General features: G+C 51.3%; 52 protein-coding genes, 1 tRNA gene and 1 pseudogene (1 of these 54 running past the window's edge). 30 read left to right on the forward strand and 24 right to left on the reverse strand.

Translation table 11 applies throughout. The features are described from left to right. A pseudogene (locus tag ACKWCC_RS06650) lies at positions 1–119 on the forward strand (IS5 family transposase); the annotation flags it as partial. 455 nt (positions 120–574) lie between these two features. Here ACKWCC_RS06650 and ACKWCC_RS06655 read toward each other — a convergent pair. From ACKWCC_RS06655 to ACKWCC_RS06665, 3 genes are all read right to left on the reverse strand, one after another. Beyond that, positions 575–871: a thioredoxin family protein gene (locus ACKWCC_RS06655; protein ID WP_413995132.1), complete on the reverse strand. Its 297-nt coding sequence runs from the start codon at positions 869–871 to the stop codon at positions 575–577. A gap of 93 nt (positions 872–964) precedes the next feature. Further along, on the reverse strand, positions 965–2,194 hold the full coding sequence (locus ACKWCC_RS06660; RefSeq protein ID WP_413995133.1) for a metallophosphoesterase: 1,230 nt from the start codon (positions 2,192–2,194) through the stop codon (positions 965–967). Between the two features lie 57 nt (positions 2,195–2,251). After that, positions 2,252–2,974 (reverse strand): copper homeostasis protein CutC, encoded by a 723-nt coding sequence (locus ACKWCC_RS06665; protein WP_413995134.1) that lies wholly within the window; start codon positions 2,972–2,974, stop codon positions 2,252–2,254. Positions 2,975–3,015: 41 nt separating this feature from the next. Between ACKWCC_RS06665 and ACKWCC_RS06670 the strand changes: the two genes are divergently transcribed. From ACKWCC_RS06670 to ACKWCC_RS06690, 5 genes are all read left to right on the forward strand, one after another. Then, a complete protein-coding gene (locus tag ACKWCC_RS06670; protein WP_413995135.1) occupies positions 3,016–4,014 on the forward strand; it encodes an isoaspartyl peptidase/L-asparaginase family protein in 999 nt (332 codons plus the stop codon). 207 nt (positions 4,015–4,221) lie between these two features. Next, the gene (gene polA / locus ACKWCC_RS06675; protein WP_413995136.1) at positions 4,222–7,056 is read left to right on the forward strand and encodes a DNA polymerase I; all 2,835 of its coding nucleotides are present in this window, start codon (positions 4,222–4,224) and stop codon (positions 7,054–7,056) included. Positions 7,057–7,477: 421 nt separating this feature from the next. After that, positions 7,478–8,110, forward strand: a complete 633-nt coding sequence (locus tag ACKWCC_RS06680) for a chromophore lyase CpcT/CpeT (RefSeq protein ID WP_413995137.1) — start codon at positions 7,478–7,480, stop codon at positions 8,108–8,110. Between the two features lie 651 nt (positions 8,111–8,761). Further along, entirely contained in the window at positions 8,762–11,893 is a 3,132-nt protein-coding gene (locus tag ACKWCC_RS06685; RefSeq protein ID WP_413995138.1) for a SusC/RagA family TonB-linked outer membrane protein, read from the forward strand. 21 nt (positions 11,894–11,914) lie between these two features. After that, on the forward strand, positions 11,915–13,555 hold the full coding sequence (locus tag ACKWCC_RS06690) for a RagB/SusD family nutrient uptake outer membrane protein (protein ID WP_413995139.1): 1,641 nt from the start codon (positions 11,915–11,917) through the stop codon (positions 13,553–13,555). A 303-nt stretch (positions 13,556–13,858) separates the two neighbouring features. On the opposite strand, the gene ACKWCC_RS06695 is transcribed toward ACKWCC_RS06690, so the two are convergent. Next, positions 13,859–14,302 (reverse strand): MarR family winged helix-turn-helix transcriptional regulator, encoded by a 444-nt coding sequence (locus ACKWCC_RS06695; RefSeq protein ID WP_413995140.1) that lies wholly within the window; start codon positions 14,300–14,302, stop codon positions 13,859–13,861. A 186-nt stretch (positions 14,303–14,488) separates the two neighbouring features. On the opposite strand from ACKWCC_RS06695, the gene hppD reads away from it, so the two are divergent. The 5 genes from hppD to ACKWCC_RS06720 all read left to right on the forward strand — a co-directional run bounded on the left by hppD (position 14,489) and on the right by ACKWCC_RS06720 (position 20,273). After that, entirely contained in the window at positions 14,489–15,622 is a 1,134-nt protein-coding gene (hppD, locus tag ACKWCC_RS06700) for a 4-hydroxyphenylpyruvate dioxygenase (RefSeq protein WP_413995141.1), read from the forward strand. 80 nt (positions 15,623–15,702) lie between these two features. Then, on the forward strand, positions 15,703–16,875 hold the full coding sequence (locus ACKWCC_RS06705) for a homogentisate 1,2-dioxygenase (protein WP_413995142.1): 1,173 nt from the start codon (positions 15,703–15,705) through the stop codon (positions 16,873–16,875). 104 nt (positions 16,876–16,979) lie between these two features. Beyond that, complete coding sequence (gene fahA, locus ACKWCC_RS06710; protein WP_413995143.1) at positions 16,980–18,203, forward strand: fumarylacetoacetase; 1,224 nt, start codon at positions 16,980–16,982, stop codon at positions 18,201–18,203. A gap of 58 nt (positions 18,204–18,261) precedes the next feature. After that, on the forward strand, positions 18,262–19,167 hold the full coding sequence (locus ACKWCC_RS06715) for a flavin reductase family protein (RefSeq protein WP_413995144.1): 906 nt from the start codon (positions 18,262–18,264) through the stop codon (positions 19,165–19,167). Further along, positions 19,164–20,273 carry a pyridoxal phosphate-dependent aminotransferase gene (locus ACKWCC_RS06720; RefSeq protein ID WP_413995145.1) on the forward strand — a complete coding sequence of 370 codons (1,110 nt, stop codon included), beginning with the start codon at positions 19,164–19,166 and terminating at the stop codon, positions 20,271–20,273. Before ACKWCC_RS06715 ends, ACKWCC_RS06720 begins: the two co-directional genes overlap by 4 nt. A gap of 421 nt (positions 20,274–20,694) precedes the next feature. On the opposite strand, the gene ACKWCC_RS06725 is transcribed toward ACKWCC_RS06720, so the two are convergent. Then, the gene (locus ACKWCC_RS06725; protein ID WP_413995146.1) at positions 20,695–21,186 is read right to left on the reverse strand and encodes a hypothetical protein; all 492 of its coding nucleotides are present in this window, start codon (positions 21,184–21,186) and stop codon (positions 20,695–20,697) included. A 332-nt stretch (positions 21,187–21,518) separates the two neighbouring features. Between ACKWCC_RS06725 and rplM the strand changes: the two genes are divergently transcribed. The 10 genes from rplM (at position 21,519) to ACKWCC_RS06775 (ending at position 32,669) form a co-directional block, all read left to right on the forward strand. Then, a complete protein-coding gene (gene rplM / locus ACKWCC_RS06730) occupies positions 21,519–21,974 on the forward strand; it encodes a 50S ribosomal protein L13 (protein WP_413995147.1) in 456 nt (151 codons plus the stop codon). Position 21,975: 1 nt separating this feature from the next. Further along, positions 21,976–22,362, forward strand: a complete 387-nt coding sequence (rpsI, locus tag ACKWCC_RS06735) for a 30S ribosomal protein S9 (protein ID WP_413995148.1) — start codon at positions 21,976–21,978, stop codon at positions 22,360–22,362. Positions 22,363–22,603: 241 nt separating this feature from the next. Continuing rightward, the gene (gene rpsB / locus ACKWCC_RS06740; protein ID WP_413995149.1) at positions 22,604–23,779 is read left to right on the forward strand and encodes a 30S ribosomal protein S2; all 1,176 of its coding nucleotides are present in this window, start codon (positions 22,604–22,606) and stop codon (positions 23,777–23,779) included. 67 nt (positions 23,780–23,846) lie between these two features. Further along, positions 23,847–24,671, forward strand: coding sequence for a translation elongation factor Ts (tsf, locus tag ACKWCC_RS06745; RefSeq protein ID WP_413995150.1), 825 nt, complete (start codon positions 23,847–23,849; stop codon positions 24,669–24,671). A gap of 545 nt (positions 24,672–25,216) precedes the next feature. After that, positions 25,217–25,924, forward strand: a complete 708-nt coding sequence (pyrH, locus tag ACKWCC_RS06750; RefSeq protein ID WP_413995151.1) for a UMP kinase — start codon at positions 25,217–25,219, stop codon at positions 25,922–25,924. A gap of 47 nt (positions 25,925–25,971) precedes the next feature. After that, complete coding sequence (gene frr, locus ACKWCC_RS06755) at positions 25,972–26,526, forward strand: ribosome recycling factor (protein WP_413995152.1); 555 nt, start codon at positions 25,972–25,974, stop codon at positions 26,524–26,526. Positions 26,527–26,656: 130 nt separating this feature from the next. Then, entirely contained in the window at positions 26,657–29,047 is a 2,391-nt protein-coding gene (locus ACKWCC_RS06760) for an efflux RND transporter permease subunit (protein ID WP_413995153.1), read from the forward strand. A gap of 89 nt (positions 29,048–29,136) precedes the next feature. Next, a complete protein-coding gene (asnS, locus tag ACKWCC_RS06765) occupies positions 29,137–30,570 on the forward strand; it encodes an asparagine--tRNA ligase (protein ID WP_413995290.1) in 1,434 nt (477 codons plus the stop codon). Between the two features lie 39 nt (positions 30,571–30,609). Continuing rightward, positions 30,610–32,064, forward strand: a complete 1,455-nt coding sequence (gene rpoN, locus ACKWCC_RS06770) for an RNA polymerase factor sigma-54 (protein WP_413995154.1) — start codon at positions 30,610–30,612, stop codon at positions 32,062–32,064. Continuing rightward, the gene (locus ACKWCC_RS06775) at positions 32,064–32,669 is read left to right on the forward strand and encodes a hypothetical protein (RefSeq protein WP_413995155.1); all 606 of its coding nucleotides are present in this window, start codon (positions 32,064–32,066) and stop codon (positions 32,667–32,669) included. The genes rpoN and ACKWCC_RS06775 overlap by 1 nt, the downstream gene beginning before the upstream one ends. A 195-nt stretch (positions 32,670–32,864) precedes the next feature. Here the strand turns inward: ACKWCC_RS06775 and ACKWCC_RS06780 are convergent, their stop codons facing one another. From ACKWCC_RS06780 to ACKWCC_RS06815, 8 genes are all read right to left on the reverse strand, one after another. Continuing rightward, positions 32,865–33,545, reverse strand: coding sequence for a porin family protein (locus ACKWCC_RS06780; RefSeq protein ID WP_413995156.1), 681 nt, complete (start codon positions 33,543–33,545; stop codon positions 32,865–32,867). Positions 33,546–33,619: 74 nt separating this feature from the next. After that, positions 33,620–34,102, reverse strand: a complete 483-nt coding sequence (locus ACKWCC_RS06785; RefSeq protein ID WP_413995157.1) for an ExbD/TolR family protein — start codon at positions 34,100–34,102, stop codon at positions 33,620–33,622. 21 nt (positions 34,103–34,123) lie between these two features. Next, positions 34,124–34,744: an ExbD/TolR family protein gene (locus ACKWCC_RS06790; protein WP_413995158.1), complete on the reverse strand. Its 621-nt coding sequence runs from the start codon at positions 34,742–34,744 to the stop codon at positions 34,124–34,126. A gap of 10 nt (positions 34,745–34,754) precedes the next feature. Then, positions 34,755–35,186 carry a hypothetical protein gene (locus tag ACKWCC_RS06795; protein ID WP_413995159.1) on the reverse strand — a complete coding sequence of 144 codons (432 nt, stop codon included), beginning with the start codon at positions 35,184–35,186 and terminating at the stop codon, positions 34,755–34,757. Between the two features lie 28 nt (positions 35,187–35,214). Continuing rightward, complete coding sequence (locus ACKWCC_RS06800) at positions 35,215–35,964, reverse strand: MotA/TolQ/ExbB proton channel family protein (RefSeq protein WP_413995160.1); 750 nt, start codon at positions 35,962–35,964, stop codon at positions 35,215–35,217. Positions 35,965–36,042: 78 nt separating this feature from the next. Further along, positions 36,043–36,130: transfer RNA gene (locus tag ACKWCC_RS06805), tRNA-Ser, on the reverse strand. A gap of 65 nt (positions 36,131–36,195) precedes the next feature. Continuing rightward, complete coding sequence (locus ACKWCC_RS06810; protein WP_413995161.1) at positions 36,196–37,233, reverse strand: asparaginase; 1,038 nt, start codon at positions 37,231–37,233, stop codon at positions 36,196–36,198. Positions 37,234–37,438: 205 nt separating this feature from the next. Further along, entirely contained in the window at positions 37,439–38,206 is a 768-nt protein-coding gene (locus tag ACKWCC_RS06815; protein WP_413995162.1) for a TatD family hydrolase, read from the reverse strand. Between the two features lie 37 nt (positions 38,207–38,243). On the opposite strand from ACKWCC_RS06815, the gene ACKWCC_RS06820 reads away from it, so the two are divergent. After that, positions 38,244–38,687 carry a retropepsin-like aspartic protease family protein gene (locus ACKWCC_RS06820; RefSeq protein WP_413995163.1) on the forward strand — a complete coding sequence of 148 codons (444 nt, stop codon included), beginning with the start codon at positions 38,244–38,246 and terminating at the stop codon, positions 38,685–38,687. Positions 38,688–38,805: 118 nt separating this feature from the next. Here ACKWCC_RS06820 and odhB read toward each other — a convergent pair whose 3' ends face one another. Together odhB and ACKWCC_RS06830 are read right to left on the reverse strand one after the other, a co-directional pair. Then, positions 38,806–40,038 (reverse strand): 2-oxoglutarate dehydrogenase complex dihydrolipoyllysine-residue succinyltransferase, encoded by a 1,233-nt coding sequence (odhB, locus tag ACKWCC_RS06825; protein ID WP_413995164.1) that lies wholly within the window; start codon positions 40,036–40,038, stop codon positions 38,806–38,808. 22 nt (positions 40,039–40,060) lie between these two features. Continuing rightward, the gene (locus ACKWCC_RS06830; protein WP_413995165.1) at positions 40,061–42,874 is read right to left on the reverse strand and encodes a 2-oxoglutarate dehydrogenase E1 component; all 2,814 of its coding nucleotides are present in this window, start codon (positions 42,872–42,874) and stop codon (positions 40,061–40,063) included. Between the two features lie 118 nt (positions 42,875–42,992). Here ACKWCC_RS06830 and ACKWCC_RS06835 point away from each other — a divergent pair, with 118 nt between their 5' ends. Then, positions 42,993–43,508 carry an alpha-ketoglutarate decarboxylase gene (locus ACKWCC_RS06835; protein WP_413995166.1) on the forward strand — a complete coding sequence of 172 codons (516 nt, stop codon included), beginning with the start codon at positions 42,993–42,995 and terminating at the stop codon, positions 43,506–43,508. 96 nt (positions 43,509–43,604) lie between these two features. Here the strand turns inward: ACKWCC_RS06835 and ACKWCC_RS06840 are convergent, their stop codons facing one another. From ACKWCC_RS06840 to ACKWCC_RS06855, 4 genes are all read right to left on the reverse strand, one after another. Next, the gene (locus tag ACKWCC_RS06840; protein WP_413995167.1) at positions 43,605–43,958 is read right to left on the reverse strand and encodes a hypothetical protein; all 354 of its coding nucleotides are present in this window, start codon (positions 43,956–43,958) and stop codon (positions 43,605–43,607) included. 84 nt (positions 43,959–44,042) lie between these two features. Further along, a complete protein-coding gene (locus tag ACKWCC_RS06845; RefSeq protein ID WP_413995168.1) occupies positions 44,043–45,320 on the reverse strand; it encodes a metal-dependent hydrolase family protein in 1,278 nt (425 codons plus the stop codon). Between the two features lie 65 nt (positions 45,321–45,385). Further along, positions 45,386–46,402 carry a UDP-glucose 4-epimerase GalE gene (gene galE / locus ACKWCC_RS06850; protein WP_413995169.1) on the reverse strand — a complete coding sequence of 339 codons (1,017 nt, stop codon included), beginning with the start codon at positions 46,400–46,402 and terminating at the stop codon, positions 45,386–45,388. 46 nt (positions 46,403–46,448) lie between these two features. Continuing rightward, positions 46,449–47,603 carry a DegT/DnrJ/EryC1/StrS family aminotransferase gene (locus ACKWCC_RS06855; protein ID WP_413995170.1) on the reverse strand — a complete coding sequence of 385 codons (1,155 nt, stop codon included), beginning with the start codon at positions 47,601–47,603 and terminating at the stop codon, positions 46,449–46,451. Positions 47,604–47,877: 274 nt separating this feature from the next. Here ACKWCC_RS06855 and ACKWCC_RS06860 point away from each other — a divergent pair, with 274 nt between their 5' ends. Together ACKWCC_RS06860 and ACKWCC_RS06865 are read left to right on the forward strand one after the other, a co-directional pair. After that, positions 47,878–49,125 (forward strand): 3-deoxy-D-manno-octulosonic acid transferase, encoded by a 1,248-nt coding sequence (locus ACKWCC_RS06860; protein ID WP_413995171.1) that lies wholly within the window; start codon positions 47,878–47,880, stop codon positions 49,123–49,125. Positions 49,126–49,343: 218 nt separating this feature from the next. Beyond that, positions 49,344–49,472: a hypothetical protein gene (locus ACKWCC_RS06865; protein WP_413995172.1), complete on the forward strand. Its 129-nt coding sequence runs from the start codon at positions 49,344–49,346 to the stop codon at positions 49,470–49,472. Between the two features lie 86 nt (positions 49,473–49,558). Here ACKWCC_RS06865 and ACKWCC_RS06870 read toward each other — a convergent pair whose 3' ends face one another. From ACKWCC_RS06870 to ACKWCC_RS06890, 5 genes are all read right to left on the reverse strand, one after another. Next, positions 49,559–49,915 (reverse strand): hypothetical protein, encoded by a 357-nt coding sequence (locus tag ACKWCC_RS06870; RefSeq protein WP_413995173.1) that lies wholly within the window; start codon positions 49,913–49,915, stop codon positions 49,559–49,561. A 68-nt stretch (positions 49,916–49,983) separates the two neighbouring features. Continuing rightward, entirely contained in the window at positions 49,984–50,295 is a 312-nt protein-coding gene (locus ACKWCC_RS06875) for a hypothetical protein (RefSeq protein WP_413995174.1), read from the reverse strand. 378 nt (positions 50,296–50,673) lie between these two features. Beyond that, positions 50,674–52,047, reverse strand: coding sequence for an arylsulfatase (locus tag ACKWCC_RS06880; RefSeq protein WP_413995175.1), 1,374 nt, complete (start codon positions 52,045–52,047; stop codon positions 50,674–50,676). Positions 52,048–52,459: 412 nt separating this feature from the next. Continuing rightward, positions 52,460–53,437, reverse strand: coding sequence for a hypothetical protein (locus ACKWCC_RS06885; protein WP_413995176.1), 978 nt, complete (start codon positions 53,435–53,437; stop codon positions 52,460–52,462). A gap of 385 nt (positions 53,438–53,822) precedes the next feature. Continuing rightward, on the reverse strand, positions 53,823–54,431 hold the full coding sequence (locus tag ACKWCC_RS06890; protein ID WP_413995177.1) for a DUF6088 family protein: 609 nt from the start codon (positions 54,429–54,431) through the stop codon (positions 53,823–53,825). 151 nt (positions 54,432–54,582) lie between these two features. On the opposite strand from ACKWCC_RS06890, the gene ACKWCC_RS06895 reads away from it, so the two are divergent. From ACKWCC_RS06895 to ACKWCC_RS06915, 5 genes are all read left to right on the forward strand, one after another. Continuing rightward, positions 54,583–55,689 carry a helix-turn-helix domain-containing protein gene (locus tag ACKWCC_RS06895; RefSeq protein WP_413995178.1) on the forward strand — a complete coding sequence of 369 codons (1,107 nt, stop codon included), beginning with the start codon at positions 54,583–54,585 and terminating at the stop codon, positions 55,687–55,689. Then, positions 55,690–56,103 (forward strand): hypothetical protein, encoded by a 414-nt coding sequence (locus ACKWCC_RS06900; RefSeq protein WP_413995179.1) that lies wholly within the window; start codon positions 55,690–55,692, stop codon positions 56,101–56,103. A gap of 220 nt (positions 56,104–56,323) precedes the next feature. After that, a complete protein-coding gene (locus ACKWCC_RS06905; protein WP_413995180.1) occupies positions 56,324–56,500 on the forward strand; it encodes a hypothetical protein in 177 nt (58 codons plus the stop codon). Positions 56,501–56,758: 258 nt separating this feature from the next. Further along, positions 56,759–57,253, forward strand: coding sequence for a Pycsar system effector family protein (locus ACKWCC_RS06910; protein WP_413995181.1), 495 nt, complete (start codon positions 56,759–56,761; stop codon positions 57,251–57,253). Between the two features lies 1 nt (position 57,254). Next, a protein-coding gene (locus ACKWCC_RS06915) for a hypothetical protein (protein WP_413995182.1) crosses the window boundary here: on the forward strand, positions 57,255–57,671 show its 5' portion. 570 nt of this gene lie beyond the right edge of the window; only the first 417 of its 987 coding nucleotides appear in the window; the start codon lies at positions 57,255–57,257; the stop codon falls past the right edge of the window.

Below are 57,671 nucleotides of genomic sequence, written 5' to 3' on the forward strand. Positions count from 1 at the left end.
ACAGCTTCAGGTCACCGCTCAACAGGTTCGACACCACAATTGCAAGCTGGAAAGGGTTCAACTACCTATCTTTCATCGTATTGGCACTGAAAAAAATAAAATTGAAAAAGTTTAAATGAGTTCTATTTAAACCTTTTTCCAAATAAAAGTGATTTTTAATTTAAAGACTTAATGAGATAGTACCAGTTTCATCTATTATTTAGCTTGTAATCAATATTCTCAACTAATGTCCAGACCCTCCATTTTAAACAGTCCCGAACGTAAGTTCATCCTTTTGATGGGAGACCTGGAAATGGAATTATTTTTTTGGCCTGCGAAAAAGAAAAATCAGGCATAGCCGCGCCACGGCTTATTTTTATGTTGAAGTAGGGCATAAAAAGAAACCATTTATCGGCTTATTTTCAATTGGAAAATGGTATTAAATCTAATGACGAAATTGATTAAGGAATTGTTCCCGGAGCAACGGAAGGTTTTTCCCTAGCGGCCAAAGGTGCTCCAGGTAAAAGAAAATCCAAAGGTCATGGGGTAGGTGAACCGCGGTGGTTGCCAACGAAGCAGTGAACGCCCCTTGAACTTATACGTACTCTTTGAGAATGCCCACCAAAGTATCGGCATCCTGCTCGCCGCTCTGCCTCCAGACCATTTCCCCTTTTTTGTAGATCATCAACGTGGGCAGGCCCTTTATCCTAAGGGCTTGTGAAAGCTCCTTGTTCTTGTCCACATCTATCTTAATGACCTTGCCCTTGTCTCCCAAGGAAGAGGCCACATCACCGAGCACGGCGTGCATCGCGGTGGACTGATCGTTCCATTCGGCATAGAAACCGAGCAGTACCGGCACATTTAAATCAATGAGTTCACCAAATTTAGACATAGTTATCTGCTTTGAGCCAGGCACCAAATGTAATGAAAAATGTTAAAATAGGTTGATGCCCCTGTGTTTTACAGGATTAGGGTGGGGTTAAAATCATGTTAATTGTGGTTTTTTCAAGGTTATGACGGTAATTTCCGGCCAGATACCCACCCTGCCCGGATATCCCAAAAATCCAAAACCGCGGTTTACGTTGAGGTACTCCCCCTTTTGCTCGTAGATACCGGCCCATTGTTTATAGCGCCATTTTACGGGGCTCCACTTGATCCACCCAGGAATCTCAATGCCAAACTGCATGCCATGGGTGTGCCCACTGAGCGTAAGGTGATAGTGCTGGGCATCTGGCAGCACCTTTTCCTCCCAATGCGAGGGATCATGGCTCATCAATATCTTGAAATCCCCGGGGTCTATCTGGGAGGTGGCCGCCCCAAGATCCCCCACCTTGATAAAACCGCCCTTGCCCCAGTTCTCCACCCCAATGAGCGCGATCCTGTCCCCACCGCGTTCCAGGTACCGGTGTTCATTGAGCAGGAGGTCAAAACCCATATCGGCCTGGATCTGCTTCAACTGTTCCAGATTGGCTTTTTTGGCCTCTAAGGTGTCCCAGGGGATATAATCGCCGTAATCATGGTTGCCCAAAACGGAAAACTTCCCGTCCTTGGCTTCCAAAGTGGCAAAAAGGGCCTTCCAGGGCAGCATTTCCTCGGCCTTGTTGTTCACCATATCGCCCGTAAAAAGAAGCACATCGGCCTTTTGTTCGTTGATCAGGTTCACGGCGTAGGCAATCTTCTCCCTATTGTCAAAACTACCACTGTGCACATCGGAAATCTGCACCAACCGGTACCCGTTAAAAGCGTCTGGCAGGTCCGGAAAAGTAAGCTCATAGGACAGCACCTTGAAGTTGTACTTTCCCCGGTACATGCCGTAGAGCAGGGCCCCAAAGGGAAGGGCCGCCAGACCAAGGCCCAAAAGGCTCAAAAAACGCCTGCGCTCCGGGAGGCTAAATTCCTTGGCATTGCCAAAGAGCTGGGCGTAAAAACCGGACAATAGCCTAAACATGTCCTCGGAAAACAGGAAGACAATGGTAATGACCTTAAAGGTGAGCATGGCCAACAACAGACCAAAGGCATAGCTCTTGGGGCGGCTCAGCACCCGGCCGCCTTCCTCGCCCCAGGTAAATTGGTACATGAAGTTGAGCATCACCGCGGCGGCCACCAGAAGATAGGCGTAATACCACCAGGGTTGGCGCATTACGGTTTTCAGGGCCTGCAGCACGTAGAAGGTCAACCCGGCATATACCATGACAAATACGATCCAACGAAGCATTTCCCTGTTTTTTTTACAAAGGTATTGGATCGCAGGGATCGGGCACCGATTTGCGTTTTATTTAACGTGCTTCACCACCTGGCGTATGGTTTCCGTTTGGGTCACGGCCACCTGATGTTCGGCCAGGTGCTTTTGGGAGTTCATGGAGAGTTTGCCGTCCATGGGCAGCGCATGCCCAAAGGCGGTACCGGACAAATGAATGGCGCTCAACCCCGCCTCCAGGAACATCGTGGCGTTGTCCGGATTTACGCCACCGCCGGCCATGAGCACGCAGCTTTTGGCCCTACGTTGCAACTCCCCTAAAAGCGGGGCCCCTTGGGCCGCGCTCGGTTTTTGGCCAGAGCTCAGAATGGTCTGGACCCCGATCCCCTCCAGCGCCTCAAGTGCCACAACGGGATCGGGCACCCAGTCAAAAGCACGGTGAAACGTAAAATGTAAGGGGCCCGAGGCGTTCACCAAGGCCTGGGTACGGGACACGTTTACCGTGGCATCTGGGTGCAGCACTCCGGACACGATGCCGGCCGCCCCGTTTGCCCTACAGGCCTCGATGTCCTTGAGCATGACCTGAAACTCCCATTCGGTATAGGTAAAATGGGCGCTCCGCGGGCGTACGAGCACATGCACCGGTATGTGCAACTTTTCGGTGACCAAACGGATCAGGCCCAAGGAGGGCGTTACCCCACCAACCCCAAGCTCCGAGCAAAGCTCAATACGGTCTGCGCCCGCCTCTTGGGCATTCAAGGCAGATTCCAACGAATTGGCACAAACTTCCACGATCATATTGTTATCTTTAGTGCCCCAAAAATAAAACAACCCCACAGATGAAAAGAAGAAAGTTCCTTAAAAATTCGGGCACGGCCACGGCCGCCCTGGTGGCCACACCACTGCTATCCTCCTGCGGGGAGGAGACCACTAGGCCACAGCAAGACAAGCCGGCCACTACCGACCAAAAACGCCCCATTGCCATCTGTACCTGGAACTTCATGAACGCCACCGCCAAGGCTTGGGAAGTGCTACAATCCGGTGGCCGGGCCCTGGATGCCGTGGAACACGGCGTCATGGTGGAAGAGAACGATGTAAACAACCAGACCGTGGGCAAGGGCGGCCGGCCGGACCGGGACGGGAACGTGACCCTGGATGCCTGCATCATGGACAAGGACGGCAATTGTGGTGCGGTGCTGGCCTTGCAGAACATTGCCAATCCCATCTCCGTGGCGCGCAAGGTCATGGAAGATACCCCGCACGTGATGCTGGCCGGGGAAGGGGCCGAGAAATTTGCCTATGAAAAAGGCTTTGAAAAGACCGATCTCCTTACCGAGCAGTCCAGAAAAGAATGGTTGGAATGGAAGAAAACATCGGAATACAAGCCCATTATCAACATTGAAAACCACGACACCATTGGCATGCTCGCCATTGACAAGGACGGGGACATTGCCGGGGCCTGCACCACCAGCGGCATGGCCTACAAAATGGCGGGTCGCGTGGGCGATTCGCCCATTATCGGGGCCGGGCTGTTCGTGGACAATGAAGTGGGCGGGGCCACGGCAACCGGCGTTGGCGAGGAAGTGGTGCGCACCGTGGGCAGTTTTTTGATCGTGGAGCTGATGCGGCAGGGCAAAAGTCCGCAAGAGGCCTGTGAAGAGGGCGTAAAGCGCATCATGGCCAAAAATGAGGGCCGGGACGATTTCCAGATCGGCTTCATCGCCATCAACAAAAATGGGGATACGGGCGGTTACTGCATTCAACCAGGTTTTACCTACCGCACCTACTCCGAAGAGGGACACGTGAACCACCCTGCGGAGAGTTATGTTCCCGCATAGCCCTGGGCGCTTGCCGTGTAAGGGTTTTAGCTATATTGGCCTTGAAAAAAGGCGATCATGGCCCAAGGTGCTCCAAAAAACCCGCCCTAAAAAATGGAAAAATATGGGACTTTACCTCTCTTTTTTGGGCACAATGACGGCCCTTCCAGAAAAAAACTTGGCAACTTCCATTCTGTACCGCTACATTCGTACTTCTAACTTTAGACAATGGCAACACAAAAAAGACTCTTCCTCCTAGACGCCTACGCGTTGATCTTTAGAGGGTATTACGCGCTGATAAAAAATCCCAGGATAAACTCCAAGGGGATGGACACCAGTGCCATCATGGGGTTCATGAATTCCCTTTTTGACGTGATCAAACGGGAGCGGCCCGATCACCTTGCCGTTTGTTTTGACAAGGGCGGAAGCTCCGAACGCACGGAACTCTTCCCCGAGTACAAGGCCAACCGGGACGAAACGCCCGATGCCATCCGCATCGCGGTGCCCTACATCCAAGACATTCTAAAGGCCATGCACATCCCCAGCGTGGTACTGGAAGGCTGGGAAGCGGACGACATCATTGGCACCCTGGCCAAACAGGCGGAGAAAGAGGACTACCAGGTATTTATGGTAACGCCCGACAAGGATTTTGGCCAACTGGTGTCCGAAAACATTTTCATGTACCGTCCCGCGCGCATGGGCAACGGCATAGAGATATGGGGCATCCCTGAAGTACAGAAGCGCTTTGGGGTGGAGCGCCCCGAACAGGTCATTGATTACCTGGGGATGATGGGCGATGCCAGCGACAACATTCCCGGCCTGCCGGGCGTTGGGGATAAAACGGCCAAAAAGTTCATTGCCCAGTTTGGGTCCATGGAGGGCCTGCTGGAAAACACGGACCAGCTGAAAGGGAAGATGCGCGAGAAGGTGGAGGCCAACAAGGAACTGGGCCTGCTCTCTAAAAAGTTGGCCACCATCTGTGTGGACTGTGAGGTACAGTTTGATGCCCGGGACTACGAAATATCCGTACCGGACAGCGAGAAGGTGCAGGAAATCTTTGAAGAACTGGAGTTCAGGAGGCTCAAGGACCAGTTCCTTAAAATCTTCTCGGAAGAACAAGGCAACGGCACGGGCCAGGTAAGCGGCACGGAAACCGCCAAAAAAGTGTCGGCCCCAGCGGGAAGCGGCCAATTCTCCCTGTTCGGGGGCAATGGCGAAGCCCCGGCCACCATCAAGGACAGTTCCAGCCGAAAGACCATAAAGGACGTGCCCCATACCTACCAGAGTGTGGCCCCCGGAATGGCCATGCAACTGTTTTTACAAAACCTGATGCAGCAACCAACGGTCTGTTTTGACACCGAAACCACGGGTCTGGACCCCCTCACCGCCGCCCTGGTGGGCATTGCCTTTAGCTGGGAAGCGGGCAAGGGCTACTATGTGCCCTTTCCGGAAGACCGCGACGCGGCCCAAGCGCTAATGGAGCAATTGCGCCCCTTCTTTGAAGCGGAAAGCATAGAGAAAGTGGGGCAAAACCTGAAGTACGATATCAAGGTGCTGCACAAATACGGCATCAAGGTGAAAGGACCCCTGTTTGACACCATGCTGGCCCACTACCTGATCAATCCGGACATGCGCCACAACATGGACGTACTGGCGGAAACCTATTTGAACTACACACCGGTCTCCATTACCGAGCTCATAGGCAAAAAAGGAAAGCACCAATTGTCCATGCGGGACGTGCCCTTGGAAAAAGTAACGGAATACGCCGTGGAAGACGCGGACATTACCTTTCAGCTCGCGCAGCATTTTGCCCCAGAACTGGAGGCCGCCAAAACGGACACCCTGTTCAGGGACATTGAAATTCCGCTGCTGCGGGTGCTGGCAGCCATGGAACTGGAGGGCATCAACCTGGACAAATCCTTCTTGGATTCGCTGTCGGACGACCTTAACAAGGACATTGCCCAATTGGAAAAACAGATCTATGAGGCAGCCGGCGAGGAGTTCAACATTGGATCGCCCAAGCAACTGGGAGAAATCCTCTTCAACAAATTGAAATTGGTGGACAAGCCCAAGAAGACCAAAACCGGGCAGTACAGCACCGCCGAGGACGTGCTCTCCTATCTGGCCAAGGACCACGCCATAGTGCAGCAGGTACTGGACTACCGCGGCCTGTCCAAGCTTAAGAGCACCTATGTGGATGCCCTGCCCCTGCAAGTGGCGGAGCACAGCGGAAGGGTACATACCGATTACATGCAAACGGTGGCCGCCACCGGCCGCCTGAGCAGCAACAACCCCAATTTACAGAACATTCCCATACGTACGGAGCGCGGACGCCAAGTGCGCAAGGCCTTTGTGCCCAGAAGCGAGGATTACGTGCTCATGGCGGCAGACTACTCCCAAATAGAACTGCGCATCATTGCCGCCCTGAGCGAGGAGACCACCATGATCGAGGCCTTTAAGAACGGGGAGGACATTCACGCCTCCACGGCCTCCAAAGTGTTCCAGGTGCCGTTGGAAGAAGTGACGCGGGAACAGCGAAGCAACGCCAAAACGGTGAATTTTGGCATCATTTACGGGGTCAGTGCCTTTGGGCTCAGCAACCAGACCGATCTCTCCCGCACCGAGGCCAAGGAGCTCATAGAGACCTATTATAAAACCTACCCCAAACTGCGCAATTATATGAGCGAGCAAGTGGATTTTGCCCGGGAAAACGGATATGTGCAGACCGTGCTGGGCCGGCGCAGGTACCTCAAGGACATAAACGGCAGCAACCAAGTGGTGCGCGGGGCCGCGGAGCGAAACGCCGTGAACGCGCCCATACAGGGCAGTGCGGCGGACATCATTAAGATAGCCATGATCAACATCCACAAAAAATTGGTGGAGGGCGGCCATCGGTCCAAAATGCTCCTACAAGTGCATGACGAACTGGTTTTTGACATTTACAGACCGGAACTGGAAGCGATGAAGGTGATGATCAAGACCGAAATGGAAAACGCCTATCCCCTGAGCGTACCCCTGGATGTGGAAGTGGGCATAGGGCAAAACTGGCTGGAGGCACATTGAGTTTTTATGGAACAAGATGTGGGCGCTACGCCAATTTGTGCGGATAAGTGAAAAGCTGGAGGCTTATGATGTATTGGTTTGAACAATTGAAAAGTTTTTTAGCATTTAGAAAAGGCTGTGGAATGGTACCGATGGAGAAGCAGGGATAGCTTGCGAAGGGCCGAAGGTGCGGTACGAAGTACAACACATAGAGGCACGGGAGCCCGCGGTGCGCAGCCATTTCCCCGTCCCACCTTTTTTTTTCGTTTTTTGATGAAGGGAAAACGAAACGGGGCCCAGTAAGACCGGGATGGTTGCATCTGTTGCCATTTTTGGCTCCAACATCGCCCACTAGAAACAGTATGGGGCCAAACGTTAAAACGAAAAATGAAAACGGGCGAAAGCTTTTGAAACGAGGAGCGCCCCACAAAAATTGATGCTTATGAAACCACTGCACACGTTAGTGTTGATCTGTTTGATTCTAATGGCCGCCTGCAAGCACGCCACCCAGAGTCCGGTGAACAAAAAGGATACGGAGCTGATGGAACTTTTTGGGTTGATGCAGGGCTCCTTCAATTCGGAGCGGCAGTCCGTGGCAGACAGCACCTACTTTAACATTTCGCTGCACATGTACCCCATCTGGCAGGAGCGCGGAAATTGGCTGTACGTGGAACAGGCCATGCACAATGCCCAGCATCGTCCCTACCGACAGCGCATCTATGAGGTAAAAAGAAATGCGGCGGGCCAGTTGGCCAGTTACATCTACACCCTGCCGGAAGATTCGCTTTGGGTGGGCCAATGGAAGCACCCAAAAGCGTTTGACCGCTTGCTGCCGCAAGACCTTGGCCTGCGCAAGGGGTGCGAGGTCATACTTACCAAAGTGGCCAATGGCACCTTCGCCGGGCAGACCGGCACGGGCAGCTGTGCCAGCAACCTCCGGGGCGCCAGCTACGCCACCTCCGTGGTAAGGATAGACACCAACGGCCTCACTTCCTGGGACCGGGGCTTCAATGCCGCGGGCGAACAGGTCTGGGGAGCGGTAAAGGGGGGCTATGTCTTTGATGCCCTGGAATGAAGGCCCGTTGTTCTTAAAAAAAAAATGAAGCCCAACCGCCCTCCGGGTGTTCCGATGTCTTAAACCCAGATTAAGCAATAGAAATTCCCCGCCTGAAAGGAACGGGCAGGTATTACGGCTGTAAATCCCTGCAAAATCAATCGTTGCACTCACTTTGGCTCACTCACCGTAGCGATGGCTACCCGCCCGTACCGAACGGCACGTTCGGGCGGGCCTGCCCGACTGAGTCATTCAGGCGGGCGCCTCAATCGCAAAAGTCTTGATTTTATTGGGCTTTACACCCTCACTACAAAAGTCTACTGCATAATCTGGGTTAAAAGAGATTTATGAAAGCGGTCTCCGAAGAAAGGGCCCAGACCCATGAAAGGCAAATGCGGTTCTGGACACCCAACCGTGGGGTACCGGGGCCAGGCCACAAAAAGGCCAACAAAACCATAAGTACCCCTGTCCCCAAGGATATGGGGAACATGGTTTCTAAAACGCTTACATTCCGGATTGGCGAAGCCGCGATCCACACCATTCTGAAATCAATATTTCAAATTTTGATGGACTATGGATTGGTTTTGTGAAACAATTATGTTAAGGTTAACCAAATTTTAGGAAATTTATTTTTTATTCCCTTTATTGCACGGGAATTAAACAATCCACTCAATGAAACTAAGAAGATTCTTGACCTTAGCGTTCTTTTTTACGCTGATCTCGCACTTGGGGTTCGCCCAAGAGAAAACCATTACGGGTAATGTAACGGATCAAAACGGCCAGCCCCTGCCGGGTGTTTCCATCGTCATTATGGGCACCACCACGGGAACGCAGACCGATTTTGACGGGAATTATGCCATTACCGCGTCTCCGGGCCAACGCCTGCAATTTAACTACCTAGGCCAGAAGACCACGGAAGTAAGGGTGGGCAGTTCCAACACCATCAATGTAACGATGGAAGAGGATGCCGAAACCCTGGATGAAGTGGTGGTCACCGCCTTTGGTACCAGCACCAAGGAAGCCTTTACCGGGTCGGCCAGTGTGGTGGGCGCCGAAGAACTGGCCCTTAGGAATGTAACCTCCCCCATTGCCGCCCTCGAGGGTAAGGCCACTGGGGTACAGTTTACCACGCAACAGGGCCCAGGATCTTCCCCGGGCATCGTAATTCGCGGGGTGGGAACACTCAATGGATCTACCGATCCCCTGTTCATTGTCGATGGCCAGCAATTTGAGGGCTCCCTGAACACCATTAACCAAGAGGACATTGAATCCCTCACCGTACTGAAGGACGCGGCCTCCACTTCCCTTTACGGGTCAAGGGCGGCCAACGGGGTGGTCATCATCACCACCAAGAGCGGCAGCAAGAGCGGAGGGGTCAGTGTCAATGCCTCCATGCAGTCCGGTCTGGTGTCCGTGGGCATACCCTTCTACCCAGAACTCTCCCCAGGCCAATATTACGAGACCATGTGGGAGGCCCTTAAAAACTCCAGTGCGGGCAACGGCGATCCGGCCTTTGCCTCCGCCAACATCTTCCAGCAACTGGGAGGCTACAACCCCTTTAATGTGCCCAATGACCAGATTGTGGGCACCAACGGCCAGTTGAACCCAGACGCGCAGGTGGTTTGGCAAGCACTGGATTGGTATGACACCCTTTCCCAAACCGGGGTAAGGCAAAACTACAACGTGAACGTTTCCGGAGGGGGTGAGAACTCCAAGGTGTTCTTTTCGGCCTCTTACTTGGATGAAGAAAGCTACACGATCCGATCGGATTATAATCGTCTCACATCACGACTTAACGGCGAATTTGACGTAAATGACAAAATGACGATGGGAGGTGGTGCCTATATCACGCTTGAGGAAGCTCGGGCGCCCAGCAGCGCTGGTACCGGCAGCATCGTGAACCCTTTTGGTTTCGCCAAGAATGTGGGCTCCATCTACCCCGTGTACATCAATGACCGCCAAGGTAATCTGGCACGGGACGTTTTTGGGAATTTGATTTTTGACAGTGGGGAAGGCTTCCCCGACTTTGGAATCGGCTCCAGACCCATTAGCCAAGGCCGCCACGCCTTGCAAGAACTATTCCTGAACGATGAACGTGTCCTCACCAATAACTATGGTTTCCGGTTTTTTGCAGACTACGAGTTTTTCGATGGACTTAGCCTAAGGGTAAACTATGGTAGGGACATCCAGGACCGCATTGTAAAAGAGTATGAAAATGCCGTGATCGGCGATGCCCAGCCCGACGGCCGTTATGGAGAAGACCGGTGGAGGAGACAAGTAGAGAATTTCAATCAGATTCTAAACTACAACAAAAGTTTCAACAACATCCATAACGTGGATATCATCGTGGGCCACGAAAGCACCAACCGTACCTTTAGCTCCAACGGGGGGCTGGCCACGGTACAAGCGGCCAACGGCATCTTTGAATTCGCCAATTTTTCCAATATCGTTTCCTTGGAAGGTTCTTCCACGCGCTATGCCCTTGAAGGCTACTTCACGAGATTGGACTATAATTTCAAGAACAAATACTACATCACCGGTTCTGCCAGAAGGGACGGATCCTCCGTGTTCGATCGGGATACGCGTTGGGGAACCTTTTACTCGGTGGGTGCCTCTTGGCGCATAGACCAGGAATCCTTTATGGACAACGTAAACTTCGTGAACAGCCTTAAACTACGGGGGTCTTATGGGGAAGTCGGAAACGATCAGTTGGGCGACTTCTTTTTATCCCAGCCCCGCTTTTCCATTACCTCCAATGCCGCTGCCCCGGCCATTATCTATTCGGATATAGGGAACTCAGATCTGCAGTGGGAGACTATAGAGAACTTTGGCGTTGCCTTGGAGTTCAGCCTGTTCAATAATATTTTGGATGGCACCGTGGAGTATTATACCAGAAACTCATCGGACCTGTTGTATGAACTGCCCTTGGCCCCCAGTAACGGGTTGAACATTGTGCCCACCAACATTGGTGACATGACCAATTCCGGTTGGGAAATGTCCTTGACCACCCACCTATTTAGAAGACCGGATTTCCGGTGGAACGTGACCCTACAGGCCTCCACCTTTAATAATGAGATCACCAGCTTGCCCGCCCCTTTCATAGACGGACAGCAACGCTGGCAAGCGGGACGTTCCAGGTTCGACTTCTTTATCTTGAGAACCGCCGGGGTAGATCCCGCCACAGGGGACCAGCTCTTTTTGCAATATGAACTGGATGATGACGGCAACAGTGTGCCCGTCTTGGATGCCAATGGCGAAATTGCCACCACCAACGACTGGCAGGCCACGGAAAGGGCCTATACCGGCGATACGTCCATACCAGACCTCATTGGTTCGGTTCAGAACAGCATAGGCTATAAGGGCTTCTCGCTGGACTTCCTGATCAACTATGGTCTGGGGGGCAAAAATCTGGACTTTGGCTATGCCGCCATGATGCACAGTGGCAATTATGGCAGTTCCTTGCACCCGGACATCCTGAACGCTTGGAGGCAGCCCGGAGACATTACCAATGTGCCCCGAATGGAGAACGGAAACCCCAACTTGGTCAGGACCGCTTCGGAACGATTTTTGACGGATGCGTCTTTCTGGGTGCTCAGAAACTTAAATCTTGGGTACAGTTTTGACAGCAGGCTCACCGAGCCCTTGGGCTTGGACAACCTGAGACTCTCGGTCATCGGGGAAAACCTCTATACCAAAACGGCCCGAACAGGACTGAATCCGCAGTTTGAATTGGACGGCACACCCAGTGGAAACGATTTTGGCCCGCCAAGAATTCTTTCCATTGGCCTGAACGTAGCATTTTAATCAATTTAAAATACACAGAAGATGTTAAGAACTATAAAATACACCTTACTGGCAATAGTAGCTATTACAGTAATGTCCTGCGAAGAAGAATTCCTGGACACCAAGCCAACGGACGCCATCTCGGCCGCGGATGCCCTGGCCAACGAAAACAACATGCAGTTGGTGCTGAACGGGCTGCACCGCGGTCTGTACTCCCAATCCCAGACCATTTTCCCTGGTGGCAGCACGCAAAGGGCCGGAAACCATTATTGGGTTCCTTTGGGAGACAACCTTACCGGGGGAATCATCCATTCTGCCAACGCCAACAACCTGGGCTGGAGAACCGAGATGCAGTGGAATTCACATACTTTGAACACCTCTTTGACCACGGAGCTTCTTTGGTACCACCGTTATAACATCATTGCGGGGTCCAACTTGCTGATCAACAGGATTGCCGAAGGGGATTTGGCCGCATCGCCAAAACTGAACGAGATTTTAGGTCAGGCCCATACGTACCGCGCATATGCCTATCTTTCCTTGGTGCAGCACTACGCCCGGGGCTACCTCATTGGCAACCCGGCTTCAGATCCCGGAGTACCCCTTTTGTTCTCCTCTGAATCCCCTTTTACCAGTGAACCCCGATCTACCGTTCAGGAGATCTATGACCAAATTTTCATTGATCTAAATGCAGCGATCGCCGCTTTTGAAAACGCCAGCGCCAGACCGGGGGGCACCGCCGGAAAGTCGCAGTTGAACATTGACGTGGCCTATGGCCTCTTGGCCAGGGCCGCACTCTCCACAGGCGATTGGCAGACTGCCGCCGATGCCGCGGTGATGGCCAGACAGGACTACCCGATCATGGGAGAGGAAGATTGGAAAGCAGGCTTTAACACCAATGACCTCCCGGAAGTGATCTGGGGCAGCAATGTCATCGCTGCGGAGACCACTTTTTTCCGCTCCTATTTTTACTTGGCCAGCAACACCTTTAACGGCAGCCAGATCAGGAATAACCCAAAAATTGCCGACAGGAGGTTGGTGGATGCCATTCCGGACACGGATTACCGCAAGGATGTGTTCATTATAGACGCCCCAAACACCAACTCTTCCGCAGCCAACGGCCAAGGAGGGTTTGGCAACGACCCCAATTATACGGACGAGGCTGCCTTTAATGCCAGAAGGGCAGAGATAAACGCCACCTACGGCATTACCAACCGCTTTAACCAACATCCCTACATGCACTTTAAGCTCAAGAACAAAAACCCAGGCTCCATTGATCCGGATGACGTTATTTACATGCGCTCTTCCGAGATGTACCTCATTGAGGCGGAAGCCAAGGCAATGATGGGCGATATTGCCGGGGCACAAGATGCACTTAGGCCCTTGGGGGAAGAACGTGACAGCGCCTATGATGTTACTGCCTTCAATACCCAAGAATCCTTGATGGAGCACATTAAGTTCCAGCGTCGCCTGGAGCTTTGGGGCGAAGGCTTCGGATACACGGACCACATCCGTTGGGACGAAGGCATCGACCATGCCGCGAATGGCGGCTCTGGGGCCTCGGAAGTACTCTATCAAGAGGCCTACCAAGTGGACAGGCCTTCCATTAATGACGATTGGATCTTTAAGATTCCGTTGGCGGAAATTGATGCCAACCCGAACATATCGCCCTCCGACCAAAATTAAGGCCAGGAGGTCGCCATAAATTCCCAAAACGACCTGTCCATATCATGGTAACAGTTAAAAAGCCGCCCGATGGCCATCGGGCGGCTTTTTTTATGCCCCGGCCTGCCGGTGCTGGACCAGCCCTACGGTGGGGCATGCCCCCTTATACCAGTTCTTGTTTGAAATGCAGCCATAGAAATGGAATTGTTTTTTTAGTCTGCGAAAAAGAAAAATCAGGCATGGCCGAGCTAAGGCCTATTTTTATGTTGAAGTAGGGCGTAAAAAGAAACCATTTATCGGCATATTTTCAATTGGGGAATGGTATTACTCCTCGTAATTGGCCCCGATGGCATCGAGCACCTCTAGAAAGATGTGGAACTTGGACGTGTCCAACCCGCGCACCGCCCGTTTCCTCAGGGCCACGGCATGGGGGGCCACCGCTGCGATGACCTCATTGCCCGCTGGGGTCAACTCCAGTTTAAAGCGCTTTTTGTCGCCCTTGAAGCGTTTCTTCTTGATCCAACCCTTCCGTTCCAACCCACCAATGACCCGGGAGGTGGTGGCGCGGTTCCGGAAATTGGACCGTACAATGGCCGCTTGGGAGGCCTCCGCTCCCAATTGGTGAATGCGGTAGAGCACCACCCATTGTTCAATGGTCAGTTCCAGGCCCAGTTCCCGAAAGGTGCGCAGATAGGCATCCTGCACCTTGCGCAGCACCAGGTCCAGGTGCAACCCAATGCCCGAGATGTGATCGATCTGATTCAACATTTGCCCTTGTTTGTCGGTTGTAAGAAAATATGGAGCGCAAACCACCGGGGCAAAGGTGGTTCTGCCCGGACGAACATTCAGTTTTAACGAAAATTTATCGCCCCAAAACCAAATCCCCCGCAAAAATACTTATTTTTGTTGCATTAACAACAATAAAGTTTTCCATCATCCTAAATCCCAAGAAATATGTCAACGACCACCCTACCCAAATTGCACGAGAAGGCCAAGGACTTCATGCCCATAAACGGCACCGATTACATTGAGCTTTATGTGGGCAACTCCAAACAGGCCGCGCATTTCTACAAATCTGCCTTTGGCTTTCAGTCCTACGCCTACGCCGGCCTCCAAACCGGGCTCAAGGACCGGGAAAGCTATGTGGTGGTACAGGACAAGATCCGTCTGGTGCTCACCTCGCCCCTAAAGAGCGGAACGGAAATAGGCCAGCACATAGACCGCCACGGAGACGGGGTAAAAGTGGTGGCCCTCTGGGTGGACGATGCCACCAAGGCCTACGAAACGGCGATGGAAAAAGGGGCCAAATCCTATATGGAGCCCGTGACCGAAGAAGATGGGGCGGGCAAGGTGGTGCGCGCCGGCATACACACCTACGGTGAAACGGTGCACGTTTTTGTGGAACGCAAAGACTACAAGGGCACTTTTCTGCCCGGCTACACCAAATGGGAGACCCCGGATTACAACCCGGCGCCCACCGGACTCAAATACGTGGACCATATGGTGGGCAACGTAGGGTGGGACCGGATGAACCACTGGGTGCAATTCTACGAAAACGTAATGGGCTTTGTGAACATCCTGTCCTTTGACGACAAGGACATCTCCACCGAGTACACGGCCTTGATGAGCAAGGTGATGAGCAACGGCAACGGCCGGATCAAGTTCCCCATAAACGAGCCCGCCGAGGGGGCAAAAAAATCTCAGGTGGAAGAGTACCTGGATTTTTACGAAGGCGAAGGGGTACAGCACATTGCCGTGGCCACGGACGACATCATTAAAACCGTGCGCGAGCTGCGAAGCAGGGGCATTGAGTTTTTGAGCATTCCGGATGCCTATTATGATGCGGTGACCGATCGCGTAGGAAAAATTGATGAGGACATTGCCCCCTTGAAAGAACTGGGCATCTTGGTAGATCGCGATGATGAGGGCTACCTCTTGCAGATCTTTACCCGCCCCATTGAACCCAGGCCCACCATGTTCTTTGAAATTATTCAGAGAAAGGGCGCACAGTCCTTTGGAAAAGGTAACTTTAAGGCGCTCTTTGAAGCCATTGAACTGGAACAACAGAAAAGGGGAACCTTACATTGAGCTTGGTTGGGAGTGATGCCCGCCGCCTTGATAAGGTCACGGCACAGCTGCCCCCATAACATTTAACACATTGAAAGAACATGCCCATCTATCACAAACTTGGTCGGTTTCCACAAAAACGGCACACCCAATTCCGTAAGCCGGACGGCAACCTCTATTACGAGCAGTTGTTCGGCACCATAGGCTTTGACGGGATGTCTTCCCTGCTCTACCACGTGCACCGGCCCACCCAGGTAAAAGAGATCGCCACCGCGATGGACGTGCGCCCAAAAATTGCCGAGGCCAAGCACATAAAGTCCAGAAAGCTCAAGGGCTTTGAAGTGGCGCCCAAGGACGACTTCCTGGAAGCCAGGGAACCCATGATGGTGAACAACGATGTGCACATTGGCCTGGCGGCACCCAAAAAATCGACCACCTCCTATTTTTACAAAAATGCCGATGCCGATGAGATGCTCTTTATCCACAGGGGCACCGGCACCCTGCGCACTTTTCTGGGCAACATCCCCTTTGAGTACGGAGACTACCTCATTGTTCCCAGGGGCATGATCTACCAAATGGAGTTTGACACCGAGGACAACCGCATCCTCTATGCCGAATCCTTTCACCCCATATACACCCCCAAGCGCTACCGCAATTGGTTTGGGCAGTTGTTGGAACATTCGCCATTCTGTGAGCGCGACTATAAACTGCCGCAAGACCTGGAGACCCATGACCAAATAGGGGAGTTTACCATAAAAATAAAAAAACAGGGCATGCTGCACCACTTGGTCTATGCCACCCACCCTTTTGATGTGGTGGGCTGGGACGGCTACAATTATCCCTATGGGTTCTCCATACACAACTTTGAGCCCATTACGGGCCGGGTGCACCAACCGCCCCCGGTGCACCAAACCTTTGAGACCAGCGCCTTTGTCATCTGCTCTTTCTGCCCCAGGTTATATGACTACCACCCCAAATCCATCCCGGCACCCTACAACCACAGCAACATAGATTCCGATGAGATGCTGTACTATGTGGATGGGGATTTCATGAGCAGAACGGGCATAGGGCCAGGGTACATCTCCCTGCACCCGGCGGGCATTCCGCACGGGCCGCATCCCGGCACCTACGAGGCCAGCATAGGCAAGACCAAGACGGAGGAACTCGCCGTCATGATCGATACCTTTAAACCGCTTCAACTTACGGAAAACGCCTTGAAAATTGACGATGGCACCTACCATACCTCTTGGCTGGAAAAGCCAAAAAATCCGTAGTCAATAGATTGGCGGTGCCCTTTTTTCCACCTTCAAAATTCAATTCAACAAAAAAATGAAGACGGGTGGCCTTACCCCTACCCACCTCTTAAAAACCCAAATGCATGATCATTGATATCCCCGAGCAGTCCGATTTCTCCATTCACAACCTGCCCTTTGGCATTTTTTCTTCCCAAGGGAGGGCCCCCAGGGCGGGCATTGCCGTGGGCGAGCACATCCTGGACTTGGCGGCCCTGGCCGAGCTGGACGTCTTTGCCTTCAATACCGCCGTACTGGAAAAAGATACACTGAACGACTTTATTGCCCTGGGAAAGGAGATCACCACCAAGGTACGCACCGATGTGCAGCAGTGGCTACAGGACAACAACTCCGTGCTTGCCGGAAACCCGCAGCTCTTCGTGACCCAAAAGGAGGCCCGGATGCACCTGCCGGTGAGCATTGGCGACTATACCGATTTCTATTCCAGCATGGAGCATGCCACCAACGTGGGCAAGATGTTCCGGGACCCCGAAAATGCCCTGCTGCCCAATTGGAAGCACATTCCCGTGGGCTACCACGGGCGGGCCAGCTCCATTGTGGTGAGCGGAACTCCGTTTCACCGGCCCAAGGGACAGACCTTGCCCAACGGGGCCGATCAACCGGTATTTGGCCCCAGCCAAAGATTGGACTTTGAACTGGAAATGGGCTTTATCACCGGAAAGGCAAACCCCCTGGGGAGCAGCATTGACACGGACCATGCAGAGGAGCACATCTTTGGGATGGTTTTGTTGAACGATTGGTCTGCCCGGGACATACAGAAATGGGAATATGTGCCCTTGGGCCCGTTCTTGGCGAAAAATTTCGTCTCCCACATCTCGCCCTGGATCGTGACCTTGGAAGCCCTGGAACCCTTCAGGACCCAAGGGCCGGAACAAGACCCGGAGGTACTTCCCTACCTGCGGTACCAAGGCGCCAGGAATTATGACATTGCGCTGGAAGTGGGCATTGCCCCGGACGGCGCCGCCGAGACCACGGTGTGCCGCTCCAATTTTAAGTTCATGTACTGGAACATGGCCCAACAGCTGGCCCACCACAGCGTAAACGGCTGCAACGTACAGATTGGCGACCTCTACGGCTCCGGCACCATTTCCGGAAAGGAAGCCGATTCCTATGGCTCCATGCTGGAACTGGCCTGGATGGGCACCAAGCCCCTGACCATGGCAGACGGCAGCCAACGCAAGTTCATTGCGGACGGGGATACGGTGACCCTTCGCGGCTTTGCCCAAAAAGAGGGAAAACGCGTGGGTTTCGGGGAAGCATCGGCAAAAGTCCTTCCGGCCCAACCTTGAACGGCAAACCCCTTACACGCCTAACCAAGCATCATTAACCCAATAGAAACCCGAACCCGTGACAAAGACCCTAGACCCGGCCCAGCTCCCGCAGCCCCAACTGCACAGCATCTTGCTCACCGCCGTGGCGCCCAGGCCCATTTGCTTTGCCAGCACCATGGATGCCCAGGGCCGTGTGAACCTGAGCCCCTTCAGCTATTTCAACGTCTTTAGTTCCAATCCGCCCATTTTGGTGTTCTCTCCCGCCCGTAGCGGACGCGACAATAGCCTGAAGCACTCCCACGAAAATGTAAAGGAAGTACCGGAGGTGGTGATCAATGTGGTGAACCACCCCATCGTGGAACAGATGTCCTTGGCCAGCACGGCCTACGCCAAGGGGGTGAACGAATTTGTGAAAGCGGGCTTTACCGAGGTCAAGAGCGACCTGGTGGGCCCTCCCCGGGTGGGCGAGGCCCCTGTGGCCTTTGAATGTAAGGTAACAGACATCATTGAACTGGCCCATACGCCGGGAGCCGGAAACCTTATTCTGTGCGAAGTGCTCCGCATACACATCAACGAGCGGTACATGACCCACAATGCCCTGGACACCCAAAAACTGGACCTGGTGGGCCGTATGGGCGGCAGCTGGTACACGCGCTCCAGCGGCACCTCCCTTTTTGAGATCCCCAAACCCATTAAAAACCTCGGGGTTGGCGTGGATGCCCTGCCAAAATCGGTACGGGAGAGCACCGTGCTCACCGGGAACAACCTGGGGCGCCTGGGCAACCTGGAGGCCCTGCCCACTCCTGAAGCCGTGGCCCAAACGGCCCAGCGGGAAGACGTCAAGGCCAGACTGGAAAACGGCATGGCCAAAGGTACCGATGTGCAAACGGAGCTGCACCTATTGGCCCAGCAACGGCTGGAAGAGGGAGACACCGAACTGGCCATGGCCATCTTAATGTACAGCAACACCTTACAGAAATGAAGGATATCAAAAGCATATTCAAACCCTATCTACAGCCCAGGGAGGTCTATAAAGGTGGAAAAAACATACCTTCCGGCACCACCAAAATCCATAAACTGTCCAGCAACGAAAACCCCTTGGGCACTTCCCCCAAGGCCATTGCGGCACTGAAAAAGGCAGCGGACCAGCTGCACTTCTACCCCGACCAGACCGATGTTAGGCTGCGGGAGGCCCTGGTGGCCGATTTCAATGCTGAACTTACGGCCGATCAGTTCCTTTGCGGCAACAGCGGGTCCGAAATCTTGGACATGCTGCTACGGGCCTTTGTGAAGGAGGGCGATGAGGTCATTTACTCCAACCCCTGTTTTTTGCCCTATTCCGTTTTTTCAAGATGGTACGGGGCCACCCCGGTGGACGTGCCCCTGACCGCCCCGGACTACGAGCTGGATGTGGCGGGGATTTTAAATGCCATTGGACCCAAAACAAAGATCGTTTTTCTCACCAGTCCCAACAACCCCACGGGAACGTACATCCCCAAAGCGGTGCTGGATGCCTTTTTTGAAAAGGTGCCCAAGAACGTGCTGGTGGTCTTTGATGAGGTGTACCGGCATTTTGCCGATGCCGAGGACTATGTGGCCGCCCTACCCTATGTGCAAAAGGGATATCCCGTGGTGGCCGTGAACAGCTTTTCCAAAACCTATGGTTTGGCCGGCCAACGCATTGGCTACTGCTACACCACTGGGGTCATTGCCCAATATTTAAGGCAGATACAGAAACCCTTCCTCTTGCCCCTGACCTCCCTGGAAGCGGGCATAGGGGCGCTGGCCGACACGGACTTTGTGGCCCGGACGGTGCGCACCGTGCACAGTGGCAGGTCATTTTTGGAAAAGGCCTTTGCCCGTTTGGACATTACCTATTGGCCCACCCAGGGAAATTTTTTCATCATTGACCCGCCCCTGCCGGAACTGGAATTCACCGATGCCCTGATGGAGCACGGCGTCATGGTGCGCCCCGTCTCCCAATTTGGCGCACCGGGCAAGGTGCGCATTAGCATTGGTACGGAAGCCGCCAACACCGCCTTGGTCAGGGCCCTGGAAAAGATGTTGCACCATGGCGCCACCCCCTGATAACGGGCTCCCCACAAAGGCGGTTTGCCCATTTAACAAAAAGAGGTATAGAGGTCAGTAGATAGTTACCTATTTTAAATCGAGTTGATAGCCTAAATGTCAGGCTGAGCGCCCGCCTGAATGGTAGTCGAGGCAGGCAGTCGAAGTCTTCCTTGGCTGGCAAATGGTTCTCTCCCGAAATTTCGGGAGCGCTCGAACCGACAATGGTAAAAATTATTAACCGTATTATAATCAAATAATTACCTTGTTTGATGGATAAGTATTTATCTACTGACCTCTAAAGAGGTAATTAGAAATCCAGAGGCTGATCGGAATGCCAAGCAGGGATTGCACCGCAGGGGTGTTTCGCAGATGGATGGACAATAAAAAAAGTCCGCCGTTTGGGCGGACTTCAGTTTTTAGAGCAAAAATGAAAGGAGTGCTACTGTCTGGTAAAGACCAGTTCACCGGCTTCATCAAACTCATCAATTTCCAGGTCGGCGGCATTGATGCGCATCTCCGCCCCGTCAATGTTCACCCTGGTACTGATGGTCTCACCGTTCTCATCCAAAATGCTCAACACACTTCCATCAAAGGTATAGGTGCTGTTCTCCACATCAGATTCCGTGGGACAAGGCACATCCAAGCCTGTGGCAGTGGCATTGATTTCCAGATAGGCGCCAGAACTTCTGGCCACCACAGTACCATCTTCATTGAACTGTAGGTTTATGATGTAACAATCCCGCGACGCCAAATTTCTGATGATCTGCTGGCCAAACCGGGCGTCGTCACTGGCATCGAATCCATTGAGGGCAAAATCCGTGACCACCCAAGTGCCCACAATGGCATTGGTGTCCGTTTCATTCTCCCCATCCGTGCTGCATGAGGCAAACGTGAGCATTCCCAAGCTTAGGATAACTATTAATTTTCGCATAAGGCTGTTTTAATGGGTTTTGGATGTAAACGTCAAAAAAGGACATTTATTACAATTCCGTCACCGTGCACCCCTGGCAAGCGCCGCACAGCACACCAGGGGCCCGGCCACCCGAAGCCAAAAAAAAACCAACTTGGCCCCATGGAGACCAGAAACTAGGAAACGGGGCATGGCCCACAAAAGCCCCTTTGGCAGGCACCCCGCCCCACCCCTGTTCCAAAGGGCAAAAATTGAAAATATTAAGAAACAGGCGTTTGTAATTAAACATTATAATTGTACATTTGCAGCCCCTTTGCGGGGAACGATAGATTAACAGCAAAAAATAAGCAGTAGTGGATACATTGAGTTATAAGACTGTTTCGGCCAACAAAGCCTCCGTGAACAAGGAATGGCTTTTGGTAAATGCGGAGGGCGAGACCCTGGGACGCATGGCTTCCAAAGTGGCCAAATTATTAAGGGGCAAGCACAAGCCCAATTTTACCCCGCACGTGGACTGTGGTGACAATGTGGTGGTCATCAATGCCGAAAAAATAGTGCTCACGGGCAACAAATGGTCGGACAAGGAGTATCTTCGCTACACGGGCTATCCCGGCGGCCAACGTTCCACCTCGGTGAAGGAGCTCTTGGAGAAGAAGCCCGAGGCCATTGTGGAGCGCGCCATAAAAGGCATGCTGCCCAAGAACAGATTGGGGGCCGACCTTTTCAGAAACCTTAAAGTGTACGCCGGGCCCGATCACGGACAGGAAGCACAAAAGCCCAAGGCCATTAACCTAAAAGACCTGAAATAAGATGGAAACGATTCATAAAATTGGTAGGAGAAAAACTGCAGTTGCCCGTGTTTATGTCACTACTGGCACCGGCAACATCACCATAAACAACAAAAAACTGGCCGAGTACTTTCCAACGGCCACGTTGCAGTACAAAGTGAACCAGCCGTTCACCCTAACGGACAACGATACCAATTTTGATGTGAATGCCAAAGTGTACGGCGGCGGCATCACAGGTCAGGCAGAGGCCATTAGACTGGCCCTTTCCCGTGCCTTGGTGGAAGTGGATGCAGAGCACCGCAGCACACTGAAACCAGAGGGCCTGCTCACCAGGGACCCCCGTATGGTGGAACGCAAGAAATACGGACAAAAGAAAGCCCGTAAGAAATTCCAGTTCTCCAAACGTTAAAACAGACATCCGGGGCATTCCCTATGCCGAATGCCCTTTATTTTTTCTAACCAAGTTCCTTGAAAGCCCCATTCAAAAAGGGCACTTAAAAAACCTTTCTGCCCACCAATGGGCGTAAAAAGGTTGCCTTGGGAGTCCATCCCGGGGCAAATTAGTTTAGCATCTAAATGATGGAGGCCACGGGCCATGCCCGCTACCACTTCAGCATTGCTATTTCAAAAGAACGTAAACTAAATTTAAAATGGCGAAAGTCGAAGTAAAACAATTATTGGAAGCAGGTGTGCATTTTGGCCACCTTACAAGGAAATGGAATCCGAACATGGCGCCCTACATCTACATGGAGCGCAACGGGATTCACGTCATCAACCTTTACAAAACCGTCGCAAAGATGGAAGAGGCCAACGAGGCCTTGAAAAAAATTGCCGCCTCTGGCCGTAAGATCCTCTTTGTGGCCACCAAAAAACAGGCAAAGGACATTGTGGCCGAAAAAGCGTCCAGTGTAAACATGCCCTATATCACCGAGCGCTGGCCAGGAGGCATGCTCACCAACTTTGTCACCATTAGAAGGGCTGTTAAGAAAATGGCGTCCATTGACCGAATGAAGAAGGACGGCACCTTTTTGACCCTTTCCAAAAAAGAACGCCTGCAGGTAGATCGCCTTAGGGCCAAATTGGAAAAGAACCTAGGTTCCATTTCTGAAATGAGCCGCCTTCCCGGAGCACTCTTCATTGTGGACACGATGCGCGAGCACATTGCCGTGAAAGAGGCCCAAAAATTGAACATCCCCATTTTTGCGATGGTCGATACCAATTCGGATCCCAGGGACGTGGATTTCCTCATCCCCTCCAATGACGATGCCTCCAAATCCATAGACATCATCATGAGCCAAGTGGCCGCGGCCGTTGCCGAAGGGCTAAGCGAGCGCAAAGCGGAGAAGCAAGGCGAGAAGGAAGGACAAGAGGAAGCACCACAGGCAGCGGAAAAAGAGGCAACGAAAGCTCCGGAACCCACTCCTGAAACCGTTGAAACAAAAGCCCCTCCCGTAGTGGCCAAGACCACGGAGAACGAAGTAAAGGTGGAAGCGGTCAAGGAAGCTGTGGCCGAAGCGCCCAAAAGCGAAGAGGCCCCAGCCCCCAAGACCAAGACCAAGAAAAAAGCGTCTGCCGGAGACGACCTGACCAAGATCGAAGGTGTGGGACCCAAAGCCGCCGAGGCCTTGTCCGCCGCCGGACTGGACACCTTTGCCAAGGTGGCCGAGGCCGAGGCCGACAAGATGAAGGAAATCCTGACCGAAGCCAGCTCCCGAATGGCGCATTTGGACCCCACCTCGTGGGCCAAGCAAGCCAAAATGGCCGCCGATGGAAAATGGGAGGAGCTAAAAGAGTGGCAAGACAGCGTTAAGGGAGGTGTGGAATAAGACGCACTGGAAAGAAGTAAACACAAGCTATAAAGGTTCGCCACGGGCGACATAAAATATTGTAATTATGGCAAAGATATCAGCCGCAGAAGTAAACAAGTTAAGGAAGACCACCGGTGCAGGAATGATGGACTGCAAAAAAGCCTTGGTGGAAGCCGAAGGTGATTTTGACAAAGCAATAGAAATACTGCGCAAAAAAGGACAGAAAGTGGCCGCCAAAAGGGCAGACAGGGATTCTTCCGAAGGAGCCGCCATTGCCAAAGTGAGCGATGACAATACCCAAGGCGTGATCATCTCCCTGAACTGTGAGACCGATTTTGTGGCCAAGAACGACAGCTTTGTAACCCTGGCCAATGACCTGGCCGCCCTGGCATTGGGCCACGACAGCAAAGAAGCCTTTCTCAACGCCGACTTCAATGGTATGACCGTTCAGGAAAAATTGACCGAACAAACCGGTGTCATTGGGGAAAAAATAGAGATCGGGGGCTTTGAGACCTTGAAGGCGCCCTTTGTGGGCTCTTACATCCATGCAGGAAACAAGATCGCCGTGCTCACGGGCCTTTCAAAGGCCGTGAACGGTGCGGCCGAGGCCGCCAAGGATGTGGCGATGCAGGCGGCAGCGATGAACCCCGTGGCCCTCAACGAGGATGGCGTGGACCAGAGCGTGATCGACAAGGAGATAGAGATCGCCAAGGACCAATTGCGCCAAGAAGGCAAACCCGAGGCCATGTTGGACAATATTGCCAAGGGAAAACTGAAGCGGTTCTTCAAGGACAATACCCTGGTGAACCAAGACTTCATCAAGGACAGCAAACAAAGTGTGGCCCAATATGTTAAATCCGTGGACGCCGATCTAGAGGTCACCGGCTTTAAACGAGTGGCCCTGGGATAAGCAACTTCAAGGAAAAACACACCGAACACCCGTACTTTGTGCGGGTGTTTTTTTTGTGTGAAAACTTTTTTCTGAACCCCGTACGGCAATTATTTGATATAGCCACAAATCCCCATAAAACCAAGACGTTTGCAATTGAGTCGACCCCCTGGGTGGGGCCAGATGCCCCCGCCGACAAGGCGACCACACGGGATGCTGAAACATTGCCGTGCCCGCGTGCCAGATACAGGCACCGGCCGTTGGTTGGGCCAAAATTGGAAAATGGTCTCATCGAGGCCACCCCTTTCCCTCTTTCCCAGGCCAGACTTTGGAATGCCAAAGGTCTCCCAAGGACCATTTTGCCCCTTTAAACCAAGGTTGCCACGCTATGGCACCAAACAGAACACACCTTCCGGACCCGCCCTCGCGGCGAACACGCCCGACCCCTGTTGCACCGGACCCAAGACCGCAAACGCCAACCAATACGGAGGTAATGCCGCACTCCCCCATTTCCTTGGTCCCGCCATGGAATATTTTCATTATTTTTGGGGCAGAAAACATGATGTATGCGATACAAAAGAATCCTCCTTAAACTCAGTGGCGAAGCCCTGATGGGCGAAAAGCAATACGGAATAGACCCGAAGCGCCTGGCCGAATATGCCGAAGAAATAAAAAAAGTGGCCGATCAAGGCATCCAGGTGGCCATTGTCATTGGAGGTGGCAACATCTTTAGGGGCGTTGCCGGAGCCGCCACGGGGATGGATCGTGTACAAGGGGACCACATGGGGATGCTGGCCACCGTGATCAATGGTCTGGCCCTACAAAGTGCCCTGGAGATGCTTGAGGTACAGACCCGATTGCAATCGGCCATTGCCATCAATGAAGTGGCCGAACCCTTCATTAGGAGGAGGGCCATACGGCATTTGGAGAAGGGGCGCGTGGTGATCTTTGGCGGCGGAACCGGAAATCCCTATTTTACCACGGACAGTGCGGCCGTGCTCAGGGCCATAGAAATCGAGGCAGATGTTATCTTAAAAGGCACCCGTGTGGACGGTATCTACACCTCCGATCCCGAGAAGGACGAAAACGCGACAAAGTTTGATACCATCACCTTTGCCGATGTCCTCAACAAAGGACTAAAGGTCATGGACACCACCGCCTTTACCCTGAGCCAGGAAAATGAACTGCCCATTGTGGTCTTTGACATGAACAAAAAGGGAAATTTGCTCAAGATCATCTCCGGGGAAACCATAGGCACCACGGTAAACATCTAATGAACTGAGCACCCCAATGACCTTATTACTATTTTAAACCAATTACGATGAACGAAGAGGTTGATTTTATTCTGGACGCGGCCAAAGAGAGCATGCAGGCCGCCATTGACCATTTGGAGCGCGAATTTCTAAAAATACGTGCCGGAAAGGCCAGCCCGGCCATGCTCTCTTCCGTGATGGTGGAGTACTATGGCTCACTGACGCCCCTGTCCCAGGTGGCCAATGTGAACACCCCGGACGGACGCACCCTTACCGTGCAACCCTGGGAGAAAGCCATGCTGGCCGAAATTGAAAAGGCCATTATGAACGCCAATCTGGGCTTTAACCCAATGAACAACGGGGAAACGGTGATCATCAACGTACCCCCTTTAACGGAAGAACGAAGAATACAGTTGGCCAAACAGGCCAAGGCGGCCGCCGAGCATGCCAAAGTGGGCGTGCGCAGTGCCCGCCAGGATGCCAACAAGGAAATCAAGGACCTGGACGTCTCCGAAGACCTTCAAAAAAATGCCACGGTGGATGTGCAGGAGCTCACGGACACCTACATAAAAAAAATAGACGATTTTCTAGAGGCCAAGGAAGCGGAGATCATGAAAGTCTAAGACAACAAAGTACCCTCCAAAAAAAAGGCGATCGCAAGGTCGCCTTTTTTGTGTTCCCAGGCATTTTGAGCCCCTGCCCTAGGTACACTTAGGCCCATTGATTACCTTTGCACCGCTTTTAAGACCAGACATGGTAAAAAAATTGACCGAGGGCTTTTGGCCGGCCGTGGCCGGCATTATTTTACGGAACAGGATCATCATCCTCCTCTTGGTGGCCGCCGTAACCGTATTTTTGGCACTGCAGTGGGAAAACATGCGTTTTTCCAATTCCCAGGCCAACCTACTGCCGGATGACCACCCCATCAACCTGGAATACCAATCGTTTTTAAGGCAATTTGGCGAGGAGGGCAATGCCGTGGTCTTTGCCATTAAGGACACGGCCCTGTTCCAGCCCAAGAACTTTAACCGCTGGAACAAGCTCAGCAAACAACTGGGTGCCTTTCCCGAGGTGGACTTTGTGCTTTCCCTGGACAATCTCCAGGAACTGAAAAAGGACAATGAAAAACAGGAATTTGTACTAAAGCCCCTGATCAAAGGCACCCCGGAGAACCGGGCAGCGGTGGACAGCATCACCAACCACCTCTTCCAGAACCTTCCCTTTTACGAAAACCTCCTCTTTAACAAGGAGACCGGCACCATCAGGACCGTGATGTACATGGACAAGGACATTGTGAACACCTCGGTGCGCAAAGATTTCATCTTAAAGGACCTGGCCCATCTCATAGATCGCTTTGAGGACGAAACCGGTCTGGACGTGCGCGTATCGGGCATGCCCTACATCCGTACCATGAACTCCCAAAACATCATAGATGAGATCGGCAAGTTCATCCTGGCTGCCCTGGGGGTTACCTCCCTCATCTTCTTTTTCTTTTTCCGCAGTGTGCGGGCCACCTTCATCTCCATGTGCGTGGTGATCATTGGGGTCATGTGGGCCTTTGGTGTCTTGGGGCTGCTGCAGTATGAGATCACGGTGCTTACCGCCCTGATCCCGCCCCTTATCATTGTCATCGGTATTCCCAACTGCATCTTTCTCATCAACAAATACCAGCAGGAGGTAAAAAAACACGGCAACCAAGCCCTGTCCTTGCAACGGGTCATATCCAAGATCGGCAACGCCACCCTAATGACCAACATGACCACGGCATCGGGCTTTGCCACCTTTATCATTACGGACAGCAAACTGCTCAAGGAATTTGGGATTGTGGCCTCCATCAACATTTTGGGGATTTTTATCCTTTCGCTGCTGATCATTCCCATTGTGTACAGTTTTCTCTCCCTGCCCAAGACCCGCCATTTGAGGCACCTGAACAAAAAATGGATCGATGCCTTTGTGAGCTGGATGGAGAACATGGTGCGCCACAAGCGCATCTCGGTCTATGTGGTCTCGATCAGCCTCCTGGTTGTGAGCATCATTGGCATTTACCAAATAGAGATTTCAGGCAGTCCCATAGAGGACATGCCCAAAAAGGCGGCCTTTTTCAAGGATATCCGCTTCTTTGAATCGGAATTTGACGGCATCATGCCCGTGGAGATCGTGGTGGACACCAAAAACCCCAAAGGCGTGCTAAAACCGGCCACCCTAAAGCGAATGGACCGGCTAGGCGAGGTCATAGAGGACATTCCCGAGCTGTCCAAACCGGTGTCCGTGGTTAATCTGGTGAAATACTCCAAACAGGCCTTTTACAACGGCATACCCAAATACTACCAATTGCCCACCAGCCAGGAAAACACCTTTATCATGGACGTGGCCCGCAAATCTGCGGATAACGGCAACCTGTTGAAGAGCTTTGTGGACAGCACCGGCCAAGTGGCAAGGATCACCACCTTCATGCGCGATGTAAAGACGGACCGCATGGAGGCCGTAGAGGCCAGGCTGTTGGAGAACATCGGCAAAATTTTTCCGGAAGAACGGTACGCCGTCTATATGACGGGCAGCGCCCTGCTGTTCCTAAAGGGCACCAAGTACTTGGTGAAGAACCTGGTGATGTCCCTGGCCCTGGCCATTGGGCTCATAGCCCTCTTCATGGCCTATCTGTTCCGTTCCTTTAGAATGATCGTCATTTCCTTGATCCCCAATTTACTGCCCCTCTTGGTCACCGCCGGCGTCATGGGCTTTGTGGGGGTGCCCATTAAGCCCAGCACGATCTTGGTCTTTAGCATAGCCTTTGGCATTTCCGTGGACGACACCATACACTTTCTGGCCAAATACCGCCAAGAGCTCACGGCCAGCAAATGGCGCATAGAGCCATCGGTATATGCCGCCCTCCGGGAGACCGGGGTGAGCATGTTCTACACCTCCATTGTGCTCTTCTTTGGCTTTTCGGTCTTTGTCATCTCCAATTTTGGGGGTACCGTTGCCCTGGGCTCACTGGTATCGGCCACCTTGCTCTTTGCCATGCTGGCCAATCTCATCCTCCTGCCGTCCCTTTTGCTTTCCCTGGAGCGCAGCATTGCCAACAAGCAGGTGCTCAAGGAACCGCAGATAGACATCTTGCCCAAGGAAGGCGACAATGATGAGTGAACCCGGCCCAGGCCCTATTTTTGGGAAAGGGCCAACCGCTTTATGTAAGCAAAAAACTATCTTTGAACTTTTTAATCTTTGGATGTATGATGCAATCGACCTCAATAAAATCCCTGCTCAACAACAAGCCCCTGCAACAGGAAGTGACCGTGAACGGATGGGTGCGCACCTTTAGGAGCAACCGCTTCATAGCCCTTAACGATGGCTCTACCCTGAACAACGTACAATGTGTGGTGAATTTTGAGGACTTTGAAGAAGGCCTTTTAAAGCAGATCCATACGGGAGCGGCCCTAAAAGTAAGGGGCACCTTGGTGGAAAGCCAGGGCCGGGGACAGGAGGTGGAGATCATAGTGGGGAACATTGAAGTACTGGGCACCGCCGATCCCGAGACCTACCCCATACAGCCCAAAAAGCACAGTCTGGAATTTTTAAGGGAAAAGGCCCATTTGCGGGTGCGTACCAACACCTTTTCTGCCATCATGCGGGTGCGTTCTGCCCTGGCCTTTGCCATACACCAGTACTTTAGAAACAACGGCTTCTTCTATTTCCATGCCCCCATCATTACCGGCTCCGATGCCGAGGGCGCCGGCGAAATGTTCAAAGTGACCACCTTGGACATGAAGCACCCCCCTTTAACGGAAGATGGTGAGGTGGACCACAAGGCAGATTTCTTTGGAAAAGAGACCAACCTTACCGTTTCCGGCCAGCTGGAGGCAGAGGCCTATGCGATGGCCCTGGGCAAGGTGTACACCTTTGGCCCCACCTTTAGGGCAGAAAACTCGAACACCACGCGCCACCTGGCCGAATTTTGGATGATAGAGCCCGAAATGGCCTTTTATGACCTGGATGCCAATATGGATCTGGCAGAAGACTTTATAAAAGAGGTCATTGGATATGTGCTGGAGCACTGCCAGGAAGATCTGGCCTTTTTGGAAAAGCGCCTCATCGAGGAAGAAAAAGCGAAGCCCCAGGCAGAACGAAGCCCCATGCCGCTATTGGAGAAACTTAAGTTTGTTACCCAAAACAATTTTAAGCGGGTTACCTACACCGAGGCCATGGACATCCTAAAGAACAGCAAGCCCAACAAAAAGAAGAAGTTCCAGTTTCCCATTACGGATTGGGGCATGGACCTACAGAGCGAGCACGAGCGCTATTTGGTGGAAAAGCACTTTAAGTGCCCCGTGATCCTATTTGACTATCCCGCCAAGATAAAGGCCTTTTACATGCGCCTCAATGAGGACGGAAAAACCGTGCGCGCCATGGACATTCTCTTTCCCGGTATCGGGGAAATTGTGGGCGGCTCCCAACGGGAAGAGCGCTTGGACGTCTTAAAGCAAAAAATGGAAGCATTGGAGATCGATGAAAAGGAACTCTGGTGGTACCTTGACCTGAGAAAGTTTGGCACGGCAGCGCACAGTGGCTTCGGTCTGGGCTTTGAGCGCTTGGTGCTCTTTGCCACGGGCATGGGCAATATCCGGGATGTGATCCCCTTCCCGAGAACCCCCCAGAATGCCGAATTCTAAGATGATTTTCTTACTTTTATGAAGCGTTGACACAAGGCCATGCTAAAACAACACTTACAATTTAAACTCTCCCAAAAGCTATCGCCCCAGCAGATTCAGCTCATGAAGCTCATACAGCTGCCTACGCAGGTTTTTGAGCAGCGCCTAAAGCAGGAACTGGAGGAGAACCCGGCGCTGGAGACCGGTAAGGAAGCGTCCGAGACGCTGGAGGAGTTTGAGGAGACCTATGAAGAGGAAAACGACAGTGAGACCATTTCCGCGGAAGACATCAACATAGACGAATACCTGAGTGATGACGAGGTGCCGGACTACCGTACCCGGGCCAACAATTACAGTGCGGACGATGATGAAAAAAACGTGCCCTATGCCTCCGGCACCACCTTTAACCAATACCTCATTGATCAGCTCAATACGCGTTATCTCTCCGATGAGGAGTGGTTCATTGCCGAGTTTTTGGTGGGCAGCGTGGACGAGAGCGGCTACATACGCCGGCCCATTGCCGACATCATGGACGACCTGGCCTTTACCCAGAACATCTACACGAACGAGGCCACCATATTGAAAGTGCTGAAAATAGTGCAGGAACTGGATCCGCCCGGGGTTGGAGCCACCTCCCTGGAAGAGTGCCTGCTGATCCAATTAAGGCGAAAAGAGCCCTCACCCAGCATTGAACTGGCCACCACGCTGTTGGAGAAATCCTTTGAACAGTTTACCAAGAAGCACTATAAAAAGCTCATACAAAAGCACAACATCAGCGAAGAGGAGCTACGGGACGCCATAACGGAGATCGAAAGACTGAACCCCAAGCCAGGGGGATCCCATACGGGAAATATCCGGATGGTGGAGCACGTGGTGCCCGATTTTTCCATCCGTATCGTGGACGGGGAACTGGAACTGAGCCTTAACAGCAGAAATGCGCCCGAACTCCACGTTTCCCAAGAGTACAACAACATGCTCAAGGGCTACAAGGCCTCCAAGGACAAATCCAAGGCACAGAAGGAGACCGTGATGTTCATAAAACAGAAGTTAGACGCGGCAAAGTGGTTCATAGATGCCATAAGACAGCGGCAGCAAACGCTCTTCATTACCATGAACGCCATCATGCAGTACCAAAAGGAGTACTTTCTCACCGGGGACGAGCGCAACCTGAGGCCCATGATCCTAAAGGACATTGCCGATGAGATCGAAATGGATGTGAGCACCGTGAGCCGCGTGGCCAACAGCAAATATGTGGACACCCCCTATGGCACCAAGTTGATCAAGGATTTCTTTTCGGAGTCCATGAAGAACGATCAGGGTGAAGATGTCTCTACCCGGGAGATCAAAAAAATACTGGAAACCGTGATCAAGGAAGAGAGCAAAAAGAAACCCCTCACGGACGATAGGTTGGCCAAAATACTCAAGGAAAAAGGCTATCCCATCGCCCGGCGTACCGTGGCGAAGTACCGGGAGCAACTGGACATCCCCGTGGCCCGTTTAAGAAAGGAGATTTAATGGCAGCCTTCCCCAAAGTCGTTTCCTACATCTTCCATCCCCTCTTTACCCCTATGGCCGGCACGCTGGCCTACTTTCTCATTACCCCGAGATACAGCAGCCTATCCGTACAGGCGGGCAATCTGCTCCCCATCTTTATCCTTACGGTGATCATCCCCATCATTGTCTTCTTCATTTTGCGCAACATAGGCCTGGTGAGCTCCGTGTTCTTGCCGCGGCCCAAAGAAAGACGGTACCCCTTGTTCATCCATATCTGCTTGCTGGGCATGGTGCTGTACAAAGTAATTCCCAACAATTACGTGCCGGAACTCTATTTCTACTTTGTGGGCCTTATCGCGGCCGCCACGGCCTGTTTCATGCTGCTCTTGCTCAATCTAAAAGTGAGCCTGCACATGGCCGGCATAGGGGCCCTGTTCATGTACCTGGTGAACCTGAGCATACACTTTGAGATCAACATCATCATTGCGCTGAGCCTCTTTATGCTTTCCATTGGGGTGTTGGCCTCCGCCCGGCTCTATCTTGGCGCGCACAACAGGTTAGAGCTGATCATAGGCTTGTTTATAGGTCTTCTTTGCCAACTCCTTACCATACGGTATTGGTTGTAGGTCAAAAGGCATCTTTGTTTTCCCAACGCAAGGTGCAGGTCCGAGAGCCTTCGCAACGAACGAAAATAAGGTCCTAAACATAACCTTATCGAGGTTACCGGTGAAACAAGGACCAAAACCACATCTGCCAAACCCCGGATGTCACGGCCTTTCCAGATGGTGAAATGAAGTGCACATAGGGGAGGTACGCATCCCTTACAGAATGAAAAAGATCAACCCCACCCTGAGGGGCCGCAGCCCAACGGTTTCCCCATTGACCACAACATCAGGGCCAAAGATATCGTTGAGGCCGTAATAAAGGTGCACATTGAAGGTGTTGTAGCCCACATTGAGCTCCAGACCGTACTGAAAATCGGCCACGTCCGTATTGAAAAAGCTCTCCTTAAAGTCGGTCGTGACCAATTTGGAACGGGCCCCCAGCACATAGGCCAACCTGAGACCCGTATAGACACGCCAAAAGCGGTATTCCGTTCGGGTACTGTTGCGCCATCTAAACTGTATGGGCACGGCCAAGGTATGTGTTTCCACCTTGCTGCGGCGCACCTGCAGGCCGGGGTCCAGATCATAGGAAAACCCCCCATTGCTTTCACGCACCACCAAATTGGAATAATAGGTGTCCATTCCCAGTCCCAGACCTATGCCCAGTGCCTTGGTGCCGCGAACGTTTAGGGGAAGGTCTTTTATGAAGCCCGCCTGTAGCCCATAGGATAGGTTGCGCTGGGTCAGTTGGGACGGTGTGTTCCGCAAGAAATTATAGTTGACCCCGAAATAAAACTGGTCTTCAAAATAGCGGGCAGAAGGGCTTTCTTGGTCGATGTCCTGTGCCACCGCCCAACCGAAAATGGTGAAAAATAGGATAAACAAAAGACCCCTCATGACACAAAAGTAAGCAAATAAAAAGCGCCCCGAGGCTATCGGGGCGCTTCTAAGTTTGAAAAATGATCTTGTTTCTATTGCAAGTTCCTAAAGGCATCACCTTCATAGGTGGTATAGTTCACCTTGAGCGCGTTTACCTTTCTCAGTTCCTGTTTAATGTCTGAAATTAGGCCCATATTGGCGTTTTTGTCCACCTTGAGGGCAGTGGTCAGTACATTCTGAAGTTCCTGCGGCTTCTTGGCGCGTTCCATCAAAATATAATCGCCCACCTCGGAAGGATTGGCAAACTTGTCATTGAGCTGTATTTTTGGCTCTGTACCAAAGACCTTCTCATATTCTGCCGTGGGCTTTCCAACGTAGATGTAAATGACCCTGTCCTTCTTTTCCAGTTTCTTTATCTCGCTCGCGTTGGGTAGCACATTTTCCACTTTCAGGGAACTGTCTTTCATCACGGTTACCGTCATAAAGAAGAACAAAAGCATAAAAACAATGTCCGGAAGGGAGGCCGTGTTTACCGCTGGCACATCGCCCTCTTTCTTTTTTGCAAATTTTGACATGGCATCTATTTTTATGATTCGTTAATTGGTAGAGGTTTCGGCCTCGGACAATTTCTGTGGAAACAGGTCCTGGATGCGTTTTACCTTTTCCTTCAGTTCCTCTTTCACGTCCTTGGGGGTTTCAGGGTTCAGATACTCTGCCTCCATTTCCGTGAAATCCCGATTGAACAAGCGTTGGGCCTCACGGTTCCTGAGATCATTGTAGGCCCCGACCAGTTCGTTCTGCACCGTGATGTAGGTACTGTACTTGGTCTCACGGTCGTTCTTTAGGGAGATAATGGCCTTGCTAGGGTTGTCCGATGAGGAAGGATCCCGGGACCCCTGGCAATAGTTGCAATACTCGGGGCTGCCCTGTGGGGCCCCGCCATTGTCCAAAAAGGCAACTGCCTTTTCCCTAAGGCTGGTAAGCTCAATGAGCTCATCATCTGCCAACAACTGACCGTTCTTGTTAATGTTTACCTGGAAAATGTTCTTCTGTTTGATCACCACATCTTCCTCGGGCGGTTCAATGGGGGGCAACATTCTGTCCAATCCCGCATCTGTCTCAATGGTAGTGGTTACCAAGAAAAAGATGAGCAATAGGAAAGCTATGTCCGCCATGGAACCCGCGTTCACTTCTGGTGCTCCTGCTCTTCTAGCCATAGTGTCTGTTTTATTTACTGAATAAGTTCTTTATTCCCGGCAATATCATAAGCACAACGGCAGTGATGGTAAGAATAAAGAAAACGTTGAGCCCCATCCCGATGTTCTTGATGGTGCTCTCACTGGACATGGCCGCATAGTTGTCCGCTACGTCCGTTCCGCTGGAAAGTACGTAGGAGATACCAACCACCACCGCAAGACCCCCCAACACAAACAAGGTCTTCTTGAGCCCGGCAGGGTTGCTGAAAAGGTTTTTTACAGTGAAGAGCACTGCAGCGACAATGGCTACGCCCAACAAAAGGTACATGATCCAGAACATGGCGTTCAAGGGCCCACTTTGGGCGGCCTGTGCGGCGGGCATTTCGGCCTCGGGCAACAAATACCACATAATGGCACTGAGCACTCCCACGGCAATCAATCCTATTTTTAGAAACTTATGCATAATAACTAAGGTATTAAAGGGGTGCTACTTATTTTTTGTGATCCACCAACATATCGATCAAGGTAATGGAAGAATCTTCCATATCATTGACAATGCTGTCAATCTTGGCGATGATGTAATTGTAGAAAATCTGGAGGATAATGGCCGTGATCAGACCAAATACGGTCGTTAACAAGGCCACTTGGATATCGCCCGCAATCAGGGAGGCGCTCAAGTTGCCCACCGCACTAATTTTCTGGAAGGCCTGGATCATACCGATTACCGTACCCATGAACCCGAGCATGGGCGCAATGGCGATGAAGAGCGACAACCAGGAAACGTTTTTCTCCAACTGCCCCATCTGGACCCCGCCATAGGCCACAACGGCCTTTTCGGCAGACTCGATGCCCTCACCGGCCCGATCCAAACCTTGGTAGTAGATGGAAGCAACGGGGCCCTTGGTGTTTCGGCAAACCTCCTTGGCCGCCTCGACCCCACCAGAGGCCAGGGCATCTTCCACTTGCTGCTGCAGCTTGTTGGTGTTGGTGCTGGCCATATTTAGGTAAATGATGCGCTCAATGGCCACGGCCAGACCCAGGATCAAACACAAAAGAACAATACCCATAAAGCTTGCGCCCCCTTGGATGAACTGCTCCTTGAGCACTTGGGTAAACCCTTTCTCGGCCTCTGGGGCAGCGTCCTGAACCAACAAGGCCACGGCGGCCACCTTTGCACTTACCATATTTGTACCTGCTACAAATGCGCCGGCCACAGCCAGGCTTGGGAATAATTTTTTCATTTTTTTCAAACTTAAATTAGTTAGTTAATGTGGTTAAAGATAAAAAAAAAACAATACAAAGAAAGTAAAACTTCTTAGCAGAGAGGAAGGGATTCGAACCCTCGATACCCTTTTGGGGTATACACACTTTCCAGGCGTGCGCCTTCGACCACTCGGCCACCTCTCTATATTCCCTTTTTTTAAGGGTTGGCCAAATAACAAAAAAAATATTAGTTAAAGAAATTAAACCCGTTAATTTTGGTGCATTTCTCCACGTAAGGAAGTTTCAAAAACCGTTTTGAAGTGCCTTGGGTGCACTTCCGCACCCAACATGTACATGAGCTTGGCCACGGCGGCCTCCGTGGTAATGTCCTTTCCACTAATGAGTTGCAGTTGCTGCAGTTGGGTACTGGTCTCATACTGTCCCATCATGACACTGCCGCCAGAGCACTGGGTAACGTTCACAATGTGGATTCCGTTGGAAATGGCCTCCCGCAGCACCTCCACAAACCAGGAATCGGAGGGCGCATTGCCAGAACCATAGGTTTCCAGCACCAGGGCCTTGAGGCCTTTGGAGGACAGTACGCCCCTGAGCACCTGTTCCCCGATGCCGGGAAAGAGCTTCAGCACGGCCACATTGGTGTTTAGCTTTTTGTGCACCACCAAAGGCTTCCTCTTTTTTGGCGCCCACAGAAATTGGGAGAACACCTTGAGGTGCACCCCAGATTCCACGAGATGGGGATGGTTGAGCGAGGCGAAGGCCTCAAAGTGCTCGGCGTTGATCTTGGTGGTACGGTTGCCCCGGTACAGCTTGTACTCGAAATAGAGCCCCACCTCCCGGACCACGGGCCCGTTCTCGTTCTTTAGGGCCGCGATCTGTACCGCGGTGATCAGGTTTTCCTTGGCATCCGTTCTAAGATCGCCAATGGGCAGTTGGGAACCGGTGATGATCACGGGCTTCTGCAGGTTTTCCAATAGAAAACTGAGGGCAGAGGCGGTGTAGCTCATGGTATCGCTTCCGTGGAGCACCACAAAGCCGTCGTAGTGGTCATAACCCTGCTCGATCATGGTGGCAAGGCGCACCCAATCTTCCGGATGCATGTTGGAGGAGTCCAGCGGCACCTCGAAGGATGTGGCGTCTATCTGGCACTCCAATTGGTGCAGCTCGGGGATGCTCTCCAGCAGCCCCTTAAAATCGAAGGCCTTCAAGGCTCCGGAAGCATAGTCCTTTACCATGCCAATGGTGCCGCCGGTGTAAATGATCAAGATGTTGCTGTTTCCCGTTTTCAATCCATTTACGTTTTTAGAGGTGAGTATATTGTTGCCTATTTTGAATCGAGTTGATAGCCAGTATCTCAGGCTGGGTGCCCTCCTGAATGGTATTCAAGGCAGGAGGGCGCTGGAACTGACAACAGTAAAAATTTTTATTACAGGACAATCAAATAATTATCTTGATCAATGAATACATATTTATCTACCGCCTATTTACGTTTTGTTACACCCCAAACACCAACTTGGAATTCTGGGTGGTAATTTCGGCAATTTCCCCGGGTTCACGTCCGTACAACTCCGCCACCTTTTCCAGTACCTTCACGATGTGGCCGCTTTCATTGCGCTTGCCCCGATAGGGAACGGGGGCCAAATAGGGGGCATCGGTCTCCAGGACCAGGTGCTCCAGGCCCAATTGGCTCAAAAAGGCATCTATTTTACCGTTCTTGAAGGTGACCACCCCACCTATTCCCAGTTTCATGTTCAAGGCAATGGCCCGCTGGGCCTGTTCCAAAGTACCGGTAAAGCAATGGAAGATGCCAAAAAGGTCCGGACCCTTCTCGGCCTCCAACACCTCAAAAATTTCATCGAAGGCATCGCGGCAATGGATCACTATGGGCAGGCCATACTCCTTGGCCCATTTGATCTGGGTCCTGAAAGCCGTTTGCTGCAGCGCCAAGGTGCTTTTGTCCCAGTACAGATCAATGCCTATCTCCCCCACGGCATAAAAGGTGTGCTTGGCCAGCATCCCGCGCACGTGGTCCAGTTCGTCCGCAACGTTTTCCTTGACGTGGGTAGGGTGCAGCCCGGCCATAAGAAACACGTTCTCCGGGTAGTCCTTTTCCAAACGTAACATGGCATCGGTGTAGGTGGAATCTATGGCCGGCACAAAAAAACGTTTTACGCCCTGGTCCATGGCCTTCCCGATCATGGCATCGCGATCGTGATCAAAGGCCTCGCTGTACAGATGGGTGTGGGTATCCGTTATGGTCATACGGCAAAAATAGGGCTATCTTTGTAAAAAAAAGGATATGGCCTCGTTGAAAAAACTAATGAAAAAAAAGAACTACCATGCCCTGCCCCTGTTGCTCACGGCCACCAACCACTTTGAGATGAACGCCAGCATCAATGGGGTAAAAGGGAGGTTTATCCTGGACACCGGGGCAAGCAACACCTGCGTGGGCATGGACCGCATTGACCATTTTAAACTAAAGACCAAGGCCTCCAAAATAAAGGCGGCCGGTGCCGGGGCCACGGATATGGACACCCTGCTCTCCAAAAAGAACAAGCTGCGCATGGGCAAATGGAAAGCCAAAAAGGTGAAGCTGGTGCTTTTTGACCTTGCCCACGTAAACCAGGCCCTTACCAGCCACAATGCGATGCCGGTGGACGGCATAATCGGGGCCGACCTGCTAAAAGAGACCAAGGCCGTTATTGACTACGGGAAAAAAACGCTCTACCTCAAGAAACAATAGCGCCTTTGCAAGGCGCACCGAGCCTGCAACATACCCATGGCATTGCGGCGCCAATAAAACAAAGAAACCTTGTTGCCGCGAGACAACAAGGTTTTTTTGGGATACGGTCAAGGCCGGGTTACATTTCCAAGGCCTTTTTTACGTTGTTGTCCATCAAGAGCTCCTCCGGATTCTCCAGGGCCTCTTTGACGGCCACCAGGAAGCCCACAGATTCCTTCCCGTCTATGATGCGGTGATCGTAGGAAAGGGCCACGTACATGATCGGGGCCACGGCTATGGCACCGTCCCTGGCCACGGGGCGCTCCACAATGTTGTGCATGCCCAAAATGGCACTCTGTGGCGGGTTGATGATCGGCGTGGAGAGCATGGAACCAAAAACGCCCCCATTGGTTATGGTAAAGGTGCCCCCGGTCATTTCATCCACGGTGATCTCCCCTTCCCGGGCGCGGATGGCCAAGCGTTTCACTTCTGCCTCAATGCCCCTGAAGGTCAGGTTTTCGGCATTTCTGATCACCGGCACCATCAATCCCTTGGGACCGGACACCGCAATGCTGATATCGCAGAAATCATAGGAAATCATTTCCTTGCCATCTATCATGGAATTTACGGCGGGGTACATTTGAAGTGCCCGCACCACGGCCTTTGTAAAAAAGGACATAAAGCCCAGACCCACACCGTGCCTTTCCTTGAAATCTTCCTTGTACTCTTTTCTCAGGGCGAAGATGGGGGACATGTCCACCTCGTTGAAGGTGGTGAGCATGGCCGTTTCGTTCTTGGCGCTCACCAGGCGCTCTGCCACCTTGCGGCGCAGCATCGAGAGTTTTTTCCTTTCCGTGCCCCGGTTTCCGCCGGTGGGCGTGCCCATGGAGGGAACCGCCTCGGCCTTCAGGGCATCGTCCTTGGTCACACGGCCATCACGTCCCGTGCCCTTCACCGCTGCTGCAGAAATACCTTTTTCGGCCAAAATTTTCTTGGCGGCCGGAGAGGCCGTCCCCGTGGCATAGGTGGCCTTGGGATCTGGCTGTTTCGCACTTTCCTTGGGGGCCGGGGCCGCTTCCTCTTTGGCCGCTTCCTTTGCCGGCTCGGGTGCATCGGCAGCGCCATCCGGCTTGGTCGCACTGGTGTCTATGAGACAGACCACCGCCCCAACGGCAACGGCATCGCCCACTTCCGCTTTCAGGGTCACGGTGCCACTGGCCTCTGCGGGCAGCTCTAAAGTGGCCTTGTCCGAATCCACTTCGGCAATGGCCTGGTCCTTTTCCACATAATCCCCATCGGAGACCAACCATTCCGCAATTTCCACTTCGGTGATGGATTCGCCCGGAGAAGGCACTTTCATTTCTAGAATCATATTGGGTTGACTTTAATAGCTGTTATTTACTTTTTTTGGGTCTTTTTCTTCGGGTCATGTTGTCCTTGCTCTTATCGAACACAAAATCAATGACCTGCTCGTGGCGCATTTTGGAGCGCACGGCACTTCCGGCGGCCGGAGCGGCATAGAAACGTCTGGAGGCCACTCTGAACTTATGGGAATTGTTGTAGTGCATCATCAAATGGCTCCACGCCCCCATGTTCCTGGGTTCTTCCTGGGCCCAGACAATATCGTCCGCGTGCTTGTACTTAGCCATGATGGCGTTCATCTGTTCTTCCGGCAAGGGGAACAACTGCTCTACCCGCACCAGGGCCACATCTTCCCTTTGTTCCTTTTCCCGTACGGCCAGCAGATCGTAATAGAACTTTCCGGTACAGAACACCAGGCTCTTTACCTTCTTGACATCGGCACTGGCATCGTCCAGCACTTCCTGGAACGTGCCCGTGGCCAGATCTTCCTTGCTGGAAACCGCCTTGGGGTGCCTTAAGAGGCTCTTTGGGGTAAAGATGATGAGGGGTTTCCTGAAGTTGGCCTTCATCTGCCTTCTAAGGATGTGGAACATCTGTGCCGGGGTGGTCACGTCTGCAATGTACATGTTGTCCCTGGCGCACAGCTGCAGGTAGCGTTCCATGCGCGCAGAGGAGTGCTCTGCGCCCTGGCCCTCGTAACCGTGCGGCAACAACATGACCAAACCGTTCTGCAGCTTCCATTTGTCTTCCGCGGCCGAGATGTACTGATCGATCATGATCTGCGCCCCATTGCTGAAATCGCCAAACTGGGCCTCCCAGATGGTGAGGCTGTTGGGGCTTGCCATGGCATAGCCATAGTCAAAGCCCACCACGCCGTACTCGGACAAAAGGGAATTGTATATCTGGAAAACGCCCTGTTGGTCCGAAAGGTGGTTGAGCAGCAGTACTTCTTCCTCGCTCTCCTCCACTTTTATCACGGCATGGCGGTGCGAGAAGGTTCCCCGCTCCACATCCTGACCGGAGATGCGCACATCGTAGCCCTCTTGCAACAGGGAGCCGTAGGCCAAAAGCTCTCCCATGGCCCAGTCCAGGGTATTGGTCTCAAAGAACATTTTGTGCCGGTCCTTGATCAGCTTCTCCACTTTTCGCAAGAACTTTTTGTCACTGGGCAAACGGGTGATCACCTGGGCCACCTCGGCCAGTTTTTCCGCGGGGTAGGTGGTGTCCACCTTCTCCATCATCTCCCATTCGCGCACATTTTCAAAACCCTTCCATTCATCGGCCATGAAGGGGGTGATCACGGTCTTGTCCTCTTTGCGGGAATCTTCCAGTTTTTCTTCCAGGCTGGCCTTGTACTGGGCTTCCAATTGGGCCACGTAATCCTTGTCTATGATGCCCTCCGCCATGAGGCGTTCTGCATAGATGTCCCTGGGATTCTTATGTTTGGCAATGGCCTTGTAGAGCTTGGGCTGGGTAAACCTGGGCTCATCACCTTCGTTGTGCCCGTACTTACGGTACCCCAAAAGATCTATGAAGACGTCCCGGGAGAACTGCATTCTGTATTCCAGGGCAAAAAGGGAGGCGTGCACCACGGCCTCGGCATCATCTGCATTCACGTGCAGCACGGGGCTCAGGGTCACCTTGCCCACATCGGTGCAATAGGTAGAGGACCGGGCATCCAGGTAGTTGGTGGTAAACCCTATTTGGTTGTTCACCACAATGTGTATGGTGCCGCCCGTCCGGTACCCGTCCAATTGGGCCATTTGCACCACTTCGTACACCAGGCCCTGACCGGCAATGGCCGCGTCTCCGTGCACAATGATGGGGAGCACTTTGGTAAAATCTTCGGTGTAGCCGGCATCTTGCTTGGCGCGGGCTATCCCGGCCACCACCGCTCCCACCGTTTCCAGGTGCGAGGGGTTGGGCGCTATGTTCATCTTGATCTTGTTGCCGTTGTCCGATTTGCGATCGGAGGTCCAACCCAAATGGTACTTTACATCGCCATCAAAAATCTCCTGCTCGTAGTCCTTGCCATCGAACTCACTGAAAATGTCCTTTGCAGACTTCCCGAATATGTTGGTGAGCACGTTTAAGCGCCCGCGGTGGGCCATCCCCATCACAAACTGCTCCACCCCCATTTCAGCGGCGCGCTCCACAATGGCGTCCAGACCGGGAATGAGCGACTCGTTGCCCTCCAGGGAGAATCGTTTCTGCCCCACATACTTGGTGTGCAGAAAGGTTTCAAAGGAAACGGCCTGGTTCAGTTTTTTGAGGATGTGTTTTTTTCGGTCCGGGCCAAAGTTGGGATGGTTGTCGTTCACATTGATCCAATCCTGAATCCATTTTACCCGCTCCGGCTTTCTGATGTACATGTACTCCACCCCTATGGAGTCGCAATAGATCCGGGTAAGGTGGGCCACGATGTCACTCAGGGTACTGGGACCTATGCCTATGATCTCCCCCGCGCTGAAAACCTTTTCCAAGTCGGAGGCTTCCAGCCCAAAATTCTCAATGTCCAGACTGGGAACGTACTGTCTTCGATCCCGCACCGGATTGGTCTTGGTAAAGAGGTGCCCCCTACTGCGGTACCCATCTATGAGCCTAATGACCTTGAATTCTTTTTGCAGGGACTCTGGCATTTCTGCCATACCGCCTTGGGGCGAAGCAACCATGGTCTCCCCGGCAACGGCGCCCATTCCGTCAAGGGCACCCTCCATTCCAAAATCGAAACCTTGGAAAAAAGCCCTCCAGCTTGGCTCCACACTATCTGGATTTACCAGGTACTTATCGTACATATCGGAGAAGAATGCTGTGTGGGCAGCATTTAAAAAGGAATATTTATCCATGAATTACTTTATGTATATTTAGAATAAATTTCGACAAAAATACAACATTTACCATATCTTTCGGAACGCCCGTGGGCATTATTCAAAGATTGGTTTGTTTACCTTAAAAATTCTTAAAATGATATTAAAAAAAACACTGACCCTTGTTTTATGCTGTCTTGGACTTGCCCTGTTGCAGGCCCAGAACCCTTTGTCCCAGGACAATTTCTGGGACCGGGTGCGCTACGGTGGCGGCTTTGGCCTGGGCTTTACCAATGGGGGCTTCAACGGAACGCTTGCCCCCAGCGCCATCTATGAGTTTAACAAGTACGTGGCCGCGGGCGCGGGCCTGAACCTTAGCTACGCCAAGTTCAATGACAACAGTTTTCTGGCCTACGGTGGCAGCTTCATGACCTTGGTGCACCCCATTCCCCAAATACAGATTTCGGCGGAGTTTGAACAACTACGGATCAACCGCACCCTGCGTGCATCGCCCAACAACATTGAGGACAACTACTGGCTTCCGGCCCTTTTTGTGGGGGCCGGTTGGCGCAGCCGCAACGTTACCTTTGGCGTGAGGTACGACCTGCTTTTTGATGAGGGGCGGAGCATCTATGCCAATAACCTGATGCCCTTTGTGCGCTTCTTCTTCTAGCTGAATGTGCCCAGGGCGACCCATGGAGGCACATTATTTGAAAAGTTCTTTTTTTATGGAACCCAACGTTTCTTGTGCCCTTTTTGGCACTTGGGCCTAGGTACGGTATTTGCGCTTGAGCACCACTTTTTGAAATTCCCGTTGTAGGATAAGGCCCGTGATCGCTTTGGATGCCTCCACCACATCCCCGGCGCCCATATTGGAAAAGACATCTTCGGGCACATCAATGATGTACATCAAGTTCAGGTAGTCTTCAAAACGCTCCATGAGCAGCACATAGCACTTTTCGGTAATGGCGGCAATGACGCGGTTGGCCTCGAGGCCCTCCAAGGCCAAGGGAACATTGGCCCGGGAAAAATCCTTCTGCAACTGGACGATCAGATCGGCATACAAGTTGTCGTTCAGGGCGTTCTGAAGCAGGGCGGCGCCTTGGCCCGGAGCATGGGTCATCTAATTTGTCTTTTAATGGGCACGGCGGCCGTGGTCTTTTGGCCCTCTCCCCCTGGGAAGACCATTCCTCCCCACGCCCAAAGGCTATTCCTTGTACACCTTGCCGTCTTTCATGACAAAGGAGACCGATTCCAAGGTGCGCACGTTGTCCACCGGATTTTCGTCCACGGCCACAATATCGGCCAGGAATCCGGTTTTAAGGAGGCCCAGCTCCGTCTCTACCCCCAATAACTTGGCGGGGACGGTCATGGCGCTCTGCAAGGCTGCGATTACCGGCATTCCGGCCTCGTGCATGTAGGTGAATTCCTTCCCGTTATCACCATGGGGCGATACGCCGGCGTCCGTGCCAAAGGCAATGGGCACCCCCTTTTCATAGGCACGCTTAAAGTTCTTTTCGCTCACCGGACCTATTTCCCTGGCCTTTTTTGCCACCACTTCCGGGAGGTAGTTGGGTATTTCCGCCATGGCCGCGGCCGCTTTACCGGCCGAGATGGTGGGCACCAGGTAGGTGTTGTTCTCGATCATTAGGTCCATGGTGGGCTCTTCCATCAAGGTGCCGTGCTCAATGGTCTTTATGCCGGCAAGAATGGCCCTTCGCATACCCTCATCACCGTGGGCGTGCGCAGCCGTGAGCATGCCGTAATCCTTGGCGGTGTCCACTATGGCCTTGAGCTCTTCCATGGTAAACTGGGGGTTTTGGCCGTTCTTGGCCACGCTCATGACCCCACCGGTGGCCGTGATCTTAATCACATGGGCGCCGTTCTTGTAACGTTGGCGCACCGCTTTTCTGGCATCTTCCGGAGAGTTCACCACGCCTTCCTTGGGTCCTGGATCGTGCATTAATTCCTTGCGCACCCCATTGGTGGGGTCCGCGTGGCCCCCGGTGGTGGCAATGGCCTTGCCCGCGGCAAATATCCGTGGGCCGTCCACAATGCCCTGGTCAATGGCCTTGCCCAAGGCTATGTTCACCCCACTGCCCCCTAGATCGCGCACCGTGGTAAAACCGGCCAATAAAGTGCGCTTGGCGTACACGGTGGACTGGAACGCCCGATCCACGTCATTCTTGGTAAAGCGCTCCAAATACCTACTGGGGCTGGATTCCCCTTCTATGTGCACGTGCATGTCCATAAAGCCCGGAAGCACCGTCTTGCTGCGCAGGTCCATGGTGCGATCGGCAGCGCTCCCGGCAACAAACCCTTTTTGGATGCCAGCTATTTTGTTCCCGCTCACCACAATGGTGCGCTCCTTTAAAAATTTGCCGCTCTCGGCATCAAAGATTTCCCCGCATTGCAGATATATGTCCTGGGCATGGACCCCCGCGAGGGCAAAAAGGGCCAAACATAAGGTAAGTGCGTATTTCATAGCATCATCATTTAAAAAATCAACGGAAATATACGATTATCCGCCCGGCCGCCATAATGGCCCCGTTATCCTCTTATCTTTTGCTCCCACTCCCAGGCAGATTTCATCGCCTGGTCCAAGGTATATTTGGCTTTCCAGCCCAAAACCTCATTGGCCCTGGTGGTGTCTGCATAGGCCGTGGTAATGTCCCCCGGACGGCGGGCCACGATCTTGTAATTGAGCTTCTTGCCGGAGACCCGCTCAAAACTCTGTATGGCCTCCAGCACGGAGCTTCCGGTACCGGTGCCCACATTGAAGACCTCGTAGTTTTCCCGGTTCTTACTGGCCAACAACCTTTCCAGCGCCACCACGTGCGCCTTGGCCAGGTCCACCACATAGATGTAATCGCGTATGCAAGTGCCGTCCGGGGTGGGGTAGTCATCGCCAAAAACGGAGAGCTGCTCCCGCATCCCGATTCCGGTCTGGGTAATAAAGGGCACCAAGTTCTGGGGCACACCCACCGGCAGTTCTCCGATCTGGGCACTCGGATGGGCCCCCATCGGGTTAAAGTACCGCAGCGCAATGGCGTTGAGACCAGGGTTTACGTTGCAGGTGTCCCTGATGATCTCCTCCCCGATCTGCTTGGTGTTGCCGTAGGGCGATTCGGCCTCTTTTATGGGGGCCTCCTCGGTTATGGGCATTTCATCCCCTTGCCCATAAACGGTGCAGGAAGAACTGAAGATGAAAGAGGCACGGCGCTGCTTGCACAGCTCCTTGAGCACGTACACCAAGCTACCTATGTTGTTCTCATAATAGAGCAATGGTTTGTCCACGCTCTCGCCCACCGCTTTGGAAGCGGCAAAATGGATCACCCCGGCCACATCTGCGTGGCGGGAGAAAAAGTCTTCCACCCTTTGGCGTTCCTTAAGGTCCAATTTTTCAAAAAGGGGGCGCTTTCCCGTAATGGCCTCGATCCCGTCCAACACCTTTTCATCGGAATTGGAGCAATCGTCCACAACGACCACCTCAAAACCTTTTTCCTGCAACTCCACCACGGTATGGGAGCCAATGAAGCCGAGGCCTCCGGTAACAACAATTTTCATAGACTGTTTCTTTATGTTTGGTTCGATTATTTTTTGTGCCGATGCCCTATCCGTTCACAAAGGCCACCAACGTGTCCACGATATGATCCAGCTGCTCTTGGTCCAGTTCCGTGTGCATGGGCAGGGAAATGACCTGGGCCACCAATTGGTTGGTCACCGGGAAATCCTTTTCATCGTAGCGTGCATCGGCATAGGCCTTTTGCCTGTGCAGGGGAATGGGGTAGTACACGCCGCAGGGAATGTCCCGTTCCTGAAGGTGCTGTACCAGGGCATCCCGCTTCCCGTTGGTGATGCGCAGGGTGTACTGGTGAAAGACATGGCAATCACAGGTATCGCAAATGCCCTCACAGCCATTTACCGTTTTGGGCACCATGATGTGCCCTTGTCCCGCAAAGGCCCTGGAATATTGGCGTGCCGCATTTCTTCGAGCCTCGCAATAGGCATCCAACCGGGGCAATTTGGCGCGCAGTACCGCCGCCTGGATGGAATCCAACCTGGAATTTACCCCGACCACGTCATGGTGGTAGCGCTGGTACATGCCGTGGTTCACCATGCCCCTAAGGGTATGGGCCAGGTCATCATCATTCGTGAATAGGGCACCGCCATCGCCATAGGCACCCAAGTTCTTGGAGGGAAAAAAAGAAGTGGCCCCCACATGGCCCATGGTGCCCGCCATGTGCTTTTGGCCGTTGGCCGAAAGGTATTTGGCCCCGATGGCCTGGGCATTGTCTTCCACCACAAATAGATCGTGCTCTTTGGCCAATGCCATAATGGCGTCCATATTGGCACACTGGCCAAAGAGGTGCACCGGCACAATGGCCTTGGTCTTTGGGGTAATGGCGCGCTCAATGGCGGCCACATCGATATTAAAGGTATCGGGGTCCACATCCACCAGCACCGGTGTCAACTGCAAAAGCGCTATGACCTCCACGGTGGCGGCAAAGGTAAAATCTGCCGTGATCACCTCATCCCCGGGCCGCAGGCCCAGCCCCATCATGGCAATTTGCAGGGCATCGGTCCCATTGGCGCAGGGAATCACATGCTTAACCCCCAAATAAGCCTCCAAATCTTTCTGAAAGGCGTGCACCTCCGGACCGTTGATATAGGCGGAGGTCTCCAAAATGTGGTCAATGGAGGCCCGCACCTCTTCCTTAATGCCTTGGTACTGACCCTGTAGGTCCACCATCTGAATTTTTTTCATATCGTGCTATTTGCCTCCACCACAAAAATACGAAACCAAGGACAATATATTCCTACCAAATGAAAACCCGAATTTCTGTCGCTTTCCCCGCCCGTGCCATTCGGGCGGGTTTTTCCCTTTGCCGTCGTTCAAATTATGAACCGCAGCTATGGCTATGCTCAAGAATTTGGCCTAGGCGAAGAAAAAAATAAAATTGTCATAATTTTCGGGTTTTCATTAGGCACGAATATCGCTTTGTGGAAAGAAATGTATTTTAGCCATAAATACACGCGCCTTGATCTTTTTGTACAACTGTTTGGTGGGTCTGTCCTGGAACCTCCTGCGCCTTGTTGCTTTCTTTGACCCAAAAATAGCCCTCTTTGTTAGGGGCAGGCAGCAGTCTTTTGCCCGTTTGGAGGCCGCCCTGGAGAAAAACCACCCCACCATTTGGGTGCACGCGGCCTCCCTGGGCGAATACGAGCAGGGCCTGCCCGTAATGGAAGCGTTGAAAAAGGCCCATCCGTCACATAAAATGGTGCTCACCTTTTTTTCGCCTTCGGGCTATGAAGTGAGGCAAGGCAATGCCGTTGCCGATGTAACGGTGTACCTGCCCATGGACACCAAGGCCAAGGTGGCCAAATTTTTGGATACGGTAAGGCCCCGCCTGGCCATCTTCATAAAATACGAACTTTGGCCCAACTATCTCATGGGGCTAAAAAAGCGCCGTGTGCCCACCGTGCTCATTTCGGCCCTTTTTAAGCCAGAACAGATTTATTTTAAGCCCTACGGAGGGTTCATGCGAAAAGCACTGCTGGGCATCTCCCATTTCTTTGTGCAAAACGAGGCCTCCAAGCAGTTGTTGGCGCAGCGGGGCTTTCCCAATGCCACGGTGGCCGGGGATACCAGAATGGACCGCGTGGCCGCCATTTTGGACCGGGACAATGCCCTGCCCTTCATGAAAACTTTTAAAGGGGACAGGCCCTGCTTGGTGGCGGGCAGCACCTGGCCGGCAGACGAGGCCATCCTGGTGCCCTACATCAACGCCAACCCAGAGGGTCCTGTGTACGTGCTGGCACCGCACAACATCAAGAAAGAGGACATTGCGCAATTGAAAGCCTCCATAACCCTGCCCACCCTGCTGTACTCAGAACGATCGGACGCAAACCCGGCCGATCACAAGGTGCTCATAATGGACACCATTGGCCTGCTGACCAAGGTCTATGCTTATGCAGATTTTGGCTATGTGGGCGGTGGCTTTGGCACCGGGCTGCACAATACGCTGGAACCCGCAGTGTTTGGCATACCCATCATGGTGGGCCCGGAGTACAAAGGATTTTTTGAGGCCGAAACCCTAGTGGCCAAAGGCGGCATAAAAAGCGTTGGGAGCACAAAGGAATTTGCGGATACGATGGACGCCCTCCGTTCCCAAAAGAAAATGGCCGCAACCATGGGTGCCGTGAACGCCGCCTATGTGCAAGAGCAGAAAGGGGCCACCCGCACCATTATGGAGCACGTTGGCCCATTGCTCAAAGAGCACGCCTAACAGAAGGCGGAAACCCCATTGCCCAGGGCTGCACCTGAGCAAAAACAAAGGTGTTTGCCCACCGATGAACGAAGGCAGGGGAACATTAACAGGCCCCGTAAGGTTGGGCACCGGGCACCTTAAAAGAGTTTTTTTACATCTTCATCGGATTTAGCACCCTACTTTACAGCGCTTTAGGCCATAATTTGGTATCTTGTAGCAAACAACACTATTGTATTATGGAAAGACAACTCACTTTTGGCACCAAGATGCTCAACGCTTTTTTAAAGATCATGGTAGCCTGCCTCATTGGCATTCTCATTGCCATACCGGTGGCCCTGGTTTTGCAGTTTTTGAACATCATTTAAACCTAACAGCCACATGGCACCAACCTTGAACTGAGGCACCAACAGCAACACTGAAAGCCGGTTGATGCCCCGTGGGAACGTTCTGGTCACCCAACCGGTTTAGGATTGTCCCGATAGTTTTCCACCAGATGGAAAAAGGCCATCCCCAGAAAATAGAGCAACACATCCACCACATCTGCCGTGTAGCGCGGATCCCGGCCGGGGAGCCAAACTTCAAAATAAAGGCTGTAGCACAAGGTAAGGGCAAAGGACAGGGCCAAGGGAATCTTTAGGGCGGCATCTGACTTTACATAGCGCAGGCCATATTGGCACATTTTGAGCACCAAGGGCATGCAGAGCAAATTGTTGAGATGGTTGTTTGCCCACCACGGGAGCGCCAACTCCAAGCGCTGGGCAGTGTACACCGATGCGGCCAACACCAGAAAAATGGGGAAATACCACATTCTTAGCCTTCCTTGCCAAGTGAACCTCCTTTGCCGTGTATTTTCCAACCTTGCCTTCATCCCACCAACTAGGCTGCTATATAGCTAAAAATAAAGGCAATGAAAGACCCTATGGCCAGCACCACCACCCATAGGTAGTAAAAAAAGTTGGCCACCCCCTTCACGAGCAGGTTGTTATGGTTACGGGCCCTTTCAAAAAAAACCGTGACCGGATTGGGCTTTTTCAGCGCCTCCAGCGCGCTCTTTTCCGCTTCCTTTTCTTCCCGTTCCAAACGCCGCTTGAGCAGCACGTTCACTATGGCACCACACTCCTTGCAGTAATCCCTGTTTAGGTTCACCGTACTACATTTTGGACAGGTTCTGTAGACTTCTTTTGGCATTGTTCTAAATGTTCTGCGCGTGGTGATGGGGCGGCCAAAGGCCCGGCCGCTTTTTTAAAACCCTCATTGATAAAGGGCAACAGGGCATCATGCTGCTTGCACCTCCGTGCCTCCGCGTTTCCAGCATTTGCCACAAAAATAAGCATCCGAGACCTCAATGGGGGCATCAAGGGGGCGTAAGAGCTATCGTTTATCCGGAAAAAGGCCATTTCTTGCAGTCATTTTGCCCAAAGTATATGGCAAACCCGGGCCCCGCTTGCAATAGCCTTCAACCACTTCGGGGGCCATGTGTTCACTTCCGGCCCTACCCGTTTTGTTCAGGTAGAGGAAAAACAGCGGGGCAGGACCGCATTAGGCAACAGAGGGAACCATCACCCATCATTCCGCATCCACCCCGACAAAGGGAAAGTCTTCCGAGGTAGTGCGGCTGTTTTGCATGATGTCCTTGAGCTCATTTAGTTTCTCGGGCCTTTCCTGTGCCAGGTCGTTTTGTTCTGATGGGTCTTTGGAAAGGTCATAAAGTTCATACGTGCCGCCGTTATCCCTGATATTGTAGCGCACCAACTTCCAGTCGTCCTTGCGCAGGGCCTGCCTGCCGCCCTTCTCGTGAAACTCCCAATAGAGGTGCCGGTGCTTTTTTTGGTCTTGGGCATTGCCCCGCCAGGTGGGCAAGACGGAAATACCATTGGTACCTTCGGGCACGGGCAGCTCCAACAGTTCCGCAAAGGTGGGGTACATGTCCCAAAAGGCCGAAACGTGCTCCGTGCGGCTGCCGGGGGCGATCTGGCCCTCCCATTTGGCGATCATGGGCACGCGGATGCCCCCTTCGTAGAGATCGCGCTTGTAGCCCCGGAAAATGCCATTGCTATTAAAATAATCGGGGTCTGCACCTCCCTCCATGTGGGGGCCGTTGTCCGAGGTGAAAATGATGATGGTGTCCTCTGCAAGGCCAAGCTCCCCTACCTTGTCCATGATCTCGCCCACCTGTTCGTCCAACAGGTGCACCATCGCGGCAAAGGCCGCATGGGGATGCTCTTGGGATTCATAGCCGCCAAGGCGGTAGTTGGGGCCGTTGTCCAGGCCCTCATAAGGGGTTTCGGGTTCCAATTTGCCCCGGTAAAGGGCCATATATTCTTCTGGCGCAATGAGCTCTGCGTGGGGAATAATACTGGGATAGTACAAAAAGAAAGGCTGTTCCTTGTGCACCTCCATAAAGGACAGCGCCTCTTCATGAATGAGCTGCGGGGCGTACTGTTCCTTCTTTTTTCCCTCATTGCCGGGCAGCATCACTTTTTTGTCATTGTCCCACAAATGAAATGGGTAATAATGGTGCCCCAAGCGCTGGCAGTTAAAGCCGTAGAACCGATCAAAACCCTGGTTCAAGGGCGCGCCCTCAGAACCGGGGTAACCCAGGCCCCATTTTCCAAAGGCTCCAGTGGCGTAACCCCGCTCCTTGAACAATTCGGCCAGGGTACGCACGCTGTCCAAAATGGGCCATTGCCCTTCCGGTCTTATTTCCTTATTGCCCCGTATGGCGGTATGGCCGCTGTGCTGGCCCGTCATCAGCGCCGATCGGGAGGGGGCGCAAACCGTGGCCCCGGAATAGTGCTGGGCAAAGAACATGCCCTGGCGGGCCAGTCTGTCTATGTTGGGGGTTTCAAATTTCTCTTGGCCGGTAAAACCAAGATCACCATAGCCCAGATCGTCCGCCAAGATATAAATCACATTGGGCAGGCGCTGTTCCCTTTGCACGTGGCCCTTTTTAGGAGGTCTTTCCATACAGGCTCCCGACCCCAAAAGCACCATACATAAAATCACTAAACGGGTAAGATATTCGCCTTTGTACACGTTTCCATATTTAGTCCGTAAAATAACCAAAAATCCGTTCCCGTTAAAATTTTGTGCCGTTCCGGCGCACGGATTCTTTTACAACCAATGTACATCTAGGGTCATGATCGTTAAAAACCAAGCAGATCATGGACGACAACAAGGTTCGATGTTGGCCAGAATGTTACGGTGGTTCCGGCATCGATTCTGCAACGGCCCTAAAACTGTACCAACAAGTTGGTCCAGGGGACCAAGGAACCCCACAGGGCTCGCGAACATCCTGGATTGGTTGCAAATACCAGCGGGCACCACCATGGACCTTGGGGGCAGGAGAGGTTCAATATCGCTGTTTTTTCATTTTAAATGATTTGTATAGGAACAAAAGCAGCTCTATGCGTTTGCTTTTATGGTAAGACCATTCCCCGTTGTAGCTTATTTTTTCTCCACGGGAAGCGTTCTTGAACAGATACACACTGTCCGTGGCGTGGTTACTTGGCGGGATACGGCTAAAATCAAACTCGGCATAGTTTTCTTGTTTTAATGTTTCAAAAATATTTTGCATCATATAGTAGGTGGCACCGTTGTCTCTTGCGGTCAAAGAGTTTGCAGCATAAACATCGGATGCAAAGGGTTTATTGATATGGATCACTCTGGCGGCCAGGGGCAGTCCTTGCTTGTCATAAACCATAAACAAACGCATATCCCGAGTCTTCAAAAGCGCTTTTAAGCTATGTTCTTCCAGCTGATGGCCCAACTTTTTCAATTCAGCCATTTCCTTGAACATGGACACAATGGATGTAATGACCGTTGCGGAAATATCCACCACCTCTTCAAATATCAATTCTGAGGCAATGGCTTTTTTCACGTTTCGCTTCCAGTTGCGATTAAAGCCAAAGTCCTCTTGCAAGCGAAAGATGATGGTTAAAGGGCACGAAAAAGACCCGATGGGCCTAACAAAACCTGCACGCCTGATCCCTATTTCAAACTCCACATCGTACCTATTGTTGCTGTCCAGTTCAAACCCAACGTAATTTAGGGCTGTCAGTTTCGTGTAGAATTCCCTGACCTCATTTTCATTGATATGTTCCGAAGTGGTTTCTCCATTAACCAAAAGCAACTTTTTATTGGAAAATGGAATTTTCTGTTCTTTTCCCCAGAGTGCAATTTTTACATCTTCTTCATCATTGACAAAAAATACGATCTTATGGTTTTTTTTAATTTGGCTACGGTACCAGCCTTCTGATTGACTGTAGGGAATCCGTTTTAGTTTTTTTTGTAGTGTGAAAAAATGCGCTGCATCCTTGATCTGTATCATCACCTAGTTTTTTTTTAAACAGTGCGTCGTAAACATACATTTGCCCATCTCCTCTGAGAGCAATGCGCAACGCCACACTTTGATGGCCCTCACCTTCATTACGGGCACCACTTTGGCAGAAACGGCACGCATCCGCCGGGGTTCCTTGGGCCCAAGCCATTACGGCACCTGCTGGTTAGGTTCACCATAAGCCGGTTTTTGCAAACGAAGGACCTCCAAAGAAAAATTCAAGGGGAAAAGATAGGTTATCTGGTGTGCTGGGGATGTAGATTTCTACAAATCGCTCGTTAAATCGTCATAAGGAAGAAGTCATTGAGGAAAATTGGCCCTTACACCAGCTTGGGTAAATATTCTTGTTTTCTGTTCGTTGGTAAGGTTTATAAAATCACTCATAATAATACATTAGTAAATCCCCGAAAATATGGGCTATCCAAGAAGGTGCCAGCTTCATATCTTGGTATATGTTCTCAGGGTCTTCTTTTTTTAGTTGCTCTTTAATCTTGGCAATTGCTTCTCTGGTCACCTTTTCTTTTCCAATCTCTTTCAAAGCCTGTATTGCAAGACCGCTCAATCTACCCTTGGCAGCCAAATTTTTCGGGCTGGCCTTTTTAAATTTTATTTTTCGCTTACCTATTGCAATAGTTCTTGGTGAACCATCCGTTAAAAAAACTGCATTTAGTGGAACTTGTGTTGAAAGCCCTAGCAAGTTCAAAGCCTGTATTCCAGTTGGAATTATACGAGCGTTATCACGAAATGCTATTTCCTCTGCGATGGTCTCTATATCCGGATAGAGCACCCCTAATAATTCATCTCTTTCAGGATATAAGTATATACCACGTGCCAGACGTTCCAAAAAACCCTCATTGGTAAGCCGCAATAAAGATTTCTTGGTGTTTTCCACACCATACTTTATTTCAAAGTCTGACGGCATCACTATCCTACCCTTCTTCCCAGCTTGGATTTCATTTCTTATTTTCTCTTTTACTGACTTCAACTTTTAAAGTTTGTCCCAAAGATATGCTTTTTTTGGGACAAAAGAGGCCAAATATTTTATAAATACACACAATTAAATAATATTTAATTGTTTTGTGTGTAAAATATAATATTCTTATTTTTGTAGAAATTATGAACTAACACGCTTAAAAATGGAACTTGGAAAGAGAATAAAACAGTTAAGGCAAGATAAGGGGCTATCCCAACAGGAATTTGCTGATTATACAGGGTTTTCAGTTTCATATATCCAAAAATTTGAAGAAGGAAAACGAGAAATGAAAACCAATCATTTGATACGTTTTTCCAAGGTTTTAGACTTGAAGCCATTCGATATTATAAACACCGAAAGCACCAATTTGGAATACCGTCCTGGTGACAAGTCTGCTTTTTCGATGACCAATATCGAATACAGGGAAAAACAACATTTTCACAAAACCTTTGAAAATGAAATTATCGAAACCATTTCGAGTGATTTCTTTAACATCATCGAGCTTGAAAGCATAATGAACGATAAAATCAAGTTCAAAAATCCCGTAGAAGACATTGTAATAACAAAAGGTAGTGATGTTGAAAATGCGGTCAAGGCTATTCGTAAAAAATGGAAGCTCGGTAAAAACCCTATCTATGATGTTATACACTTATTGGAAAACAAAGGCATAAAAATATTTGAAGTTGAAAAACAAAAAGATTTTGTTGCGTTTTCCGGTTGGGCCGGTGAAGTCCCGATTATTGTACTGAATTCAATAAACCCTGATATATCAAGACGTCGCTTTACTACGCTTCACGAATTGGCACATTTGATTCTAGATTTTGACATTGACGACCATAATAAGATTGAGCGTTTCTGCAACCATTTTGCAGGTGCGATGTTACTTGTTGAAGATGTGCTTCACGACCACTTTAACAATCAAAGAAATGGTATTACCCTAGAAGAACTTAAAACCATAAAAGCCGCCTATGGTATATCTATCTGGGCGATTATTATGCGAGCCCTAACTCTCGGAATCATTACTTGGGACACGTATCATTCGTGGAAAGAAAACTATGACCAATGGCGAGAGGATGAAAACGCTGAATTTGGTGAGTACCGCGGTGTTGAAAAGCCAAAACGATTTTACAGCTTATTGGCCAAAGGTTTGAATATGGATAACAAAGAAGGAAAGTCAAGATTGTCACCAACCAGAGCTGCAGAGCTTTCAAATATGACTGTAAAGGAAATTAAGGAACGGTTTGGTGGAAAAAACTTTATGCGAAACTAGATGTATATTTTCAGCGACATAGAATTTCTGCTTCTGTTGGATAACTTCCAAATTTTGGATAGGGCCTCGGATTCATTCTATGTTACAGAAATGGCTTTGGAATCTAGTTGTTACAACCACGTTGAGCGTTCACGCCTAAAACGTTTAGTCGATGAAGGCAAGGTAAAATCGTTTTCTCTGGAAGGCGATTTTTTTAAGTTTTCCTGTAAGCAAAGTATAAGATTTCCGGGGCTACAGATAATGGATTTTGCTGCTATTTATTATGCAAAAACCATCAATGGATTTCTTGTTGAAAGGAATGACTTGATAAAAGAATGCGCCGAAATCAATGAGGTAAATGCATTGTCGGCCAACGAAATATTAACCAATATTGTAAAAGAAAAAAAGTATATGGACTTTATAAAAGCATTATAAAATAAAAGCTGATATACGTGATATCAGCTCTATTATTTACTTTAAGATAAATTTAGAAAATTATCTGTAAAGACTTTGTTTTAAGCGACACAAATATACCGTTTATTTCGGTATTTACAAGTCTTCCACACACAATCTTCCCTTTCCTTTTAGAGTAAGTAATGTTCAGCTACTAACTGGTGGCACGCTCTATTTGTATAATTTTTTAAATCAATTTGTTATGGCAAAGAACAAGCCTTATGGCGACAATGCAAGAAAAGGGGCAGTTAGAAACCGTTCCCAAGTACTAAACCCAAAAACTAGGCTTTACGTTAAACGAGATTCCAACTCAGGAAGATTTATGGACGTAAAGACCAGCGGCGGAAAATTCAAAGGTGTTACCGATAAAAGTAAGTAGCACTTCAGCGAAACCCAAATGCTGTGAACTTGGGCTAATTTAATTTTTTGATTATGAATTATTCATATCAAAACGACAAGTTGAGTCTTTGTAAAAAAGACACTTGTCTTCATTTAAAAGGGGATAACGCCAGAGTTATTTCCACAATTCTTACCGTAGTGACCTTTGTGGCGGCTGTATCTGCAATCGCAAAGGCTATCAGGTAAACAACTAGGCTGGCTCTTCGAGAATCAGCCTAGTTATTAATCAAATTTCGCTATGGAAAAAGAAAGACTAAAATATACAATGACCCGATTGGACCACTATTACGATAGTGTGAATAACAAAACTGCAGTGTATATCGCCATCAACACCTTCATTACTGGTGGCACGATTACGCTGTTAACCCAAATCCAAGACCTTCTTGATAAGGAAATTTGGCTATTGATATTGTTGGCTGTCATCATTGCCTTCGGTGTGGGCAGCCTCATACTATTGGCATTGGCCAGTATGCCGTATTTATCGGCGAAGACAGAAATAGAGTCGTTGTACTATTTTGCTAGTATTGCGGAAAAAAGTGCTCAAGAGTTTTTTGATTTATCAAAAGAGCAAGGCAAAAAAGATGATAAAAGAGATTTAAGAAACCAAGTTTATATGCTTTCAAAAGGCCTGAAATCAAAATTCAAAAAGCTAAAATGGGCTTGCGGCCTATTGATTATACAATTTGTGCTATTGGCACCCTTAACCTACATATTAATTAAAATTACCTCGTAAAATGAACTTATTTGAAGACTACAAAAATGTAATTAAAAAAGCGGTCGAGAACGACCCTACCAAATCTAACAGAATCCTCGGGCTTAGTGAGTCTGCGCTAGAAAGTAATCGTGAATACCTCAAATTATTGAGGAACGAGCTTCCTGGCAGGGAACTATCGCCCGAGAAGAAATTATTTGCCAAAAGAATGGGTGTGTCTGAAACTTTCGATTACCAACCCTTAGGAAGCCATCCAGATTTCGCATACTTAAAAAGTACAGATTTAGTCGAAGAGCATTGGATTATTTCAGGTTTTATAGATGTTAAGAAAAGTACCAAGTTATTTAACAATTTCACAAAAGCAACAGTAAGATTAATTACTGAAAGTATCATCAGAGCATCAATGTTTGCGGTTAACCTTTGCGGCGGTTATGTGCAT

This window comes from Maribacter aquimarinus (assembly GCF_047345505.1).
Lineage (GTDB): Bacteria > Bacteroidota > Bacteroidia > Flavobacteriales > Flavobacteriaceae > Maribacter.

Excerpts from the sequence above, each read along its gene's own strand:
- rpoN (WP_413995154.1), top strand. The coding sequence starts at position 30,610 with ATGCTAAAACAACACTTACAATTTAAACTCTCCCAAAAGCTATCGCCC.
- hppD (WP_413995141.1), top strand. The coding sequence starts at position 14,489 with ATGTCAACGACCACCCTACCCAAATTGCACGAGAAGGCCAAGGACTTC.
- ACKWCC_RS06900 (WP_413995179.1), top strand. The coding sequence starts at position 55,690 with ATGTATATTTTCAGCGACATAGAATTTCTGCTTCTGTTGGATAACTTC.
- rpsI (WP_413995148.1), top strand. The coding sequence starts at position 21,976 with ATGGAAACGATTCATAAAATTGGTAGGAGAAAAACTGCAGTTGCCCGT.
- ACKWCC_RS06760 (WP_413995153.1), top strand. The coding sequence starts at position 26,657 with ATGGTAAAAAAATTGACCGAGGGCTTTTGGCCGGCCGTGGCCGGCATT.
- ACKWCC_RS06785 (WP_413995157.1), bottom strand. The coding sequence starts at position 34,102 with ATGTCAAAATTTGCAAAAAAGAAAGAGGGCGATGTGCCAGCGGTAAAC.
- asnS (WP_413995290.1), top strand. The coding sequence starts at position 29,137 with ATGCAATCGACCTCAATAAAATCCCTGCTCAACAACAAGCCCCTGCAA.
- ACKWCC_RS06695 (WP_413995140.1), bottom strand. The coding sequence starts at position 14,302 with ATGTTGAATCAGATCGATCACATCTCGGGCATTGGGTTGCACCTGGAC.
- ACKWCC_RS06725 (WP_413995146.1), bottom strand. The coding sequence starts at position 21,186 with ATGCGAAAATTAATAGTTATCCTAAGCTTGGGAATGCTCACGTTTGCC.
- ACKWCC_RS06855 (WP_413995170.1), bottom strand. The coding sequence starts at position 47,603 with ATGAAAAAAATTCAGATGGTGGACCTACAGGGTCAGTACCAAGGCATT.
- ACKWCC_RS06655 (WP_413995132.1), bottom strand. The coding sequence starts at position 871 with ATGTCTAAATTTGGTGAACTCATTGATTTAAATGTGCCGGTACTGCTC.
- ACKWCC_RS06885 (WP_413995176.1), bottom strand. The coding sequence starts at position 53,437 with ATGATACAGATCAAGGATGCAGCGCATTTTTTCACACTACAAAAAAAA.
- ACKWCC_RS06870 (WP_413995173.1), bottom strand. The coding sequence starts at position 49,915 with ATGTGGTATTTCCCCATTTTTCTGGTGTTGGCCGCATCGGTGTACACT.
- ACKWCC_RS06660 (WP_413995133.1), bottom strand. The coding sequence starts at position 2,194 with ATGCTTCGTTGGATCGTATTTGTCATGGTATATGCCGGGTTGACCTTC.
- ACKWCC_RS06680 (WP_413995137.1), top strand. The coding sequence starts at position 7,478 with ATGAAACCACTGCACACGTTAGTGTTGATCTGTTTGATTCTAATGGCC.
- ACKWCC_RS06795 (WP_413995159.1), bottom strand. The coding sequence starts at position 35,186 with ATGCATAAGTTTCTAAAAATAGGATTGATTGCCGTGGGAGTGCTCAGT.
- ACKWCC_RS06780 (WP_413995156.1), bottom strand. The coding sequence starts at position 33,545 with ATGAGGGGTCTTTTGTTTATCCTATTTTTCACCATTTTCGGTTGGGCG.
- ACKWCC_RS06835 (WP_413995166.1), top strand. The coding sequence starts at position 42,993 with ATGATATTAAAAAAAACACTGACCCTTGTTTTATGCTGTCTTGGACTT.
- galE (WP_413995169.1), bottom strand. The coding sequence starts at position 46,402 with ATGAAAATTGTTGTTACCGGAGGCCTCGGCTTCATTGGCTCCCATACC.
- ACKWCC_RS06905 (WP_413995180.1), top strand. The coding sequence starts at position 56,324 with ATGGCAAAGAACAAGCCTTATGGCGACAATGCAAGAAAAGGGGCAGTT.
- ACKWCC_RS06705 (WP_413995142.1), top strand. The coding sequence starts at position 15,703 with ATGCCCATCTATCACAAACTTGGTCGGTTTCCACAAAAACGGCACACC.
- ACKWCC_RS06840 (WP_413995167.1), bottom strand. The coding sequence starts at position 43,958 with ATGACCCATGCTCCGGGCCAAGGCGCCGCCCTGCTTCAGAACGCCCTG.
- ACKWCC_RS06790 (WP_413995158.1), bottom strand. The coding sequence starts at position 34,744 with ATGGCTAGAAGAGCAGGAGCACCAGAAGTGAACGCGGGTTCCATGGCG.
- ACKWCC_RS06775 (WP_413995155.1), top strand. The coding sequence starts at position 32,064 with ATGGCAGCCTTCCCCAAAGTCGTTTCCTACATCTTCCATCCCCTCTTT.
- tsf (WP_413995150.1), top strand. The coding sequence starts at position 23,847 with ATGGCAAAGATATCAGCCGCAGAAGTAAACAAGTTAAGGAAGACCACC.
- odhB (WP_413995164.1), bottom strand. The coding sequence starts at position 40,038 with ATGATTCTAGAAATGAAAGTGCCTTCTCCGGGCGAATCCATCACCGAA.
- rpsB (WP_413995149.1), top strand. The coding sequence starts at position 22,604 with ATGGCGAAAGTCGAAGTAAAACAATTATTGGAAGCAGGTGTGCATTTT.
- ACKWCC_RS06910 (WP_413995181.1), top strand. The coding sequence starts at position 56,759 with ATGGAAAAAGAAAGACTAAAATATACAATGACCCGATTGGACCACTAT.
- ACKWCC_RS06720 (WP_413995145.1), top strand. The coding sequence starts at position 19,164 with ATGAAGGATATCAAAAGCATATTCAAACCCTATCTACAGCCCAGGGAG.
- ACKWCC_RS06690 (WP_413995139.1), top strand. The coding sequence starts at position 11,915 with ATGTTAAGAACTATAAAATACACCTTACTGGCAATAGTAGCTATTACA.
- ACKWCC_RS06895 (WP_413995178.1), top strand. The coding sequence starts at position 54,583 with ATGGAACTTGGAAAGAGAATAAAACAGTTAAGGCAAGATAAGGGGCTA.
- ACKWCC_RS06875 (WP_413995174.1), bottom strand. The coding sequence starts at position 50,295 with ATGCCAAAAGAAGTCTACAGAACCTGTCCAAAATGTAGTACGGTGAAC.
- polA (WP_413995136.1), top strand. The coding sequence starts at position 4,222 with ATGGCAACACAAAAAAGACTCTTCCTCCTAGACGCCTACGCGTTGATC.
- ACKWCC_RS06670 (WP_413995135.1), top strand. The coding sequence starts at position 3,016 with ATGAAAAGAAGAAAGTTCCTTAAAAATTCGGGCACGGCCACGGCCGCC.
- pyrH (WP_413995151.1), top strand. The coding sequence starts at position 25,217 with ATGCGATACAAAAGAATCCTCCTTAAACTCAGTGGCGAAGCCCTGATG.
- ACKWCC_RS06685 (WP_413995138.1), top strand. The coding sequence starts at position 8,762 with ATGAAACTAAGAAGATTCTTGACCTTAGCGTTCTTTTTTACGCTGATC.
- ACKWCC_RS06845 (WP_413995168.1), bottom strand. The coding sequence starts at position 45,320 with ATGAAATACGCACTTACCTTATGTTTGGCCCTTTTTGCCCTCGCGGGG.
- ACKWCC_RS06815 (WP_413995162.1), bottom strand. The coding sequence starts at position 38,206 with ATGACCATAACGGATACCCACACCCATCTGTACAGCGAGGCCTTTGAT.
- ACKWCC_RS06820 (WP_413995163.1), top strand. The coding sequence starts at position 38,244 with ATGGCCTCGTTGAAAAAACTAATGAAAAAAAAGAACTACCATGCCCTG.
- fahA (WP_413995143.1), top strand. The coding sequence starts at position 16,980 with ATGATCATTGATATCCCCGAGCAGTCCGATTTCTCCATTCACAACCTG.
- ACKWCC_RS06830 (WP_413995165.1), bottom strand. The coding sequence starts at position 42,874 with ATGGATAAATATTCCTTTTTAAATGCTGCCCACACAGCATTCTTCTCC.
- frr (WP_413995152.1), top strand. The coding sequence starts at position 25,972 with ATGAACGAAGAGGTTGATTTTATTCTGGACGCGGCCAAAGAGAGCATG.
- ACKWCC_RS06865 (WP_413995172.1), top strand. The coding sequence starts at position 49,344 with ATGGAAAGACAACTCACTTTTGGCACCAAGATGCTCAACGCTTTTTTA.
- ACKWCC_RS06665 (WP_413995134.1), bottom strand. The coding sequence starts at position 2,974 with ATGATCGTGGAAGTTTGTGCCAATTCGTTGGAATCTGCCTTGAATGCC.
- ACKWCC_RS06800 (WP_413995160.1), bottom strand. The coding sequence starts at position 35,964 with ATGAAAAAATTATTCCCAAGCCTGGCTGTGGCCGGCGCATTTGTAGCA.